Raw genomic sequence first — 57671 nt, 5'->3', positions numbered from 1 at the left:
TCGGCACCTTCATGGCTGTCCTCGACACATCGATTTTGAACGTGGCCTTGCCCAAGCTGATGGTCCTCTTCAGCGTGGACACGAAGGAGATCCAGTGGATCTTGACGGCCTATATGCTCGTCTCGGGCGCCGTCATCCCGATCATGTCCTATCTGGGCGACACTTACGGCTACCGCAACCTCTACGCCTACTGCCTGGCCGCCTTTACAGCCGGATCGCTCCTCTGCGGCCTTGCCTGGAACAACGAAAGCCTGATCGTCTTCCGGGTCATTCAGGCCCTGGGCGGCGGTCTCATTCAGCCGGCCAGCATGGCCCTCATGTTCCGCTTCGTGCCGAAAGAAAAGATGGGCATGGCCATGGGGCTCTTCGGCTTGTCCATCGCCGTGGCCCCTTCCATCGGTCCCTCCCTGGGCGGGTTTATCGTCGAAGATTACAGTTGGCGCTGGCTCTTCATGATCAACGTCCCCCTCGGGGTGCTTGGCTTCGTCCTCTGCCAGACGCTCCTGCCGGAGACGGAGAAGCGACCCTCCAACCATTTCGACTTTTGGGGCCTCTTTCTCTCCTCAGGCAGCGCCTTCCTCTACCTGCTGGCGCTGGACAAGGGGCAGGACTGGGGCTGGTCGAGCTACACCGTCGTCATGCTCCTGCTCACCGCAACGGCGATGGGGGCGTTGTTGGTCGTCGTCGAACTGAATCACCCCAATCCCATGCTCGACCTGCGCCTGTTCAAGGTGCCCCAATTTACCTACAGCGTCGTCATCTCCAGTTGCCTTTACATCATTCTCATCGGCGGTGTGCTGCTCTGGCCAATCTACCTGCAAAACATCCGCGGGTATTCGGCCATGCAGACGGGCCTCATCCTCATGCCCCAGGCAGTGGCCATGGGCCTGATGATGCCAGTCGCCGGGAAGCTCTATGACAAGATCGGCGCCCGCCCCATGGCATTGGTGGGCATCCCCTTGATCGGAGTCTCCACGTACCTGATGCATACGCTGACGGTGGACACGCCTCAATCGGTCTTCAACGTCTGGTTGATCATGCGAGGACTCGGCCTCGGGTTGACCTTCATGCCGGTGAACACGGCCGGCGTTAGCGCCGTTCCGCTCATGAAGGCCGGCGCCGCCTCGACGCTGAACAACCTCGTCCGGGCAGTGGCAGGCTCCTTCGGTATCGCCATCACCACGTCCATGCTGGAGAACCGGCAGGTCTTCCATACGCACCGCATGGTCGAGGGGTTAGACCTCTTTTCGCCGAGTTGGCCCATGATGCAACAGTCGGCGGGCGGCCTCCTGGCGGCCACGGGAGACACGTCAGCGACCCAAGCGACCATGTTGACCCAGATGTACGGGCAGATTCAACTGCACACCAACACCTGGGCCATGGCCGATGTGTTCCTTGCTTTCGCCATTTCTGTCATCGTCGTCGTTCCGATGGTGTTTCTGTTGAAACGAACCGGCGGCGGCAAGGGCGGTCCACCGCCGGTGATGGCGGAGTAGGCTGAGTTTATGGCCAATTGCCAGAGTGTGCCCGAAAAAAACTCGAATCGCGCGAACGGGTATAGCGACCTCTCTTTTGTTGCATCCTTTCTTTTGTTATTATTAGTAACATACGAAGACTGACATAAAGAAACAAAGAGTGGGAATGGCAGTAGAAGGGGGATATTTTCTTGAAAACGAAACTGACAACACTGCTGGGGATTCAATATCCCGTGATTCAGGGCGGCATGGCTTGGGTCTCTGAGGCCAACCTGACGGCTGCCGTCTCCAATGCCGGCGGAGCGGGCATCATCGCCACCGGCGGTCGGCCGACGGAATGGGTCCGCGAGGAGATCCGCAAGGCCCGCAGCCTCACGAACAAGCCTTTCGGCGTCAACATCATGCTGATGGCGCCCAACAAGGACGAGATCGTCGACGTGGTCTGCGAGGAAAAGGTGGCCTTCGTCACCCTCGGCGCCGGCAACCCGGTTCCCTTTTTTGAAAAGCTCAAGAGCGCCGGGATCAAGGTGATCCCTGTCGTCCCCAGCGTCAAGTTGGCGAAGCGGGTCGAAGCGGCAGGTGCGGACGCCGTCGTCATTGAAGGCATGGAGGCGGGCGGCCACATCGGCACCCTGACGACGATGGCCCTCCTGACGAACGTCGTCCCTGAAATGACCATCCCTGTCATCGCCGCCGGCGGCATCGCCGACGGTCGCGGGACCGCCGCCGCGCTGTTGATGGGCGCTTCCGGCGTCCAGATGGGCTCCCGCTTCCTCCTGGCCGAAGAGTGCGCCCTGCATCCCAACGCCAAGAAGCGGATCATCGAGGCCGTCGACACCGACTCCATTGTCACTGGCTACTCCCGCGGCCACGGCGTCCGGGGCTTGAGAAACCGCATGACCGAGAAGTACCTGGAACTGGAGCGGACCGGCGCGCCCCAGGGCGAACTGGACAAGCTGGCCATCGGGACGAACAAGCTGGCCGCCATCGAAGGCGATATTGAAAACGGCCTGGTTCAGGTCGGACAGAGCCTGCATCCCTTGAAGGAGATCAAGCCCACCCAGGCGATCATGGACGAACTGATGGCCCAGACGCGGGAGGCCTTGGCGGGCGCTGCCCGGCTGGCGGCTGCGTTCGAATAGGCTGAGGCCCGGTTTTTTCGTAGCCGATAAATCCGCAAGCTCTACAGGGCACCCTCTGAATGTCAGCCTCTAAATGTCAGCCTTTGAATTGCTGCGTCTGATGGCAGGATTTGAAAGCAGAGCGTGAACACATCCAGGGTCATCGCATTGCATGGGAAAACGGCTGAGAGAACGAAAACCGCCCTTCATCGCAAATAAGCGGAGAGGGGCGGTTTTTGTTTTTGATATTTGGTTTGATAGATGAAAGCGATGGCCTTATTTTGAATCGAAAGAAAAATTGACTATCATATACGAAAGAGGATAAAATACAGACAAAATCATCCGAAAGGAAAGTCGCTGTTTATGGATTCCATCGATCGCAAAGCGATTCGTAAGCTGATGGAGCGGGGACGGACCACCTGGGCGGATCTGGGCGCCAGCCTGGGACTGTCTGCTCCTGGTGCGGCTGACCGGGTGCGCAAACTGGAGGAGCGAGGGGTGATCCGGGGCTACGCCGCCGTGGTCGATCCTGAGGCGTTTGGCCTAGGAGTGACGGCCTATGTCACCGTCTGGCTGGACCGGCCGGAGCATCGCGCCTGCTTTTTAGCGCAGGTGGAGGCGACTGAGGCCGTCCAGGAATGCCACCATGTGGCCGGAGACGAGGATTATCTGTTAAAGGTCCGCTGTGCTTCCTTGCGTGATCTCGAACGGCTGATCAGCGAAGAACTGAAAGGCATGCCCGGCGTTTTGAAGACTCGGACGACCATCGTCATGTCGACGGTGAAGGAGACGCCTCGCTTGCCGCTCCCGGAAATAACGGACAAAGAAGGGATTTGAATTGCCCTACTGGCTAAAAGGGCTGATCATCGGCCTCGCTGTCGCCGCCCCGGTCGGTCCGATCGGCATCCTCTGCATCCGCCGTTCCCTCGCCGAGGGATGGCGCGCTGGCTTTGTTTCCGGTCTCGGAGCGGCCACCGCCGACGCCTTGTACGGCGCTATCGCCGCCTTCGGTCTGACAGCGGTGGCTGAATTGCTTGTACAGGCGGCGGGATGGCTGAAGTGGGTCGGCGGCGCTTTTCTCTGTTACCTCGGATACCGTACGTTGCGCTCCCGCCCGCCGGAGACGACGACAGAGGAGAAAACGTCTTCCCTCGCCGCTGCCTATACGACCACCTTGTCCCTGACTGCGACGAACCCGGCGACGATCATCAGCTTCGCTGCGATCTTCGCCGGGCTTGGTATCGGCAGTGAGGGAACGGATGCCGGCAGCAGCGTCTTGGGCACCGGCGTTTTGGGCGACGTCTCCCTTGGCGCTTTCGGCAACGGCGCTGACAGCATTTTCGGCAGTATCGGAGGATCAGCCGGAGGAGTTGCCGGAGGGATTGCTGGGGGAATAGCGGGGAGCGCAGGAGAGGGTTACGGCGCCGCGTTCGAGATGGTGCTCGGCGTCTTCGTCGGGTCGGCCCTCTGGTGGCTCATCTTAAGCGGCGCCGTCAGCCTGCTGCGCTCCCGTCTCGATGAAACTGCGCTGGTGTGGGTGAACCGGCTGTCGGGAATCATCCTGCTGGGATTCGGGATGTGGGCGCTTTTTTCTACTCTTTAACGACGGGGAAGGGGATCTCCGTCACCAACTGTTCCGGCGGCGTGGTGGCTGGATCAGTGCAGGAAATCTCCCACATGGACACAGGCGGCTACTCGGACCGCCGGCAAAGGTCGCGTTGACCAGCTGGGGGTGGTGACCAGCCAGGCCACTTCCACGTCGACAAGGTCGGGGTTAAATTCCTTGTCATGGTAGAGCATTGTCGGCGTGCCAGCCACACAAGCGTCGGCGGCGGTGATCTCTTCGTAAACCTCGATGGTAAACATGGGTTTCTCCTTTGGTATCCGTTAGCGCCGGTGCACTTTGAGTTGCCCTAAGGGAAAGGTCAACTGGCTGAACTGCAAAAAACAAATGTTTCTTCGGCTCACATGCCTCGTGGCGGTTGGCTTTGCGAAGGAAGCGAAGGCGCGGCAGCCTGGGCTTTTTCGGCCTGTTCCTTTTCGCGGCGTTCCTTCTGCCAGTCGCTGACGGCAAAGGGCAGGTAGTAGATGACCATCAGGAACAGGGCGACCGCTTCAAGAGAGAGGATATACCAGGGCCAGGGGCCAAGGAAGTCCAGCAGCGACGGGTTTTCCGGCTTGGCCCGCAGGTACATGTAGTTGCCGCCGGTGAGGGAATCGACGGCGCCCACGAAGAGCATGAACAGGTTCGTGATGACGGCGGTCTTGCCGATGGAGGCCCAGAAAGGGCGATAGTTTTCGACGAAGGTCATGTAGAGGCAAGCGATGATGATGGCGCTGTGGGCGAAGAAGAAGCGGTAGAAGATGACATGGGGGAAGGCGAAGGGGCCCAGATCGGGCGTGAGCAGAGCCTGGGCGGCGCCGATGAGGCCCCAGAAATAGGTGATCTCATAGAGGGTCTGGTTGGCCTTGAGCAGCATGATGCCGCAGAGCAGGCAGGTGACGTTGCAGAGGTGAAGGGGAAGCGATGCGTCCGGCGACCAGAAGCCGCCGGCGATGTTCCAACCCTGCATGAACAGTTCCTGCAAAAAGAGGCCCGCCGCCAGGCTGTAGCGGAATCGCCGCTTGAAGGTCTCGTTCATGCGGTCCCGGTAGAGGTAGAGGCCGAGGCAGACGGCGGCAAGAAGGGACAGAACGATGATGTGGGAGAAGGAATAGGGAGCGAAGGGTTCGGCAGTCGGTTCAAAGACAAGGAATGCGTGCATCGGGTCAACCCTCCCCTGTGTCGAGGGCGTGTCGACAAGGATGATGTAAACCCATTATGCCATCGTGTGAAGTGGATTGAAAACATCGAACAATGGTGAAGTCTATTATAAAATCAAAGACGCCATGCTGTTTCCCTAACGGAAGGAACCGCACGGCGTTCAAAAGCATCACCTAACGTGCCGACCAGTTCTTTTTTCGAGCGGGCTTGCCTGTCGCTGAAATCTCCGGCGTGGCAGCGCTGCAATTGGACGTCTAGGCAGGCCTGCACCGAAGCACGGGTGGGACCGAGACGTCCTTTTTCGCTAGGTGCGGAGCGATATGCATGAGCCGGAAAGAGGCAAAGAGCAAGGGTAGAAATGATAAAACGAACGTTAGAAAAGCGTCCATATTGCCACAACCGACGAGTAAGGCGGAGCGAACCATGGAGCATAGATTCCGGCTCTAATAGCAATGTAGCCAAAATGGAAATAAATAGTTACAATCAGTTCAAAGGAAAGTCCATTTAGTTATCCACAGCGTTATTTTCAAAAAAAGCCCTGTATCCGGGTTACCCACGGTTTTACCCACATTATCCACAAGGTGATTCGCTCGCTGTTATCCACAAGTGGTTATCAACAGAAATAATTGACGAATAAAGAAAAACCCCGTTGATCTTTGGTGTAAGATCCCCGGGGAAACAAGATGTTGCACGAACTGTAGTAAGAAGCTGTGAATAACATTGTGGATAACACTGTGGTAAATACCGAGGTAAACAGGCTCGGTCAATCGGCGCGGGCCGGCGCCTCTGTCTGCCCCGCTGTCGACAACCCCCGCTTGTCTTTCCCGATGAAGAGGTAGTAGCTGAGGTAGATGAACAGCAGGACGGGGATGCCGGCGTAGAGGACGATCTGTTGGGAGGGGTCGAAATAGAGGCTCACAATGACGCCGATGTTCAGCAGGGCCGCTGCGATCGGCACGAGCGGGTAGAGGGGCGTTCGGAAGGCCAGTTGGCCGACTGACCCGCCGAGACGGGTGTATTCACGGCGGAAGTTGACCTGGCACCAGGCGATGATGATCCAGATCAGGCAGCCGGTGAGGCCGGTGCTGGACATGAGCCAGAGGTAGACCGTATCGGCGGCGTAGGCCTCCGTGAGCAGGGACAGGCAGGCCAGGGCGAGGGTAAAGAGGACGCCGTAGAAGGGTACGCCCCGGCTGTTGAGGTGACCGAGCCAGGAGGGCGCCTGTTTTTCTTTGGCCATCGACCAGAGCAGGCGCGAGCAGGCGTAGAGGGCCGAGTTGCCGGCCGAGAGGGCGGATGTGAGAACGACGAAGCTCATCACATGCTGGGCGAAGGGGATGCCGATGCGGCCGAAGACGGTGGCAAAGGGGCTCTCCTGCACACCGGCCTCAGTCCAGGGGATCGTGCCGGCCAGGACGGTCACAGCGAGGACATAGAAGATGATGATGCGCAGGCTGATGCCGCGGATGACCCGGGGGACATGCTTGCCGGGCTCTTCACACTCGCCGGCGGCGATACCCACCAGTTCGGCGCCCTGGAAGGAGTAGACGACAGCGATCATCGTCAGGAAGACAGCGTGGAAGCCGTTGGGGAAGAGACCTTCTCCGCCGGTGCTGAAGTTGGAGAGGCCGATGGCGCCTTCATTGCCGGTAAAGCCGAAGATCAAGCCGGAGCCGGCGATGATGAAGCCCACAATGGCGACCACCTTAATGCTGGCGAACCAGAATTCGGCTTCCCCGTAAGCCTTGACGGAGATCAGGTTCAGCAGCGCCAGGGAGACGGCGAAGACGGCGCACCAGATGTAAACGTCCACCTGGGGGAACCAGTTGTGCATGATGATGCCGGCGGCGGTGAAGTCGGCGGCGATGCAGAGGGCCCAGTTGACCCAGTAGAGCCAGCCGGTCGTGTACCCGGCGGCGGGGGAGATGAAGCGCGAGGCGTAGCTCTGGAAGGAGCCGGCCACTGGCATGGCGACGGCCAGTTCAGCCAAGCAGAGCAAGACCAGAAACATGATCAAGCCGCCGGCGGCATAGGCTAAGATGGCGCCGAAGGGACCGGCCTGGTGGATCGTCTGGCCGGATCCAAGGAAGAGGCCGGTGCCGATGGTGCCGCCGACAGAGATCATCATCAGGTGGCGGGACTTCATGTCGCGGCGGAGTCCTTTTTTCTCGGGGATCAACTGTTCTGGATTAACGGCAGGTGTTGTCATGGGCGTTCCTCCATTTTTACGGTTTTGGACAGTGATGCATCGTTGGTTAAGGACGATGTTAGCTGTGTAGGTTAAGGGTGTTCCGGTTTAATCGGCTGGGTTGGTTTGACTGGACAGGAATGTCGTTGGGCCTTTTTAGACAACAAAAAATGGTTGTGAACGCCATCACAACCATGTCCGTAATAACTTCTTAGTACGGCCTGGTGATAGCGCTCCACCCCCGAAGGGTGACAGTCATGCCTTTATTCAAGACATGCCCAGCGGCCGCACTTCCCCACAAGGACGGCCACTTCGGCGGAAACGCCTTTCCAGTCCGGTCATCGCCCGGCAAGCTCCCAGACTGTACTTTTCGTCTTCCGCGCCTCTATCGAGTCTTTTATTGTCATGTGTAAAATTTAATACAAACGAACGATAGTGTCAATGAGAATATACATGCAGTGAATATGCATAAATATGAAGTGTGTTAAGATTGTTAATTTTACACAAAGATTGTGTCAAGGTTACCATCGCCACAGGTGTTTTCGATATACTCGATATGATAAAAACCAGGCGATTAGAATCAGGTGTTAAAGAACCAGGCGTTGATTGTATCATTGAAAATGACGGCGGCGAGCAAGACCAAAGATGGCAGTCGGCAGAGGGGGTTCTGCGTCATGTACATTTTGGTGAAGACGGTGACCCGGCGAGCCACCTATTTTGACCGCCTCGGTCATTTATTATCCTTGCTTCCCCCAGAGGTCACCTATGGACTCGGTGATTTGGCCGGATGGCTGTCTTACCGTTTGCACCCAAACACAGTTGCAGGCATAAGGAGGAATATCAAGGAGACGCTGCCGGGGGTTTCTGAACGATACGGCGGATACCTGTGCAAGCGCTACTACAAGGGCCTGGCGCTGAGCATGGTGGAACTCTGGGTCTATTCGCGCCGCTTGGCGCGAGACATGGACCGGTTTTTCGACGTCCAGGGGGAACGGCATCTGCAACAGGTTCTTGACAAGGGGAAAGGAGCGCTGCTTTTCACAGCCCATCTGGGGAATGTCTTTTACTACATCCAGTACCTGGCTCGGAAGTATCCGCGGATCGTCCTCGCCTCTGCGCCGGACAAGCGGTTATATCGGCTCTATGACGCCGTTGTGCGCATGGACGCCAAGGGAGAAGGCCTTTTGTCCCGAAAAGTCGACCTCATGAGGACTGTCCAGGGCCCCGTTGACGGGAACAGCATCTTCGTCTTTTTCGGTGACAGCTACCGGCCCGAGTATCCCCTTTCGACCATGTTCAACAGCATGACCCACTCCTCCTGGGAGGCGGCCCGCCTGGCCCTTGACAATGAAATCCCCATCATCCCTTTTCGCGGCTATCGCGTCCAGTCTCACAAGCACCGGCTTATCTTTGAGGAACCGCTCAACCTGCTTGAAGTCTACCTGCCCGGGCAGCAGGCTGAGGCGACGGGGTATCTCAACCGGATCGTCGAACGATTCATCCGTGAGTGCCCTGAACAGTGGTTTTACTGGTTTGACGCGGAACGGAGATGGCTCCGCAAACGGCCCGATGATCTTTCTGCTTCTCCTTGATTCCCCGCATGCCACCTAGCATGAAGGAAATCAAGCTACGCGCTCTTTTCTAGCTCAAATAATATAGCTAACCGGCGTTTTTCCAGGTATCATAGAAATGTGACTAGCCGCATGGAGAGACCCGGACGTTGAATCAATGATGTGGAGAGAGAAAAAGGATGTGCCAAAAAAGCATGGACGCCGAACCGAATGCAAACGGGCCAAGCCTTGACAAAACGCTGGAGCGGAAGTCCTTCAACCGCTCCGAATACTACATCAACCGGGAACTAAGCTGGCTTGAGTTCAACCAGCGGGTGTTGGAGGAGGCCCTCGACACGACAAACCCGCTGCTAGAGCGTTTGAAATTCCTGGCGATCGTCAGTTCCAATTTGGATGAGTTCTTCATGGTCCGCGTCGCCGGCGTGCAGGATCAAAAAGAGGCGGGACTGCAAAAGCGCGATCCTTCCGGTTTGACGCCGGCGGACCAGTTGAAGCTGATCGCCGAGCGCACTCACCGCATGGTCCAGGACCAGTACGCCCACCTGATGAACAACCTCCTGCCGGAACTGCAGGCCAAAGGGATCCGTTTTTTGCGATGTCAGGAACTGAGTCCCAACCAGAAGGTCTTTGTGGAGAACTACTTTGAGCAGGTCATCTACCCTGTTGTGACGCCGCTGGCTGTCGATCAGAGCCGGCCCTTCCCGTTGCTGGCCAATAAAAGCCTCAACATCGCCGTCTTTTTGGAGCCGGAAAATCATCTGGCCGCCAAACGGCAGCTCTTTGCCGTCGTCCAGGTGCCGTCGGTGCTGCCTCGCTTTATCGAGGTTCCTTGCACAGGTGGCGAAGCTTTTGTCTACCTGGAAGACGTGATCAAGAGCCAGTTGGAGGTGCTCTTCCGGGGCAACCGCATCCTCGATTCGTCTACCTTCCGGATCACCCGCAACGCCGACCTGACCGTCGACGAGGAGGGCGCCGAGGATCTCCTGGAGGCCATCGAGAAGGAACTGCAAAAGCGCAAGTGGGGTGCCGAGGTGCGCCTCGAGGTGGAGGCAGGCGTCAGCGGGGCTATCCGGGCGTACCTGAAGGAAGATCTGGAACTGGACGATGAGGACATCTATACCATTCCCGGCCCCCTCGACTTGACGGCCTTTATGCGCATCGTCGACTTGCCCGGTTATGACAGCTTGCGTCATGAAAAGATGACGCCTCAGGAACCGCAGGACTTGGTGGGTGAGAAAAACATCTTCGCGGCCATCGCCAAAAAGGACATCCTGCTGCACCATCCCTATGAGTCCTTCGCTCCGGTTGTCGAGTTTGTCTCCCAGGCCGCCCGCGATCCGCGGGTGCTGGCGATCAAGCAGACCCTCTACCGGGTGAGCGGCGACTCGTCTATCGTCAAGGCGCTGGCCGAAGCGGCCCGCAAGGGCAAACAAGTGACGGTGCTGGTAGAGTTGAAGGCGCGCTTTGACGAGGAGAAGAACATCGCCTGGGCAAAGACGCTGGAAAAGGCGGGCTGCCATGTCATCTACGGTCTGGTGGGATTGAAGACGCACGCCAAGATCATCCTGGTCGTCCGGCAGGAGGAAGGGATGATCCGGCGCTATGTCCACCTGGGCACAGGCAACTATAACGATGCGACGGCGCGCTTTTACACCGATTTCGGCCTGCTGACCTGCGCCGAGAGCTTTGGCGCCGACGCCACCGACTTTTTCAACGAGGTGACTGGTTATGCCGTGCCGGCCAAGTGGCGGGAGATCGAAGCGGCGCCGCTGGGGCTGCGCAAGAAGTTTTTCGAGCTGATTGAGCGAGAGATTGAAGCGAGCACGCCGGAAAAACCGGGCCGCATCATCGCCAAGATGAACTCGCTGACCGATGAGCGCATCATCCAGATGCTCTACAAGGCCTCCTGTGCCGGCGTACAGATTGACCTGATCGTCCGGGGCATCTGCTGTCTCCGCCCAGGGATCCTAGGCGTGAGCGAGAACATCCGTGTCACCAGCATCGTCGGCCGCTTTTTGGAGCATCACCGCGCTTACTACTTCCAAAACGGCGGCCACGAGGAGATCTACCTGTCGAGCGCCGATTGGATGGATCGCAACTTGGACCGGCGGGTGGAACTGCTCTTCCCCGTGAAGGCGCCGGCGCTGGCCCAGCGGGTGAAAGCCATCTTGGAACTGATGCTGAAGGACAACATCAAGGCGCGCCGATTGCTCCCCGATGGGACCTATATGCGAGTCGTTCACGAAGAAGGGGAGGTCCTGCAGAGCCAAGTCTACTTCCTCAAGCTGTCGCGGCGCAAAGGCGGTCGGGGAGCGCGCCGAAGCCGGGCGACGACGGCGGTTTCCGGGGGAGAGCAGGAGAATGGGAAGAATTTATTGCATTAATTAGGGTATCTCGAGGGTATCCTTGGAGCAAAAACAGAACAGCGGGCAACCCCCATCGTGGGGCTGCCCGCTGTTTTGCTTTGCATCAACTTGGCTAACTCACCGAAATCAGTTTCTCATGTGTCCTATTCCCGTTGTTGGTTGATGAATGATGCGCCCTCCTGGGCGGAGACGAGTAGGTTTCTTCCAAAGACCTTTTTAAAGTCTGGCGCTACCTTATAGGCGTCGCAGATCTCCAAGTCGGCCGAGTGGCGGGTGCGGGCGATGAGATGAACGTTCTCCACAAGATGGTGGATGCGCACCTCGCTGACGACGCCAGCCTCGCTGCGCTCCAGGGCTTCGGCGATGCGCAGGAGCACGCCAAGCTTGCGGATTGTCCGACCGTCGTCTTCGCTGAGGATATCCTTGTAGGGGAGCAGGTTCTGTTGCAGCGACTTGGTGTGGGACATGGCGACAAATGCGGCCATCAGGATTTCCCGGTGGGTCAAGCCGTTCAGGCGGGTGCTCGTGATCAGGTAGAAGCTGTGCTTGTGATGGTCGTAGTAGTTGACATGGACGCCCACATCATGCAGCAGGGAGGCCACCTCCAGGATCCGTCGCTCGAAGGGCCCCATTTCATGGAGGGCTTTCAACTGATCGAACATGGAGAGGGTCAGGGCGGCCACATGGCGCGAGTGATCACGCTCCAGGCGGTAGTAGCGCATCAGGTTGTTGACGCTGTGGCGGACCACATCGTCGACGATAGGGGACGGCTGCTCCCGGAGCAGATACTGGTAAAAGAGGCCGTCGCGGAGACCGGAGCCACTGACGACCAGTTCGCCTCCCTGGGCGGCGTTGAAAAGGGAACTGATGATGGCCAGGCCGGCGACGATGATGTCGGCGCGGTCTTTGGAGAGGCCGGCGATCTTTTTGCGCTGTTCCAGGCTGAACGTTTTGACGGTGCGGTAGATCTCATGGACGTCTTTGGGGGCCATGCGGTAGTTATGGGTGATGTCGAGGCTGTATTTTTTTCGCTTGCGGTCGATCTTGGAGAGGTTGCGGACGGTGCCGCCCAAACCGACGATGGTGGGCGATTCCATATCTTTGAGCCAATCGACGGAGGCAAACTGATCGGCCAGGTAGCTTTCAAGGGCTTTTAGCTGTTCATCGCTGGGCTTGTTCGTTCCCCTTGCCGAGTCGATCCGGTTCTCCGTCAAGGTGACAGCGCCGAAGGGCAGGCTGATCGCCTGGACCATACGGCGGTTCTCGACGCGGATGACTTCCGTCGAGCCGCCGCCGATGTCGACGATGATGCCCTTGTCGATGTCGATGGTGTTGATGACGCCGTTGTAAGCCGCTTCAGCTTCCTCCCAGCCGGAGAGGACGCGAAATTCCAAGCCGGTGTCGGCTTTGACCTGTTCGAGGAATTCCTGCTGGTTGGCCGCCTGGCGCACTGCGGCGGTGGCTACACAGACTGTGCGAGCGATGCCGTGGGCCCGGCAGAGGTGCTGGAACAAACGAAGCGCCTCGATGGTTCGTGCAACGGCGATCGGTTTCAGGGTGGCTTCCGGTCCCATGTGTTCGCTGAGGCGGACGCCTTCTTTGGCCTCGTCGATCAGCTTGTAGGAGCCGTCCGATGCGATGCCGACGATCATGAGGCGGACCGAGTTGGAGCCGAGGTCAATGATTCCGACTTTTTCCACGTCTTCTCTTCCTTGTCACGATTGTTAGTGTTTTATTATCGCTTTAAAACTTTTCTTGAAGTTCGTACATTGAGTATTACACGTAAATCCTCTATCTCCTCCTATAGGTCGGAGCAAAGTTATTTATAGTTTGAACGCAAATTGAGGTTACCAACATGGTACCACCCGCCCAAATTGGCGGAAAAAGAGTTTACCGCCAAAATCGGTAATTCACAGGACCGAAGCACAGGGCACCGAGTTTGTCGGCTCACCGTCCCCATACTGCAAATTGTGGTGACAAGAAGTCACAGTAAAGATAAAAATAGCATTTTCTTGCCCAAAGATCAAAGATGATGAACCCATGAATGGTTGCCGTCAGTGGCGGTTGTTCTACCCCAAGAATGAACCGCCACTGACGGTAATTCAAATGCGAAGGCTCACCGCCATTGACAGTAAACGCTTTTCCGTCAATGAGGGTGAGCCGCTACATTGCGTTCAGCATTGATAAATCGACACGAACATTGAATTATTGCCAGTTCCCGCTTTGAGTAAAGGGGAATTTTTCTGCCCCTTCGGGTGAATCTAGTAGTAACGGAAAGGGGGACTGACCGATGAAGACTCTTCTGTGGATTCTCTTCTATTCCTTGCCGGTCATTGTGATCATCGCCTTGGGCTTGCGCGTCGTGGGGCAGTACGAGCGGGCCGTCCATCTGCGCCTGGGCAAGTTTATCGGGATCTTGCAGCCGGGACTAAACTTTATTATTCCTTTCGGTATCGACCGGGCCATCTACGTGGACATGCGGACGGCCACCATCGATGTGCCGCGCCAGGACATCATCACTCGTGACAACGTGCCGGTGGCCATCGACGCGGTCGTCTACTTTCAGGTCTTTGACCCCAAACTGGCGATTTTGAACGTGCAGGACTTTCGCCAGGCGACGACCCTGTACGCCCAAACGCTGCTCCGCTCGGTCCTCGGCTCCCATGACCTGGATGAAATGCTAACCGCCCGGGACAAGCTGAATGGGGTGCTCCGGGAGCAACTCGACAAGGCGACGGATCCCTGGGGGATCAAGGTGACCGGCGTGGAGATCAAGGCTGTCGATTTGCCGGAAGGAATGAAGCGGGCCATGGCTAAACAGGCTGAGGCCGAGCGGGAACGACGGGCCAAGGTGATCTCGGCCGAAGGGGAGTACCAGGCGTCGGAAAAGCTGATGGAGGCGGCGGCAATTATCAGCAAGAACCCGACAGGCGCCTTGCTGAGGATTCTGCAGACACTGACGGAGATTGCCGTCGAAAAGAACAGCACTATATTATTCCCGCTGCCGATCGAAATGCTGTCGTTCTTGCAGCAGCGGAACGAGAAAACGAAGGATGGGAACGCATGATTTGCCCTTACTGATGGATGGCAAAATCTTAGAATACCCCCCTGGCAACTTCGACGTTATATCCGCCAGGGGGCGGTTTTTTTATGATGATGTCGCATGGATGTAAATAATTAGATGCAATGTTTTTCATTGGCTGTTTGTAGGGATAAGCACCTCCGGAAGGGCGACTCCATACTATGTAAGACAGCATTGCGACCGGAGGTGGACCGAATGATCCCAACCCTCGTAGGGGCGCTGATCGTTCCCTTTATTAAAGGGCTTACAGCGCTGTTGAGCTACATCTCCAACAACGCCTTTCCTCAGCCCCTGCCTGAAAAAGAGGAAGCCTACTGCCTCGCCCGCCTTAAAGAAGGCGATGAACAGGCCAGAAACAAGCTGATCGAACATAACCTGCGGCTCGTGGCCCACCTGGTGAAGAAGTTCGACGGCACCGGCGAGAACAACGATGACCTCATCTCTATCGGCACCATCGGACTGATCAAGGCCATCAACACCTTTGACGCAAGCAAGGGCACGAAACTGGCTACGTATGCAGCAAGGTGTATCGAGAATGAAATCCTAATGTCAGTAACATGCTTTGCTTGTCGCTATCAATAACATTGACTAGTGCCTTTAAATGGAAACAATTGACAAGCCATCTGAAGGGTTATAAAATTAGATAAAATAAGTAATAGCTTTTGGGAAAAGGAAGAATGAAATGAAAACCCGTGACATCGACATTCGTACTTCATTACATTACCATCTCAATCTGGATTTTCGAAACGAACCGGATACATTGATCATTGATGAATTAGCGCTTTGTCAGGGTGACGCACGAATAGATATTGCTGTAATTAATGGAGCCATTCATGGATATGAAATTAAAAGTGAAAGCGATACACTAGACAGATTACCTAAGCAAGCGGAGTATTACGGTAAAATTTTTGATTCAATTACTTTAGTGACTAGTCCTCGACACATAGAAAAAGTTAAAGAGATAATACCAGAATGGTGGGGGATACAGATAGCAGAAGTCACGACAGATGGGGAGGTTTGCTTCGACGTAATAAGGTCTCCAATGAAAAATTCTGACGTAGACGCATTTTCCCTGTTACAATTACTATGGAAACAAGAATCCCTTGATATATTGACAGAATACGGTATTCAAAAAGGGTATAAAAGTAAAACTCGATATGAAATATGGGAAAAAATAGCTGAATGCCTTCCTATGGAAGACATTCAGCGTCATGTTAGAATGAAAATTAAATCCAGGAAAAATTGGAGAGTTGATAAGTAACAAACGTAAGATGATGATTAGTTCCAACTCGACGCCAGGTCTCTAACCCACCCGGCCCATCTAGATTATTAGAGCATTTAAAAATATAGTCATCTCCCCAAGAGAAGTATTGACCGCTATATTTTGGATGATTGACAACATTTCTTGCCAACTGAAAAAACTGGCCATACTTATACTTCTTTACTGACCTGCCCTTGAATACTATCCATTCATTATCACTAGTATAACGAATACTAGCGGATGCACTCATAAGGCGAGGATCCATTTCCACAAGTGCAGGGTTTGCGATACCGTAATCTCCGAAGGTGGGTATCCTGCTGAGTTTGTTCTTCTGATTATACAACGCTCTCCATAACAACCATTCCGTTCGCTGAATAGTTGAGGTGGTTTGGGTCTGGACAGAAGATAAGTCAACTGGAAAACCTGTGCTACACAAAGAGAAAGAGCGCCAGCTATTAATAAAAGGTATTGAATTGATTAAATTAATTAACATTATTGTGTACATACTGATGTTTGTAGAAGGGGGTAAAAATTTAAAGTCCAGAACCAAGTCTATATTCGTAGGCTCTATATTATTAAGTTCTTTTAACAACGTCATAATAACATTTGTTACGTCTGAAAAATCGTCATCCTCAATGCGTAAACAGACACCAAGACGATCAAGGTTATTTGCATCGACAACTTCCTTGTTATAGGCAGCATCCCTACTAGAACTTGTAACAGGTATTATTTTAACTCCCTTCGTCCTTGCGTCATCTAAAATAAACTTAAGTGGATGTAAGCCATTATTCATCCTTGTTGTATCTTCAAACTCATAGAAGTCTAGGAAAAGCGGCCTGTCAGTACCCCAAGATTGTTGAATTTTGTCACAGGTGTCATTCAAATGTTTATCAATTGTTTTCTTTGGGCAGTCATCCTCCCAGTTCCAGTCCACGGGTGGTATTTCAATCAGGGGTGTTAATGCGCTTTTACTAGTTACACTGAGTAATTCAATTGCTTTTTGTTCACCTCTTTTCCATTTAAGAATCGGGACATAGTGTTTTTCGTCGAACATTGTACGGCCCCTTTCTTTATTATTATTTTTGAGATCCCATCAATAATACGAAAAATCACTGCGGGATTTGTAGATTTCTGTCGAAATGCCATAAAACGCATAAAACACCCTAACGGGTGCTTTATGTTTTCCTAATTCCTATTTTTTTATAAATTGAAATAAAATATTGCCATCTATTTTCTGGTGACCTGAATCCGTGAGTTGATTTAGAAGCTAGACTTCTAATCCCCATAAAAAGTCATTTTGACTATTGGTGATTAACCAGGCCGCAAGGGCAGCCGCATTTTCAGCTTTCTCTTGCTGCTCAACTTTCATATTATGTTCATTACCCATTTGGATCAGATCCGGTTTAAGCGCGTTTATAGTTTGAGATTCCCTAACGTCCCATGAAAAACCGCAAATAACGCAATTGCGCTCAAAGGGCTTTGACTCTCTTTCAATTTTTTTTCTTGCGTAAAAATAAGGTCCTAATCCAAGTACAAAATAGAAGAGTGAGCCAATGAGTGCGAATACAACTGATAGTAAAATATTTTGTCCTGACTTAATGCTAGAGCTTATCGCAATAAAGGCAAAAATTGGGGAAAAAGCAGTTAACAAGAATCCTATTGTAAAAGTGTACCATTTGGTTAAAGTCGGCATAGTTTTAATTCCGGTATAAGCCTTAAAACCCCCACAATTTGGACATTGATCCTTTGTGTAGTCCAATGATATCCCTCCCAACTTATGCCGATGCCTCGATCATTTTACGGATCCACCTGACGGGTAATCCCATCCGGGATGCATATTGTTCATCTGTTTCCCAAAAGAGGGGTTTGTCCCAGGCCAGCAGGCACGTTGCAAAGAAATCGGCTTGACACTCAAAATAGTTCCCCCAAAAACCGTAGCGGAGCACGTGACTTCCTGGGTGCTCGTCTAGGTGGTGCCATAGCTCATGAGCACATACAAAACGGGCAGATGTCTGGCTTAAATCATTTCGGATCGCAATAACCGTCTGCCCATCTATTTCTGATTTACACCCAAAAACTGTCGAAGGGAGATCCAGGTACAGGACCATTACGCCAAAAATGTCTGCCAGTTCAAAGGGGTCTCTCGTTTCGTAGAGTTCAACTAATTCTGCGACAGTTTCCTTGATTCGTGTGTAGCGCATTACTTCAGCACCTTGCGACATATTTCGACAGGTCCTTAAAAAGGCAAATGACCGGTCTGGATTGAAAATCCTGTCGGTCATTTTTTCTTTTTATGTTTTGTCGCTTCCATGTAACCGGCAAGTAATGCCTTGGCGGTGGCTTCTAAGGTTTCGTGGAGATCGTCTGGGATGGGATTACCATTTAACACAAGGTTGGCGAGAGCTTCTTTATATTCACGAGTATGTTGGAGATCATCCTTAGAGGTTTGTATATCGGTTCTTCCAAGCAACCAATCAATTGATACGTTAAAGTGGTTCGCTACCCGAAGAAGTGTCTCGGTGTTCGGGTCCGCATCATTTTTTTCATAAGCCGATATGGTTTTATTGCTAACTCCCAATATTTTTCCTAACTCTTCTTGCGTCAAAGATTGTTGGTTTCTTAGTAATCGTAGACGTTCTCCAAACACGATATCACCCCTAAATAACATTATATTCTAACAGGGCTAGAAAAACAGTCGGCTTCATATCTAATTTTGTTGGATAATGGTGTTGACATTCTAATGGTAATAGATTTAGAATTATTCCAACGGGGTTGGAATATCGGAGGTGTTAACGTGCTTGTCGAATTGAGGCGTCTGCGAAAAAGTGCCAATATGACACAAGCTGATATAGCTTCAAAGCTTGGTATATCGGCGCAAATGTATTCGTTTATTGAGAGAGGCGAGGTGCCCGTTACCTATATCCGAGCCATTGAGATAGCTAAGGTATTCAATACAACGCCAGACAAAATTTTTTTAAATGACTTATCCAATGATATTGGAATCCAACGTTCCCACGATCCTGTGGCGTAAGAGCCTATATTGAACCGTAAAAGAATATGTTTCCAATCAATTTAGGGTAGCGCGAACTGTCGTACTGGTAATAGTCCAATAAAAGGCAAGGCGATTCCAATAAGCGGGAAGGATGAAAAAACCTTATGAAGGAGTATTTGTTATGAGTGAGGTTCCGAAAATTAAAGTAACCATAATCAAGGGGCCTCTTTTTAAGCAATCTGTAGCGAATGCTCAAAAATATTTCGGCAAGTTAGTCATGCTCGAATTGGAAAAGAAAGACGCACATTCGCTTAACAAACGGGCTCCTAAGTCGGCGGTTTAGTTTACAAACGGAAAAGAATTTTCCCTGCTCGTCAATGTCTGATGGGATTCTTTACGGGGTGATGTTGTTCTAGATGAAACGAGGTTTATTAACCGGATCGAAAAACTGAATACAGCGGTTAGACTGAAGACCTCAGATAACCGCCTGTCAAAAAGCAAATTATCAGAAGGGAGGTTTTCGAATGAAAGGTTGCAATGCTGTCAAGCATGAGTGGAGAACACGAGCGTATGGAGATTTTGACTTCGGAACGGTTTTTGTTTTCGATGCTGAAGGGCTACTAAGCATCTGTCCTTTTACCTATGACAGAGCCAGGAAGACCGCAGCCAAGGGTTTGGCCCGATGGATTGGGTGGAATGCGATTCAGTATCCGAACTCGTTTCGACCGGATCGTGTGACTGATGAACCTGCCATGGTAGCGCGTAATCAACTGGTTCTTTTAGGGGATGAAATGTTAACTGGTAAACATGCTTGGCGAATGAGCTTAAAGATAGAACGGCATAACATTTACGAACTAAGGTCTCATCCACGTAAGCATGTTATATACATATTCGATCAGCAAGGCCGGCTGGCCTTAAGGACGATGAACTTTCCGCAGGCATTGAAGGCAGCAAGTCAAGGGAAGTGCCGTTGGTGTGGGGTAAACGCGGTTCAATTGTTGCAGCCGTTAGCCCCCGAACAGACCACATGGGACATTAAGAGCATGGCAGGAGAATGGCCGATTCATCTCGACGAACAAGCATTTAAGGGAGATGTTCGCCTCGTTGTAATGGAACTTATTAATCGACATAATCAGGACATCCAACAAAGACAGTTTGCGTCTAAAAATAATTCGAAACAAAAAAAGGAACACCTGCCAGCTAACCGAGGTACATGAGAAAGCCTTGTCTTTTCCGAGACGGGGCTTTTGTAATGTAAACGTATGGAGATTAAACTTTGGAAGGAGGAAGAGCCATGATTAACCGCGTGATACTTATCGGCCGTCTTGGACGAGATCCGGAGCTACGCCACACCAACAGCGGCACCCCGGTCTGTTCCTTCAGCATCGCGGTGGACCGCCCGCAATCGGCAAGTCAACGGCAGGCGGGTGCGGAAAAAGTCACGGACTGGTTCACCATTATTGTCTGGAACCAGCAAGCGGTTACTTGTTCTCAGTTCTTGGCCAAAGGGCGCCTGGTTGCGATCGACGGCCGGTTGCAGACCCGTTCCTGGACCGACCAGCAGTCTGGCCAGAAAAGAAGCGTGGTGGAAGTCGTCGCGGATACGGTGCGATTCCTTGAACGGGGAGATAATGCGGGGACGTCGCCGGCGAGCGGACAAGCCAGCGGAGGCTATGGAACCGCAGCGTCAAGTTTTGGGACAGATATTGCGTTCCCAGATCCACCGGAAAATGATGATTTTCCGTTCTGACACAGTGTCTGTCAAGGTTTCTCGAAAACAGGCGAGGTGGCTACTAATGGTTTATAAATCGCCTGAAGAACGAATGGAGATTTCGCTTCGCAGAAGCGACGTAGAAGCAAGCGGAAAGCCATTTTTCACAGACTGGGCGGATGTTCCGAAGTCTTTTGTGACGAAGACAGCCGCGAAGAAAGCCGGGTATCCGGTTCAAGATGAGGAAGAGCCAGCAGCCTATGTTCTTTGCCGAGCCTGGAACGGTTACCTGCCTCTTTACAAAAGAGAGGTGAATGGAGTTGGTTGAAGGAGTGCACTACTCCCCGTATAAATCTTCCATGGGGAAGGAAGCCCGAAATGATTATTCCATGCGGAATAACGGGTCGTCGGAGGACGGCTTTTTTTTATTGCCTTCGCCGACAGAAGGCGTGATGAGTTTACAAATTTATTACCAATCGGGGGACCACCGGATCTACCAAAAATACATCATCGAGCCGCCGCGGGGGACAGATGGAAGTCATGAACTGACCTTTTACGAAGTCTATCCCGGCGGCGGGCTGATGCTGTCTGTGGCGCGAGACCAGGACCGTCGCCGGCTGGAGAAAATGATTGAGGAGATCCGGCTAGGGCTCCTCCGGCGGGGATACCGGATCGTGCCGGCGCCAGGGAAGGAGGGGGGATAGTGCTTTCCGTAATCGTTTCGCCGCGCACCATGGAACGGATCCGCGAGGAGCTGCAAGCGCATGTAGCGGACAGGGACAGCGGCATCTCCTTTGAGCAAGTGGGCGAGTTTGATGGCCCAGGCATTCAGGCGGTCATCGAGGCGGCGGCCCGGGTGAGGGCCAAGGTGATGGTGCTTGATATCGACTGTGCGCCGGGTCTGGACCTGGTGGCCACCGTCAAGGCCTTCCGGATCGCCCGGAACGATACGCGGGTTCTTTTGCTCGCGCCGGGAAAACAGCCGGGCGATCCCGTGGTGGCTGCGCTGGTGGGGCTCGGGGTGTATGACATTGTCGCGCCCGAGACGGATGAACTGCTGCCGGCGACGATGCGCAGGATGCTGGAAGCTGCACCGGCCGGGTATGCGGAAGCGGCCCGGTGGCATGTGGATGCGGAACCGGCGCGGGAGACAAAGGGTTCGAACTGGAGCCCCTGGCGAAAGCCGGTTGAACGGAGCGGCGCCGGAACTCCGGCCGTTACGCCAGCAGCAAAGGTTCGAGAGGTGGAGGTAGTTCGGGACCGTATTGTCGGGACCGTGACCGTTGCGGTTGGCGGGGCGGGTCGGGGGGCAGGCTGCACACACACAGCGTTGACTATCGCCGCCTTTCTGGAACGGCGGAGATACCGCACAGCTCTGGTGGAGTTGGCCGATACAGGGGCGCTCTCCATGCTGGCAGAGGTGCTGGAATTGTCCAAGGGAAAGGCGCAGGGTTCCTTCAAGCTGGGCGGGGTGGAATTGTATCCGAAGGAACCGGGCGATCGCCGGGCCTGTGTCAATGTGGAAAGCGTTCTCCGTATGGGGTATCACTATGTAGTCCTAGATGTGGGGGTTGTCAAGGAGACCGGTCCGGATGGGCTGCCGACTCGTAGGGATTGTATGGAGATGGCCCGGGCCTCGCTGCCGTTGTTTGTGACGCCAGCATCACCGTGGCGCTGGGGCGAGTTGAAGACGTACCTAGCGGATGGGGAGGCTCGAACCTGGCAGATGGTCACCTGGGGCGCGGAAAGCCAGCGGAAGCGCTTGCAGGAGTTCCTCAAGCCGGAGTTGGGGTGGATTCCCATTTGTCCGGATCCGCTGGCACAAGGAGAAGATATAGAGGCCGCCATGGCGCAAATCTTGCGACCGGTGCTGCCGGTCACCGAAGCCAAACGTGGCTGGCTGCCCAGGTGGCTCCAGGGATAGTTATACGAAAGGAGGTGAGGGGTGTTGTTCGATAATTTTTGCCGTGATCGTCGTGGGATGAGTGAAGCCGTAATTGTGTTGGCAATCCTGGCTCTGATCGCGATCCCGATGTTGAACCCGATTAAGGACTTGGGGAGTCAGGGGAAGTCAGTGCTCAACGGCGTTAAGGACAGCCTTGTGCTGCCGACTTCCTCCACGTCCTCCAGCTAACGCTCAAAGGAGATGGAAGGTGTAATTAAAAACGCGGGTGAAGACGTTGTTAAAAAACAAAACATACCGGATTGGAGTGGCGGCTGTTGTGGCCGCCGCTTCCTTTTATGCATCTGTGGCCTGGCAGGCGGAATCAGTGCGGGCGAATAGCCGGACAGTGCTGGTAACGGCTGTAGAGGTAAAGCCGGGAGAAAGCCTGACTCCGAAAAAGGTTCGCGAGGCGGCTTTTTCCGTTGATACGGTGCCGGAAAAGACGGTGACGATGGAACACCTGGCCGGGAAGGTGGCGCGGATCGCCTTGCCGCCGAATACGCCGGTTCAGGAAACGCACCTGGCTGCGGCCCTTACGCCGAACAATGAGCCCAGCGAATCAGAACGGACCGTGCGGGTCAAGGTGACGCCGGAGACGACGGGAGGGCGGTTACGCCCTGGGGACCGCGTGGATGTGCTGGCCATACCCGGGCCAGTCACTGGGGGCGGGAAAGAAAATGAACCCGGGCTTAGGGCTGGGGTGCTGGTATCCGGCGCTTGGATCCTACGAGTGCTCGACCCGATGGGAAATCCGGTGGCCGAAGACCGGGCGCTGTTGCAGCCGAGCGAGGCGCCGGCCTATGTGGAGTTTCTTGTGCCAGATGTAGGCGACGCGGTAGCCATCCGGCGCGTGTTGCGAATGCAGGGGGAGGTGAGTTTCGCTGGTTATACGCCCCATTCAAAACCCCTGGGACCTGCCCCGGCGGATCCGAGAGGATGATCTGACCGTCGGCTTGGCGGTTCCCTTTCCGGAGAGCTTTTTGGACCTGTTTCCTCTGGAGCCGGCCTGGGTGGCAGCCGACCAGGACCAGCTTTTTTCTCCAGGAGGCAAGACACCGGTGGACATCCTCGTCCTTTCCTCAGCGCTTCCTGGCGCTTTGACGGGGGAGGAACTGTTCCGCCGAGGGAGCTTGCTGGGCCGGCACCTGATCGGCCTGCTGGAAGAAAACACGCCGGATGCGGATCGGTTATCCGGTTGGCTGCGTTCAGCCGGGTACACGGTCTGGCATGATGGGTTGACGGCGATGGCGGAACCCCATAGACGCAGCGATATGACGGATCCGCAGATCGTAACCTGGTGGAGCCCGGACAATAGCCACCGGTCGACGCTGGCCGTGGAGACGGCCTGGGCGTTTCACCTGAACGACTACAAGACCGTGCTGGTGGACTTGACCCATTCAGCGGAGGCGAGCCGGAGAGTAACCGAAAGTTGGCCCGATTCAAAAGGGCTGGGGGCGGTCATCGCTGCGATGGATCGGCACGGGGCCGCCGATGCCGAGGATTTGAGGGAAGCTTTGGGGACATGGAAAGGCGGTTATATCCTCTACGGCTTGGATCGACTTTGGGATTTTCCCCAGGCAACCCATGAACGGGTCGATGAGCTCCTGGAACTGCTGGCGCTGGAGTTTGATCGGATCGTCGTGGATCTGCCCGAATTGGCCATCCTGGATCGCGCCTATGCATCGCTGAAAAAAGCCGATGTCGTCATGGTCCCCTATCGCACCGAATGGATGCGCGTCATTGCGGCAAACCAGTTGGAGGAACTGAACACACTGTTCCCTGCGATGGACAAGGCGGTTTTTTGGGCCGTAAACCTGGAGCCGGTCGGGGTAGACAGGACTGTCCGCCTGGATATGCGCAAGCGGGAAGGAAGCCCCGAGAACTGGCCGCGCATCCCAGAGATGGAGGTCTGGGCGGGAGGAGGGAAGCAAGCGAGTGATCGTCGATTTAAGCACACAGTCTCTTCATGGCTGCCGGGTATTGGACTTTGGCGGCTGGGAGCGAAGGCACCGGAGAAGGGTTGAGGAGATTGTCCGGGCCATCGGCCGGGAGCATTTGGACCTGGTAAACGGGATTTTCTCCGGTGAAATTCGAGGAGAAGCGGTTTTGCCCGTCATCGACCGGGTGGCGGCATCGCTGCAAATGGACAGGCTCCCCTACTCTTACGAGAAGATCCGCCGGGATGTCCTGGACCGGCTGTTCGGGTATGGGGTATTACAGCCCATCTTGGACATGGCCGACACGACGGACGTGTTTTGCAACCGCCCGGACGATATCGTCCGAAGAGTCCGGGGACGGCGGGACACGCCGGTCAATATCCGGTTCAGCGAAACGGAGTATTTGACCTTTGTCCGGGCGGTGGTGGTCAACCTGGGCGGGGAGATCCACCGGGGGAATCCCTATGTGGAACTGACCGACGAGGTGAACCAGCTCCGCATCGCCGCCGGCTGGCCGGATCTGGCACGGTTTCCCTGGCTGTCCATGCGCAAGCACCGCCGCAAGGCCTGGACGATGGATGAGTTGCAGGCCGACGGCATGTTTCCGCCGGAGGCGCGTCCGCTGGTGGAGAGTTTGTTCCGCCAGCGGCTCCGCATCGCCGTCTTCGGCCCGACGGGTAGCGGCAAGAGCACCCTGCTGGCGGCCGGGATCAATGAGTGTGTTCCTCAGGATCAACGGGTCATGGCCATCGAGTCAGAACGGGAGACGGTGGTGCATCGATCCAATCTCCTGCATGTGCAGGAGTACCGGGTGAAGGGGGAAGAGGGCGGCCGGTCCGTGACGATGCAAGATCTAGCCCGGGCTGCGCTGCGGCAGGCGCCCCGGTTTATCTATCCCCTAGAGGTGCGGGGCGCCGAGACGATGGCCGCCGTTCAACTGTTCGCATCCGGCCACTGGGGCGGGATGGGCGCTCATGCGGTTGACATCCAGGCAGGGTTTCGGCAATTGGCTTTCTACATGCTCCAGGACCGGTCGGGGCTTTCCTATGAACAGTGCATGGGGCTGGCCGCAGGAGTAGTCGATGTGGCCGTGCATATGGCCCGGTTCCGGGTGCTGGAGATTGCCGAGGTAACCGGGTGCGACGGGCGGATGGTTCGCCTAAATCATCTCTACCGGATGTCGGTGGGCGCGGACAATAAGCCGACTCATTCCTTCGACGAGATGTCCGCAGCCTTACAGGAGAAAATCCGCCTTCGGATGTTTGTGGAGGAGGCGAACTGAGATGATGATGCGGTACGGGCCGCCGGCGCTTCTGGCGCTGCTTGCGGGCATGGCGCTCTACTGGGCGTTGAGCCCGCCGGTAAGGCGCATCGGCCCAGACTGGGAGCCGGCTCGCCGCAGGGCGACCGGTGCATTGGAGCATCTGCGAGGGTTGCACCAGCGCTCTTTTTTGTTTCAGCCAATGCCGCTCTGGTTGTATGCGGCCGTTATCATATCCTTGGCCGGGATGGCAGCCGGGCTGTTTTTCCGGCAACTCAACAACGTCCCGGCGTCGCTGGTCGTGTTTGTGATGGTGTCTTTTGCCGGATACGGGGTCCTGCGTGAGGATGCAAGCCGGACGGAACGGCGGTTGCGCGAATACCTGCCCTATTTCTTTCTGACGCTTCTGGCCATCCGGGAATCAGGGTTGACCGCTTTTCAGGTGCTGGAGCAGGCGACGCCCCGGCTAAAACAACCGATCCGGCGGCTTCTCGAATCTCTCATTACCGGCGTGAAAAACGGCGCCGAAGTGCAAGAACTCATCGAGGAACTGAAAGGCCGCACAAACGATCGGCTTTTGCAGGAGTTTTTCAAAGACCTGGGCGTTGTGCTGGCTCATGGCGGGGACTTTGGCCGGGTCATCCGGGCCTATGTGGATGTGTCGATTGATACAGTGAACGCGGCGAGCGAGTATCGCGCCGAGATGGGGATTTATGTGAAGGTGGCCTATGGTTTTGTGGCCGTGACGGGATACCTGCTCTACTCGATGATGGAGGGATACCCCGAACTGATCCGGTATCTGACGGAGGAAGGAACGGGACGGGCGGCAGTCACCTTTCTTGTGGTCAACACCTTTCTGATGTTGGGCGGCGTTCACTGGCTGGCCCGGTACAGGGAGGCGGAATGATGGAATGGTGGACAGACCTTTGGAACGCCGAGGACGTTGATTACACGGATGCGGTGATGTCTTTATTGGCAGCACTAGCGGCTTCGGGGATTGGTTACGTTGTCTACGGTCTTCTGGAACATAATCCATTACGGCCGAAACGATGGCAATCCTGGTTCCGGTCGCAGGCATGGGGAGATGCCTTGCAACGTCTTCTGAACCAGGCGGGGATGCGTTCGACACCGGCAGAGTTTTTGATATTACAGGCCGGTACGCTGGCCCTGGCAGTGCTGATCGCCTACAACCAAACGGGGCTGGCGGCGGTGATGTACCCGCTGGTTTATGCGGCCGCACCCATTCTTTATGTCATGATGAAACGGAAAGCGCGACAGCGGCGAATCCTGGAGCAGTTTCCAGCGATGCTTCGCCGGGCGCGGCTGGAGCGAAACCGTGGGACGCCGTGGAAGAAGACGCTGCCGGCCCTGGCGGATTCAGTTTCCGGGCCGCTTCAGGACGAACTGCGACGTATGGCGGCGGAGTACTACGTTGATGCAAATCTGGCCCGGGTGGCGGAAGAAATGGCGAGCAGGCTGGGAATGGCTGAAGCGGGCCATTTCGCTCTGGCTCTCGCCCAGGGTGAGGCAACGGGCCGGTTGGATTACATGCTCGAAAAGCAGGAGGGCCTCGTCCTGCAATCGCTCAAAGAAGCGAGAAAGAAAGCACTGAAGCAGCGCGGGGCGATCATTCCGCTCACGCTGGTGGGTTTGTTGTTGAATGTAGTGATCATTGGAATGCTGCCCCTCTATTTATCGTTTCGGCAAAACTTCGGATTCTGAAAGGAGGTATGGAGAGTGGATGTAGCAAAATTAAACGGAATATTAACAGTCGGTTCACTGCTACTATTGACTGGCGCAGCGGCTTACTGGGATTTGAGAAAGAGGGAAATCCCGGATTTAATTAGTTGGACAGCTATCGGAACGGGCCTGGTTCATGCGATTCTAGACAACAATCTGATTGCAGAACGATTTGTATGTGTAGCTATCTTGATCGGAATCGGGATGCTATTAGCGAAGTATGCCCCTCACGTAATGGGGGGCGGAGATATTCGGCTTTACGCCGGTGTTTTCGCCTACCTGGGCTTCCGAATGGGGATGTACGTGCTGATTCTTTCCGTTCTGATCACGGCGCTGCCGCAGTTGTACTACGGGGTTGCCAAGGGGAACTGGAAAAAGGCCCTTCCGTTGGCCCCCGGCATTTTTTTGGCCTCGTTGTTTCTGGTAGCGTTTTGGTACGGATGGTTTTTTCTATAACCGGTGCACAATCAAGTGGGCAAGTGGCAGTTGCATCACTTGCCCACTCCAATCAGCTATTCCGCGTGGAATAGTCTCTTTAGCCTGCTGGAATAAAAAATGTGGCTTCAAGTCATGTGGTGTTTATAAAGAAACAGCTTTATCCGAAATTGCTTTGAAAAGGACATTCCAAAAGAAGGAATTTGTATACAAATGTAGAAGTATATGATATAAAACAAAGTTTATTCAGTAAACCGATAGGAGGTTTCATCATATGAATAAAAAATCAGTCGTTGCCTCGACGCTCGTTGCCATTCTCGGCTTGTCAATGATGCTGCCTCATGGCGCGTTTGCATGGAGAGATGATGCGGATCGTCAGGAGACGATCGCAAGAGCGGAAAAAGCGCCAGGTGGAAGGTGGACGCCGGATTATGTGCCGGTTGGCAGGTCAGTGATTACGAGATACGGAAATACGTTTTTCTACACGGACGGACGAGCCCCGTTGAACCAGGAAAGACCTCAGGCTATCCTCTCTCATGCTGGCTGGCGCGCTATGTACTACCCGGACATGGAGATCATCTCTGTTGACGGCAAACCATGGCTGGCCGTTCCAGATGTGAGGGAGAGGGTAGCTCAGGATGTAAGCAGGCATTGGGCATTGACTGACGTCACTGTAGAACCGGAACGGTATTTTACCGATGTGGCCCCCAAGCTCCCACCGGCGGGCAAGACGACCATCAACATGAACGTGGGACTCACGGCAGCCAGCGTTTGGACGGCGGAGACCGCCCGGCCGGAACGTCTCGTTGGCGAACCCATCAAGCTTAACGATACGGTCTACTTCCCCGTATCGGCGCTGAAGAACCTTGGGGCAGACCTAAAATGGGAGAACGGCGCATTAACCGCCCAAGCGAACAGCACGGTCATCCAGATACGTCCCGAGGAGGGAAAGGCGGTCGTCAACGGGGAAGGGCGAGACACCCTTCCGCTGGCGTTGGTAAATGGTAGATTAATGGCGCCTGCCGCATTCGTTGAACTGCTTGGTTACAGTTGGGAGTATTTCGATACGATGAACCCATGGTTCACAGAGGCAGACCTTCGAGAAGGAGCATCTAAGTTCGTAGAACGACTTTCAATAACCAACTAAATAGGAAAGCGGCCCCCTTCCAGCTGTCGCGGGAAGGGGGTTTTTCATTGCCATTTGAGAGGGGGTGGTGCCCTTGATTGCAAAACGATAGCCCGATGAAAGAGGAGGTGGAAGCAGCCGAAGGAGATGAAAAACTGAAAATAATGCGTCGAATTGGAGCCATCGTAGCCAGCTTGGCATTCTGCTTGTGTGCTGTATTTTCCCTGTTGCCGACGCAAGCCTGGGCTGATTTCCCGGCATCATGGCAAGGCGCTGAACCGGATGACAAATTCGCTTACTACAAGCCTAAGGGCGGCCATCTCGTTCAGGTGGAAGGCCACAGTTTCAACGATCCCAATATTCACCCCGAGATGATTGCAATCCCCTCAGGGACGTACCGGCTATCGAAGGTCGATGCAGTGTATCTGAATGGCGAAGGCGATGGATGCAAGATTGCCGAAAGCCCACAAATTTTCAACATTGACCTTCCCTTCGATAACGTTGAGCCATCCGGGCGATTATTTGTGCCACTCAACGATGTGTCTTGGTGGGCAAAGATGCTCAATGGTGATCCTGCTTGGGTGGAAGAGAAGATTCGCAACGAACACTTGTACTTTACAGTAAAAAACCTAGTCACAGGCGATTTGGTCGAGTGTGTAAATTTCTCACTGCTCTATGTCCTGTGCGGGGCCTGGATTCCAGAGGGTGTGCCGTGGGATGCGATGAATCCTGCTGTGCACGGGTTGGCCACGACTGCTTTCCCCGAAGCAGGTCTCAATATCGTTTCTGGCAGCCGTGACCTGAAGGTTGGCGGATCTGTCACGATTGAGGCGAAGGGGACGGCATACAACGGTTGGGTCCGTAAAGGCTGGTTGAAGGTTCGAGTGAACGGGCAGGACATTTTCCTTACGCCCCAACCGTTTACTGATTCCTTCAAAAAGCAGATTCCACTGACTCCGCTGACCTTCAGTAAACCGGGAACCTATAAGGTAGAGACTCTGGTTCGTGATACGGTGAATCGGCTGGACCAGGTTGTTTCTCTTACCTTCTATGTTGGAGATGTTCCACCCCCGCCAACGGAGAACGACGGCGGCAGCGTCAACAATGCGATGCCCATTGCAGAGTTTGATCCGGACAGGAACCCTACGGATGTTGGGAAAGAACTGGGCTTTTCTAATCTTTCAACCCACAATAACCCGGCGAAAAAGATAGTCAAGAATACGTGGACCTTCCAGGGCGCCAGACAGCAGAGCGTGGTTCATACCAGCATGGAAGACATCCGGAGGAAGCCCGCTCTTGCAACCTGGGACGAGCCTGGGCTGTATGAGGTGTCGTTGGTGGTGGAGGACGAGGACGGGAAGAGGTCAGCACCCTACAGGGAAACCGTCGCTGTGGCTCCGCCGCCGAACTTTAAACCCGTGGCCAAGATTGAAGTTGCCGTCATGGAGTTTAAGGAAGGGGAGTCCGTTCCGCTGCAAGACGCGAGCTTCCATCCCGGTGAAAAGTACGGAGAAGTGATCGTCGCCTGGAAATGGATCATCGATAAGGGGAACGGTGTCAAACAAAGCATCGATAAGGGCGGCGATCAGCTGGTCAGTTGGGATGCGCCCGGAACGTACCCGATTTCGCTGACCGTCACAGACCAGGATGGAGAGACTGACACAACCACGGTTCAGGTTGCCGTCAAATCTGCCGAGCCGTTTGCAGTGATCTGGACGGACAAGAACCGGATCATTGTGAGGCGGCCGCTGACGATCACCGACGAAGGTTCGCGGGCTTTCGGAGGACGGACTATTGTCCATCACTTGGATAAGTGGGAGATCTACCGTCCTGATGGAAACCTAGCCTGGTCCGGCACACAGCAATATCCGCCGAGCAACGGAAAGCCTGTCAATGACACCCTGTTCAATACGGTCGGTAAGTGGAAAATCCGCCTGCTGGTGACCGATTCGGGATTGATGGTCAGTCGGTGGACAGAGAAGCTGATCGATGTGGTCCCCGATGCGCCGCCGGTTGCCGACTTTGCTGTCGACAAGGAGGCGCTTCGTTTTGCCGTGGACGAGTATTCCGTTACGGTTTTGGATAACAGCTATGTAAACCCAAACGATGGCGGCATGGGGGATGAAATCATCGGGCGCGCCTGGTCGCTCTTTTATGACAGCGACGGAGACAGCAGCTTCGAGCGTTCCGTGCCAGCGAACGAAGCCGCTAACCCTTACGCGCTGTTCCGCGTAACGGGGACGAATGACGCCAAGCCGGCCATCGAGTTCCGGCAGGTCGGGAAGTTCCGCCTCGAGTTGACGGTGCAGGAGGGATACCGGTATCCCGAAAAAACCAGTGTCATCTATCCCGGACTCACGGCCAACACCAACGCCAAGGCGCTGGACCTGAAGGTTGTCGAGGTGGGCAACCTGCCGCCTACTGTCTATTTTGAGATGACCAAGAAGCCTGAAAAGGTCGAGATTGTCTATTTCAACGGCGCGATGAGCAACAAAGCGCAGAAAACGAACACCCTGGCGCAGGCCGATGCTGATCTGAAGAACAAGCTGACGGCTGCCGGGCTTCAGCAGTACAAGTCGGTGACGAAAGTCATCGATGTCACCGGAGAGATGATCGGAACCGGTTTGTCCGGCGAGGTCACTTTCAACAATGAGACGAGCGATGCCCTGTACTTTGTGGCGCAGGAGGGAAGCGAAAGCCTCAGCGGTGATTTTGACAACAAACCGTACAGGTCCTATGGTCTGCCCACCTATAAAGACGACGAAGTTTTTAATGCCACGGTAAACTCGGTGGTCACGATTAAAAAACAGGATGGCAGCACGAAGCGCTTGGTTTTTGCCAACGAAAATCAGACGCAAACGATTAGCACCACCGTTGAGGAGATTGATCACGTCCGGTACTACTCCAAAAAGGCGTATTATGACAATCCAGCCGTGTTGTCGAACGGGAACGTCCTGCTCACGAAGAATGAGATAACCTATTCCTGTTCGTTCTACTCAGGAAAGTGGAGACTCTCTGAAAATGACCATGCGCCTTCCTTTGAGTTGTACGACGAAAACAAAAACCTGATATGGAGGCTGACGCGCAGCGAGATCGTCAACTACGCCAATACGGTGGTCTCGCAAAAGTTTAAAGACAGTGTGGAGACGGAGTTAAACCTGATCGGCGTGACGGATGGGGACCGCATCCATTTCTACCTCTCATACGAGTACGATGACAATGACGACGACTACGTCAACGCGAGGGTCACCTATGACGCGATGGGTCGTCGAGTCAGTGTCACTCCGTACCCGAACGTGCATTATGTCAAAACCGTGTTGACAGGGGACGGTGTAGCGACCTACACCCCCTCCAACTACAACAGCGATTATGCGTATTCTAACGGGACCTATGGGGGCTATTCCTATTACAACAGCGTCCCCTTTGCGCTGATGGAGATGCCGCCAAATCCGACTTACGCGGAATATCTCGCCCTGGATACCTATTACAATTACGGATTAGAATTTCACGTCAATTACATGAGCGCCAAACCGTATGGCTGGCAGAGGTATGCGACTGTACTTCAGTCCGAGAGACATCAGATCTCGCGAATGTATAGGATAGGCGGTTCCCCATGGCAGTACGAGTATTTCCTGCCCCAACCCCATTACTTCGAGAACTTCAAACAGTTGGACACAAGGATTGACAGCAACTCCTTATACCTTGCGTGGAACAGCACTCCAGGCGAATATCTCAGGATCACCGTCGACCAAGGCGCCCAAAAGCTTGAAGAGACGACTGGATACTGGCCGTTTCCCGGCAACCGGATTCAAAGTGTGGTACAAGGGAAAGACCGGGTGGTCATGCAGGGGGAGACGGGCGGGGCCTACTGGTCCTTCAAGTCTGGACAGTCCACGAAGGCGATCCTGGAGGCGCTGCAATCGCATACGTTCATGCAGAAGTCGCTCCGGTTGGCTGTATTGGCCAGTGACGAGCCTGTGGTGGAGAAGGGCGGCGTATCCTTTGACCAGTTGAAGAAGTATCTGATGGACAACCGGATCATGCTGGTCCTGATCGCGCCGGAAGGGAAGACGGTTATTCCGGAGTGGCTATACCGGGACACCGGCGGATTCCAGGCAAACATGGCCGATGATATGCGGACTCCGATGCAGAAGGCGCAAGAGTATCTCCTTTCGCTCTTTGACCAGAAGCAAACCCGCATGAACACGGTGCTGGTCTTCCAACCGGTCGACATCAAGGCGATCAAGGGCGACCCGGAGAATGACCCGATTCCTGTTGACCTGAACCAGTGGGTGTTCGGACATGACCCGTCAAAGGTTGAAAGAGATTGGGGGATGTGGGACCAATCGGGGAAGACGCTGACCAGCCCGCCCAGTTGGTTTACCAAACCCGGCCTGTATACAATCACCTATAAGGTGAAAGACCAGCCCAGCGCCGTGCCTGCTCTCAACAGCCGGTATGCAAAGTGGTCTCAAGATGCATCAGGCTCCATCCTGGTGTTGCGCAAGCCGGTGGCCGATTTCGAGGCGGAGGCAGTCTATCATGGGCAGCCTTTCAGAGTAACGGACAAGTCCTACTCCGATGACCTCTATAGCCGCCCAAAGCATGGGATTGTGGAACGAGAGTGGCGGTTGAAGCCGGAAGGGGCGGCCACCTGGACCTATGACCAACTGCCAGCGTATATTCCGATACCCGGCAATTGGGTCTTTAGCCTACGGGTCAAAAATGAGTACGGGTACTGGTCCGACTGGACAGAGCAGGTCATCCCGGTGCTGAACGCGCCGCCGGTGGCCTTGTTTCATGTCTATCCGTATCCAGCGGTAAAGGGCCGAACCGTTGATTTTACGAACCTCAGTTGGGATCCCGATAGCGACGCGATCGTTTCCTCCAGGTGGACGGTCAAAGAGGCAAGCGGGAAAGTCCTGTACAGCGCCGAGCATAGCGCTGGCAGACCGGATCTGATGTTCGTCTTTCCTGCTCTGGGGAACTACACGGTGACGCTGGAGTCGCAGGACCAGTATGGGGAGTGGTCTTTGCCATACACCCGGATCGTTCCGGTGCTTCCGGAAAGCCGGCCGCCGGTGGCTGATTTCTCCATTCAGCCGAATCCCTGTTTTGTCTCCCAACCCTATTCGACCAAGGACCTGTCCTATGACCCCGATGGGGATGTCATCGTGAACTGGCTGTGGGAACTCCGCAAGCCTGACGGCAGCGTGTTCTACACAAATGCCGGAGCGCAGAACCCAAGTTGGCCGCTCTTGGACAGTGTGGGAAACTATCCGATCCGGCTGCGGGTGATGGACAGTTGGGGGTTGTGGTCCGACTGGAAGGAAAAAACGCTTCAAGTCATCGCGCCGTTAAACATCGTCGGAGGCAGCGTTCAGCCAAACCCGGCCATGGCTGGGGAACGGGTGAGCGCATGGGTCGAATCTGTGGGGTATGCCGACCAGGCGTGGCTATTGGTTCCCGCCCAGGCGGTGGTCCGGGAGGCGGACATGCTGCCGCCGCACCTTGGGAAGGAGCCCAGCCCGGCGCCGACGGAATGGATTGGCGGCATCGGCTATGTGGCCATTCCGCTATCCGGGACGCCTCAATCCTCACCGTATCCCGATATCAGCGGTTTGCCTTATGCCCGCCGCTGGAGCGGCCAGTTCGTGGTCAACGTCTGGACCAAGGACGGCGACTATCCCGTTCGCTTCCGGATCCGGCGGAATGCTTTTGGGCCCGATGTAAAGACCGGCGAGGCCCAGGGCTTTCAGGTAAAGTACAGCGTCTACGACATGGTGAGGCCACAGGTGACATTTTCGGGGTATTGAGTCAGGAAGCAGTTTTTAGGATGGGAGGGTTGGCATGAGCGAAGCGATTGCCTTTGCCGCGTCCTTCATCGTACTGATGGGCACGCTTCTTGGGATTGCCGGGCCGGTCAAGGGGATGACGGTTAATAGCACGGTGCAAGAGTTGGGCCGGATGGCGATTGTCCGGGCGGAGGAAGCGCAAGGGCTGACGCCGGAGGTGGAGCAGTACGTGAAGGAAAGGGCGCAGGGGGCCGGGCTGGACCGGGCGCAGGTGCAGGTGACCGGCTCCCCGGCGCCGGTTCCCTACGGCGGCGACATCTGGGTCCAGGTGAAATACAGCTACCGGATGCGTTCCGCTCAATTGGACGGATTTGCCCTTACATGGTCGGAGGAGACGCTGCCGCTTTCAACGCCACGGATCAGCGGCGCCTCCCTGCGGCATACGCGCTGATGGGAGGCTGCCCGTGACATTTTGGGAGGTATTTCGCAGCGAACAGAGGGGAACCGGCAATCCCTTTGTGATGGCCACCTTACTGGTGCTGATGCTGGCCATGTTCGTGGGAATCGGTTCGGCCAGTGAGTATCTGGTTCGCCGGTATATGGTCCATGAGGCGCTGCGGGCAGCTAATGACGCATCATATCGAGCTATAGACCGGACGCAGTTGGCTGCCGACAGGGTAGTCATGACGGGCAGCGACCCAGCGGAGGCGGTCTTTCGGCAGCGGCTGTTTGATTCACTAAGCCGGTACCCCTGGTGCCAGGGGATTACAGTCCGGGAGTACCGGGTTGAGAATGTCGCCAACCGGCCGGCGGTGTACTCCAGGGTCGATGTGGTGATTCGGATGACATTCTTCGGAACGGAGACGGTCACTGTGGCCCGCCGGACGGATGTGCCAAGACGGTTGCCGGGAGGGATTATCCGGCCGTAAAAAACGAAAAAAGGCCTGCTGGAAAGAAATCCGAAGGACGGAACTTGCCGGCAGGCCTTTTCATTCATTGGTAGGTGGTTTAGATGCAAAATGACGGATCACAGATGAAAATATTTCGCGGGAAGGAAGCGGCTGCGACAGGCTCGGTGCCAAAAGAAGAGACGCCGTTGCACCGATGCCTTCAGGATCCGCGACGGTTGAGCGACGCCGAGTTGATCGCGATCCTGCTGGACGGAAAGGTGAAGGAGGGGCATTTTGACCAGTTGTCCCGGGCATCCGGTTTACTGGCGCAGTCGAGGCCAGAAGCCGGGAAGACGAGGGCCACGGATTTGCTCTTTGAAGGGTTGCGTGACCGATGGCCGGAACTGGCTGCGCAGCTACGTCCCCGGGAGTTGGCCCGGCTGGCGGCGGTGCAGGAGTTGACCCGGCGGGTGGCGGCCACGCCGGCGCGGCAGCGGCCGGTAATCCGAACTCCGCAGGAGGCGGCAGACCTGCTGATGGGGGACATGCGCTTTCTGGACAAGGAAGAGTTCCGAGCCATCGCGCTGAACACGAAGAACCAGGTGCTCGGGATCGATACGATCTCGGTCGGCAGTTTAAGCTCTTCCATCGTGCATCCGAGGGAACTGTTCAAGGCGCTCATATCCCGGAGCGCTGCCGCGACGGTACTCGTTCATAATCATCCGAGCGGCGATCCGATGCCGTCCCGAGAAGACAGGACGATTACATCCCGAATTGTGGATGCCGGTCGGATCATGGGCATCGAGGTCCTGGATCACATTATCATTGGCGACAACCGGTTTTCGAGTTTACGGGAGCTGGGGTACATGCCAGAGACTAACCTGGCGAATGACCGGGTGAGAGAAGGAGCGGCCACGAATATTTCACGTGGAATGAAACAAAAAGGAGAGGAGTTGGAGCGATGAATATCGTGGCGGACAGCGTACATGTGACGCCGGCCTTGGTGGATTCGATTATTAGCCAGGAAGGCCTGTCTCATCGGATATTGCTGAACGATGAAGAGAGGAAGTCAGTAGTCCTTCGACAAAACGGTAAGTATGCTTTTCTTATGATAAACGACCAGCGGAACATCCTCGTCCTTGACGCAACTGTACTAGAGATCTTCTCGGCTATTGCGGGGTCATTCAAGGAATGGGCCGATGAAAGGGAAGCTGCCTGCCTATTAGAGGAGGCTCGGGAGTTTTTATCCCTCAAGAATGAAGTAGCAAAAGAAGTTCTTTCATAAACGAATAAGAACCAATTTAGGTGCATCGAAAGGGCTCGGCATTCTTACCGAGCTCTTTCGACGTTTAAGAGAAGTTCATTTTTATCCCTTTTGAATCTGCTTTCGAATATCTAAAGGTTATTGATTGGTTTTTTGAGCGGTATAGAAAACGTAAATGGCATAAGATGGCACGTAAAAAAATATTACCAGACCAGTCCACCAATAATATTGATAAAAAATAACGCTCCCTAAAATTACAATAGAACTAAATCCTAATTGAATGTATACGCTTTTATTTTTCGGGCGATTTTCAGATTCAAAGATAATTGAAGCCATTGAAGCCCAAATAAGTAAAAGAGATAGTCCGAAGAAAATCCCGACTATTACTCCGAGAAATGAAAATCTACCCATATCATTGTCAATTATTACAAATTTATATCCTAGTGCTATGGAGAGTAGTATTAGACACGTAGTCACAAAAGCTTTACCAAACGGTATTAATATAGGCTTCAACCAGGTGCTCGTAATGACCTCATAGTAATCCATCAGACCTGTTAAGGGCTTACTCACTTTGTCTATCTGCTGATATTTCAATTGTCTTATCTCTTTTTGAAGTTCCTCTGCTAAAGAGCGAAGTTCAAAGTTATCAGCCATTATCTTCCATTTGTCAACGCGGGAACACAGTTTTGATGGCATAAATACGTATGCCCTAGCAATCTGTTTTGTTAATTCCTCATAATTGGAACGATCAGAAAGATATGAGTATATGGTTAGTTGGAGATTGGTATAAGCTTCAATCGATTTATCAATTCTGTCTTTTGTAAAATTATCTTCTTCGACATGGTTTTTTCTGTACTCTTTGTTTAGCCAAAATAGCACGATTGTAATAAGTAAAAGAATAACTGATTCGGGATTATTTCGGTCGAAGAAAAAAGAAATAAGATTGTTCATGAACTGGTCTCACTTTCTTAAAGCATGGAGGATAACATGGACGATAATAAAGTGGATAAACATGAAAAATTTTTATTTACGGTTTCAGTTTTTATTCTAGGAATGGCCACTATTGTTTTTTTATACGCAAAACTAATGCAATGGTTGCTCTCTTTGTAATACGATTATCAACCATTTTACCATATATGGTTTGAATTGAAATAGAGCCCCCAAGGCCCAGCCCCGTGAAAGCCGGGGCCGCCGATGAAAAATCGGCGCGGCGCTTACAGGGCTCTTTTTTATGCCCTGTGAAATTAAGGAGGGAAGGGAGGAGTCTTTAAGGGGAAAAGGCTGTCGTTCTAATCACATGGAATGAAGGAGGATTGATATGACCGAAAGAACGTCGTCGGAGAACAAGTTGACTGATACATTGCAACCGGGAGGTTCTGTCCCGAGCCGGGAGGAGCTGCTTTACCGGTTCAACATGACCCTAAAACAGGAGAAGTCATCATGGAAGGGTATCGTAGGGGTCGACCATCCAGAAGGTATCCGCGAGGAGTTCCGGATATTTTGGTTGGGTGGTCATAAGCCGGAAGATGCCTTGAAGTACATGAGGAAGCATGTTGGATGGACAAGGGAAGAGACTGGGATATCCCTTCCGTGGCCGCCGACTGCCCGGAACCATTTGGGAGAGGTTATCCACGAGATTTACTGTACATTGCCGGAAGGACAGGCTCGGCGGGTGCTGGCCAGTTTCGCGAAGGCAAGGTTTACAGAACCGGAAATAACTCTTTTACGAGTGCTTGAAAAGGCTCGTGCCTCTACCCAGGCGATGCAGGTAATGCTGGGGATCCAGGCTTATCATCCCGGACGGTATGATTCAGCGAAAACCCATTTGTCTGCTGCAATGGATGGGCTTAAAGCGCCTCAAATCCCGAACTATGAACGGTCTCAACTGTTCATCGAGGGACTGCGTAAAGCGGGTATTGGACCAGCGAGTTTTATTCAATACACACTCGACTTTCTGCCAACCAGCCCCGTCAAAACAGAACTAAAGAATGCAAAAAAAGAAATCTATCAGCACGATCGAAAAGTGGAGCAACTGCATCCGGACCACCGGTTTGTGATGCCCCGAAATGGGATCGAACAGAATACGACTCTCAACGGCCCGCAGAACGACGGGTCTTTCTTTTTTCCCGGAAACACCGATCAGGTGAGGGTTTTCAACTGTGTCCGAGACTTGCTTGCCCATGATTTATACCAGGCGACGCTTGGGCAGATGGCAGGGGACCACCGGATTGCATTAGGTGATGAAGCCAGTCACAGTCTGAATCGTTATCTGAAGTTAAACCCGGGCGTACAGAACGTTGTTTTCAACATGACCAATGTGCCAAGCGTTACGCCGATGATTCAAAGCATGACGTCATCGCTGAAAGCGTTGGGCTATCAACTGCGCATTGAGTTTCCCCGGGGAACCTGGGCGAGGGAGCTAGCACGCAGACAGCGACAACTGGACCAAGATCGGGAACGGTAGATTTTCTTTCCAGCCGGCTGGAGGTGACTATGAAAACAAAACTTGCTTCCATGGGACTGATCCTTCTCATGGATGTGCTCATTCTTCCCTGGTTCCTTCAATTGCCCGGCTTGTTGATCACGGAGGGGATTAAGGCGGGGTGGGCGACATGGACCGACTCGTTTTCTTTGCTGGCCGGTTTGCGGGCTTTGTCTGATGAGCGCCTTCGAGGGCTCTGGTACTGGGCGCAGTTGATGGTGGCGGCCTTGATTTTTTGGGGCTACTACTACGGACGCCGGCCGTATGTCGCAAAGGGACCCAAGGGAATGCCGCAGGCCGCAGGTTCCGGCCAGCATGGCACTAGCCGCTGGCGGTCCATGGAGGAGATTCGTAACACGACCACCGTCTGGCATCCGCCGGCGGATTACAGAAAGGGGGTGAATCGATGCGAGGAATCCGGGGATACCTCAACGATCTGCGACATCGAGCCGGAAAGCGAGGACATTTCTTTGGACCGTCAGTAGAATCAACCCGGTTGCCCAAGGGCGGGTTTATTCTGGGCGCCGCCAAGGGGTGGAAGGACGGTTATCCGGCCGACGCATGGATGCGTGGGGCAATGCCGTTTACGGTCTGGATGGAGACCGGGAACGGAAAGAAGGCCCATATGCTGCTGATTTCCACCACCGGCGGCGGGAAGACACGGCGAATCGTCCTCCCGAGCATCTGGGTGAACGCCCTGGCTGGGGAGAGCATGGTGCTGACGGATCCCAAGGGCGAGATGTATCTGGCTACCTATGAGTTTCTCCGGGAGTTAGGGTATCAGGTGGTCCGGCTGGACTTCCGAAACCCGACGCTGGGGGGCCGATGGAATCCGCTGCATCCCATCAACCGGGCGCTGGCGCAGGGAGAGTTTTCAAAAGCGGCGGAGGCGGCCAAGGACCTAGGGACGATCATGGCTGCACAAAACAAGGAACGCACCCAAGACCGTTTTTGGCCGCAGACCCAGAAATCATGCACAGCAGCGCTGGCGCTTGCGGTATGCAGCGAAGCGGCACCAACTCAGCGGCACATGGCCAGCGCCTATCGGGTCCTGACGGAACTGGGCGAGGGCGGTGGTGAGAGACTCGATGAGTTGTTTGCTTCAATGCCCTTGAACCACGTCGCCCGGCAGGCTTACGGCGTTGCCCGGCTGACGACAGACCGGACTCGCGCCTCAGTCTTCGTAACGACCGCAGCCGATATGGAACTGTGGGCCGATCCCGATATCCAATGGATGACAGCAGGGATGGATCATGAACTGGAGGATATAGGCCGCCGTAAGATGGCGGTTTTTTTAGTGGTTCCCGACGAGAAAGAGAATCGGCACTTCCTGGCAAGCCTGTATGTGGCCCAGACCTATCAGGCGCTCGTTGACGTGGCCAATAGCACGCCGGGCGGCAGGTTGCCGGTCCGGGTCAATTATCTCTTGGACGAGTTCGGTAACATGCCGCCCATCCCGGAGATGAGCACCAAACTGACGGTAGCTAGAAGCCGGGGGATGCGCTATCTCCTTGCGGTGCAGGACAGGCCTCAGTTGGATATCAAGTATGGCAAGGAAATGGCCAGCACATTGATCGGTAACTGCGGCACCTGGGTGTACCTGGCGACGATGAATCCAGAGACGGCCAAGATGATCAGTGAAAAGACCGGAAAGTATACGGTGGGCACCGATTCCTACTCAGCCAACGTGGGCGAACGGCACAACAGTGCTTCCTACGGATCCAATCGTGGACTTACTGGTCGGCCGCTGGTTATGCCTGACGAGGTGGAGCGGTGGGACAGTAATTATGCCCTTGTGTTGCAGGCTGGCGAGTATCCGGCCAGATTGCCGGTTCTGGACATTACCCAGTGGCCGGCTGCCCGCGATTTCGATGTGGAAGCCTTGAACCCAAAGTCCGAGGCGGCCGTTGAGGCGTTAGCCCGGCTGGAGAAAGAACGCAAAAAGGCAGAAGCCCCGCCGATTTGGCTGCCGGGGATGGGGCAGTATCCTATCGCCGAGCCGGATCTGCCGGATATCAACAGCTTTTTTACGCCCCCCGAGTTTATGGGACCACCTCCGGAGTCGCCGGAAGACTATTTTGACGATATTGCCTAATTGATGAAAGGAGAAAAGATGGAAATGAATATTCAGGTTCAAAACATGAAAGGTGTTCGCGAAGGGTTTCAAGGGAATCGGAAAAAAGGGCTGAAAGGAATCCTGCAAGAGGTGGACCGCAAGTTGGAACGGTTCATCTGGACCTACGGCAAGGCGGCAACGGTGGCCGGATTGACTTTCATGTGGCTGACAGCGCCTTCGCCGGCGCATGCATCCATCAATCTGATCGACGGTGGAATGAACCTGCTTAAGGACATTAAGGGACAACTGCTGCTTGCTATTCCTATTGCTGGCGGGGCCGGTGTTGGCTGGCAGGCGATGCAGAAGTCATGGGCGGAAGGAAACGAGGAGGTAATCATCCAGAAAAACAAAAGGATCCGGCAGATTTTAACGGCGACCGTCGTTGGAACGGCGGTGGACGGTTTGATTATCGGCCTTCAAAGTTATGTTCCCAAGTAAGGGCCGGGGTTTCCGGCTCTTAACTTATTCTTAGGGGGAGTGATGATTGAACGCAATTGCTGAGTTGATTATTTCATCGTTTCAAGCGTTTCTTAACCGGTGCCTCAATGACTTTAGCGCAATCATGTCTGGTTGGACCGTTGATATCATGGCCATGGCGCTGAAAATCCTGGATAGTCAGTTTGTCTCCAATGCAATCACGGAGATGCAGACGCTGGCCATGGGCCTGGTTGCGGTCAAACTCCTGGCAGAGTTGCTGATGAACCATATCCTTCAGGGATATGGGGAAGGGGACGCAATGGAGAGGGTGCTGGTGCGGTATGCATCATCCATCTTTGTTGCCTTGTCCATTCCTTGGGTGACGGCGCAGACATTTCAATTCGGAAATGATGTGGCCCGGAAGATTGCCGGCGTCAATGTTGTCGAGGCTACGCCGGCAGCAGCGCTGTTCACATTTATCGCTCCGGGAAATGTGGTGATTGTGGGCCTGGTGATGCTCATTATCGCCATCGTCATCTATATCTTGATTTTTCTTCAGACGATCATTCGCGCCTATGAACTCGGTGCGCTTGCCGCCGCTGGACCATTGATGGCTATTGGGCTGACTTCTGAGGATAAAGGGATGTTCGCGGAATGGTGGAAAGAACTCCTGACGATCAGCATGTCTCAGGCGCTACAATCGTTTCTCCTGAAGCTTGCCATTTCGGGACCCGCGATGTTCTCCGGGGACTGGGCGCTGGGACTGCTGGCCTCGATTGCCGGCCTGTATGTCGCCTTCAAGAGTCCATCTATGTTGCGGCGATGGATGTACAGCAGCGGTATCAGCCGGACATCGGGCATGGCAATACAGCAAGCCGGAACCCAGTATATGATGCGCAAAGCACTCATGCGTTGAGAGGGATGAATCGATGGAAGAGAACCAATCTTATCTAATTCCCCGGAACGTAAATCACCGCTTTGAAGTATGGCCCGGATTTGGCTGGCCGGAAATCATTGCGCTGACCGTTGCGACGGGCCTCGGATATTTTATTTCCGAGGCCCTGGGCCTTTTTTGGGAATCAGCAAGCCGCATATGGATCGTTTTTTTGCTCCCGGGTACTGTATATCTATTTTGCCAACCTCAGCCGGACGGCGCCCGGATGGCGGACAAGTTAAAGTGGATGTGGCAGTGGCGTGCCAATCAAAAACGGTACATGTATAAAGCGAGGTGAGGGAATTGTTCGGGTTCGGGAAGAAAAGCCAGAATGGAAAAGCAGCGGAGAACAGCGCATCTCAAAAGTCAGTCCAGGACTTGTTACCGGTCAGCGACATCTACGATGACATGCTGGTTCGAAAAGACGGAACACTGGTCATGTACCTGCGCATCAAGCCCTTTGACCTGGAACTGCGGAGCGAACGGGAACGGCGGCAGATCATCCAGGGAATGCACGAGGCCCTCAATGGCCAGAAAGAGCCGCTGCAAATCCACTGCATGGGCCGTCCGCTGGTGCTCGACGACTACCTGGCGCACCTGGACGACATGGCCCGGGAGATGACCGATGAACGGAGGAAATTGCTTCTCCGAAAGTATATCCAGTACACGTCCGCGGAGGCAGCCAAGGGAACAAGCCAGGAGCCGCTGTATCATATCGTGTTGACCCAGGAGCCCAGGAAGTACCAAAAGGACGCCTACCAGGAGCTTCACCAGCGTGCCTATGAATTGAAATCGTCCCTGGAGAAAGTCGGTCTGGAAGTGGAAATGAGCGCGGTCCGGGACATCATTGACCTGAATTTTGTGTTCCTTCACCCTGCTCAGGCAGCCTTCGAACGGGCACCCGGTATTTCAGGTCCTTACCTACCGCCGGTCGTCCAATACGACGAGAGAAGCGCTGGGGTGATGGAATGAAGAAATATTTCCCGTGGAATAAAGATGACCCTTCCGTCAACGGAACGGCGACATCGAAAGCCCCGGCAACGCCTGTCGCTTCGGGTCTGTTGAATGTCCTGGCCCCACAAGCGCTGTCGTTCCAGCCGTCCAACCTGGTGATGGGGGACAAGCTAGCCCGGGCGATGGTAATCCCCTCGAACAACTACCCATCCTCCGTGACGGCAGCCTGGCTGGCTAGGGTGGCCAAACTGCCCGGAGTGGTGACGAGTGTCCATGTGACGCCCACGGAGAGCCTGGATCTGATCAGCAGCATCAACCGGAGCATCGGCGAGTTGGCCAGCAAGACGCGGGTCGGGGGCGCGCTGTCGGTGATGCGGGCGAAACGGGCAATGGAGGATGCAGAACTGCTGCTCCAAAAAATCGATATGGAACAGCAGAACGTCTTTAACATCACCGTCACCTTCCTGGTTCAGGGGGATGATCCAGATGATCTGAACCGGCGGGTCCGCAACCTGGAACGGGCTTTGGCCGGCTCCAAGATGCGCGGCAGGGGGATGCTGTTTCGCCAGCAAGATGGCTTCCTTAGTACCGGTCCATGGGGACAGCTCCCTGCGGAAGTGCTGGCCTCGGGCCGCCAGAACATGCCGTCTGAGACGATCGCCGCAGCCTTCCCCTTCATGGCCAGCGGCCTTCGGGATCCCAACGGGTTTGTTCTCGGTAAAGACTCCGGAGGAACACTGGTTATCATTGACTACTACCGTCGAGGAGGACATCGTACAAACGGCAATACTAACGTATTTGGGACATCGGGTTCTGGAAAATCGACGAAAGTCAAGAAAAAGTGCCTGAATCTCTGGTCACAAAACTGCCGGATCTTCATTCTCGATCCGGAACGGGAATACCGACATATGTGCAAGCATCCGGCCGTGGGCGGGACATGGATCAACGGCGCCGGCGGGAAGACCCGGATCAACCCTTTGCAAATCCGGATTGTGCCGCCAACCGTAGAAGAAGAGACAGAAGAGGATGAAGTGAAAAATGATGGATTGCCGGCAATGGCGCTTCATCTTCAGTTTTTAAAGACCTTCTTCAAGCTATATATTCCGGATCTTAACCGGTTGCATCTTGCCAGGCTAGAAGATGCATTGATTGAATTGTATCGCGAATATGAAATTGTTTGGGAGACTGATCCGGCGACAGTGCCCAATGAAAAGTGGCCTGATACAACGCATCTTTATAGCCTGCTGGAGAAAAAGGCGGGAAAGGAACCCGAGAAGTGGGGCGAATTGGCGGAATACCTGAAAAGCGCTGCCAAGGGTTCGGAGTCCTTTTTGTGGGCCGGCCCGACCACGGCCAACGCGGACGGCGAGTTTGTCGTTATCGATATTCACGACCTGGTAGAGGCCGAAGAAGCAGTCCTCCAAGCCCAGTACTACAATATCTTTACATTCTTATGGAATGAGGTCTGCCGAAACCGGGCTGAGGGAAGAAAAATCGAGTTGGTCGTGGACGAGTTTCACCTGTTAGCCAATCCCCGGGCGCCCCAGGCGCTGATCTCGCTGAAAAACGCCGGGAAGCGGATCCGCAAGTATGGGGGAAACTTAATGACAGCGACGCAGAACCTTCGGGATCTTACCGATGAGCGCCTGGCGAACTACACCGAGGCCATTATCTCTAATTCGACCTATAAGTTTTACATGCTACAGGATGAGAATGACCTACAGAAACTAACTTCACTGGTAAAACTGTCGGAAGGTGAAAAAGAGTTTCTTCTGAGGGCTAAGCAAGGCGAAGGTCTGCTGGTGGCTGGCAACCGGCGATTGAAGGTGTCGGTGGAAGTAACAGCTTTCGAGAAGGAGATCTTCGGCAAGGCCGGTGGGCGGTGACGGCTTGGAAGACGATATGGTGGTTCCGACAAACCCCTATGTATGGGGGTTTTTATTTTTTGTCATCTTCTTTATCTTCGTCTTCTCCGGGCCGATCTCCGTTCACGAACGTGTGCCGCTGGTTGCTGATGAGCGACAGGTGGACATCTATGTGGAGGCGGCCAACAATGTCTCTTATTCCACCGTAGTGGAAAAGCCCTCAAAAGATTCGAAATGCAGCAAAACCATCGAACCGCCAGGAGTTGCTCGAAATGCCGATCGCTCCAAGAGAATCATGCACCAGGTGCAGATTACGTGGCAGGAACTGCTAGTACTGGACGCCATCCTGTTAAAACAGGACTTTAGCCTGGAAAACATCTTGGCTACGGAAAGGCGTGACCGCAAGCAAAAGACCTTCGGTTTTCGCATGACAGAAGAGCAGGTCTTGAAAGCCCGAGCCGAGCGGCTGGCGAACAAGTTTTTGATTGAGGTAGGGAAAGTCATTATCACCTGTTCAAGTCAGGACGGCGATTCCACAACCAAAGAAGCGCCTGTGTACGACAGAAAGAGCTTCGACCAAATGATGGCGGAGATGGGCTTCTCCAAAGCCGACAGGGAGAAGGCGCGGCAGATGCTCGCTATGCCGCTGGAACAAATCTTTTACGACGGTCCCAACGGGGAAGGGGGGGCGCCGGTCCATCTTCCTTCGAACTTCCGGCCGACAGGAGAATGGCTCTGGCCCACGCCCGGCAACTTCAACGTCACATCCGGGTTCGGGCCGCGCATGAGTCCGAAACCGGGGACACATACAGGCATCGATATTGGGATTGGTGCCGGCACGCCGGTTTATGCCATCCAGCGGGGCTTTGTGACCCGGGTAGAGGATCTTGGCGGCCGCAGCTACGGTAAGTTTGTCGTAGTCAACCATGGTAATGGTGTGGAGTCGTATTACGCCCACCTTTCCGCTTTTATGTCTATCCCGGTCAGGAGATTGAAGACTGGCAGCAGATCGGCCGTTCCGGTTCTTCCGGTTGGAGTACCGGACCTCATCTTCACTTTGAGGTTCGGAGGAACGGGCAGCCGTTCAATCCGCTGGAACTCTATCGATGACGCTGCTGCGGGTCAATTGGGGACTAAGCAACGTTTAGGTTATAGAAAGGATGCGATAGGGTTGGAAGCTGCCTTGAATTCGGATTATCGGACGAATGAAAAACGACGGATCGAACAAGCGGAAGCGAGATACGAGACGGCGATCCGGAACTACGCTGCCTGCATGCAGGCTGAGGCCCTAACCAAGGGCCTGGCGGAGGATGCCCGGCGGCAGCTAAAGGAATTGGACCCCAATCATAAGCTGTTGATCGGAGGGGTATGGGAGAATGCAATCCTCTTCCATCATCCATTCGCAGCGCTTTTGGAGGTCTTCTTCGGCGGCTCGGAGGTAGAGCAGCAACGGCCGACGCCGCATCAAGAGAGGAAACGGGCAGTGCGAATGCCCGGCTACAGGAGGCGCTGATGTCTGCCTCCATTGCGCTCGCCACTGGGCGCGCGAACCGGACACAGGTGATGCGAGTTCTGAAGCCGATGCTTGAGTTGGAACAGGTCCTGGAACGGTAGATGTACGGGATTATCCATTGTGCGGCACTGTGCGCCATTGTGCGTCACTGTGCCGCACAATCGAAAAGCCGTCAAAGGGGAGAGGCCTCATGAAACATAGTCCAAAGACGGAGCACCCAGTGGTGGATGCCATCGGCATGATGGAGTTCACCGGCAATGTCATCCCCCAAAAATGGTTCGAGAACATCACTCTGGACAGCGGCAAACCGGACACGGTGGCCATTATCATCCTGTCGGATATTATCTACTGGTACAAGCCCCGGGAAATCCGGGAAGAGGCTTTGGGCCGTGTGCGCTTTGAGAAGAAATTCCGGGGTGACAAACTGCAACGAAGCTACGACCAACTGGCCGATCACTATGGATTCACCAAACGCCAGGTCAAGGAAGCCTGCAAGCGTCTCCGGGACAAGGGCCTCGTGAGTCTGGAGTTTCGGACGATCCAGATCGGCGCCATGCGTATGGGCAATGTGCTGTTCATAGAACCGGATCCGGAAGCCATCCGGCAGATCACTTACGCCCCGGCGACGGACGCTAAGGTGATCGATGAAGCCTATAGTTCCCTTGCGGAACCCGCCAGTGAAGTGGGATTGGCGCGGGATGAGACGATTGCAGACACCCCTATGACATTAGAACGTCAGAGGGGGGAGGCGGAACTAGGGGGAGCGAGCCAGAAACAGCGTCAGACGGGGCTAAATCAGATGCCTTTGCCTACCCCTATGACATTAAAACGTCATAGGGGTGACATTGAAACGTCACAGGTCTTACGTTTTAACGACACACCTGTGACGCCAGAACGTCAGACAAATACAGAGATTACTACAAAGACTACTTCAATCTTTAATCGACGGAAGGAAAGACAGACGGACGGACAGACGGATCTGTTTTTTTTGAATAATGATAAAGCGCCGGAACGCGCTGCCGGTTTGACGGCGCCGGAGAGCCGGGACGAGGAGGTTCGGCAGATTATGCGGCGCTGCTGTCCAGAAGAGGACAGGCGGTTCAATTTTACCGACCGAGACATGTTGAAGAAGGCAGTCCAGGAACTGATCGCCGAGAACCATCCGCTAACATGGCTGAATGCGGAGGTGGCCCTTTGGGCGCTGGAGGGCTTTTACAAGGCAAAGGCAACCCGTCAGCCGATCAAGTACTTGAAGCAGTGCATCCTCAACGCGAAAAAAGAACAGACGGACGAATCAATGCGGAAACTCTGGCTAAGAAGAAATTGGAGTCAGGAAGCGACGGGCGGATAGCCGGTCGTTTTTATGTTTTCGGGAGGTGAGGTCTCATTGGGGCGAATACCGGACGAGCAACTGGCCCGGGCGCGGGAAGCCAACCTAGTGGACTACCTGCGCGGTCGGGGGTATGAGTTGAACCATGAGGGCGGCGGCAACTTCCGCATCCCTAAACATGGGGGGTTAATTGTCGATACTCAGGGGCGGTGGTTCCAGCACTCGACGCAGAAGGGCGGCAAAGCGATCGATTTTCTGGTCGAGATCGAGGGGAAGAACCTGCGGCAAGCGGTGGCCGAACTGACCGGCTTCTTGCCGGAAGCTGGTTCGGAGCGTTCCTTTCCAGCCGGCGGTAAGGCGGCCAGGCATCCGGAAGAGACTAAGCCCTTTGCATTGCCGCCCAGAGCGGCTAACGACCACCGGGTCTTTGCCTACCTGATGCAGAGCCGGGGGATCGACAAACGAGTGCTAGAGCCGTTGGTGAAGGCAGGACTGATCTATGAAACTGCCTATCCGATTCAGGGGAAAGAGATCCACAATGTGGCCTTTGTCGGCTTGGATCGGGAAGCGACGCCGAGGTACTGCACGATGCGATCCACTTTCACGAACAGCGACTGGAAGGGCGAGGTGCCGGGGTCAAGCAAGGACTTTGCCTTTTCCATACGGGGACGGGAAGGGTCAGACGCCGTTTACGTCTACGAGGCGCCGATTGACTGTCTATCCCACATGAGCCTGCAACTGCGTCGAAACATTGACATCTGGCAGCATCACCGGCTCTCCCTGGGCTGTCTGGCCGATCGGGCTTTGAAACAGTACCTGGCCGACCATCCGGAAATCAAAAGGGTGGCCTTGGGCCTGGATAATGACAAGTGGGGCCGTGAGGCGGCGCAGCGGATCGCTAACGATCTGGTGAGCCAGGGGTATCAGGTGGTTGCGCAGTTTCCCACGGCCAAGGACTGGAACGTCGACTTGGTGAACCAGGTGGGCCAGCGCCTGGAGTGGCCGGGGGGGCGGCAACACGGAAGGGAGGCAGGGAATATGACACAGGGGGAACGGAGGGAGTTGGCAGAAACCCCGAAAGGAAGTGAAAGGAAAAAGATACTTCACATAAGGGAAGGCGCCTTCGCAAGGGGCGCTTTTATCATGCCGGGGAAGAACGATGTGCTACAAGTGTATATGCATGAAAAGCAGTTGAAGGCAAACATGGAGATTCAACGGCTTAACCATACGATTGACCTGCACGGGCATCCCCATCGAATTGCTGTGGGGAACATTAAATCCCTGATTGAGGATTACTTACACGACAATCCGCAGATTACGAACGTGGCGATATACAGGGACAGTACAATTTCACATGAACAGTGTGAGTTACTGGCTCAGGCGCTTACTGCGAAAGGGCTTGTCGTTAATACGCTAACTCCCTATTACGGCAGGTCTTGGGCTGACGATTTTGCCCGGATGCGGCAACAAGAACCCTACCGGTCAACAATCTCTCAGGCTAAGGGTAGAAAAGAGGTGATGGAGCGATAGAAGAACCGCCGTCTGGAAGAGAAATAAACCGTAAATGCGAAAGCCCCAATCCTGCTCAGGACTGGGGCTTCACCTTGTCCGGGAGGTGCTCCACCACTTGTTCAATGGCGCATTCAAGCTGGCTACAGAGCCGATCTAACACCTCCATGGACACATAATCGTTTTTTCGAAGCTTGCTTTGCGTTGCGGTGGAAAGGCCTAAATCAGATAGCTTGAGATCCTTGTCAATGAGCAGCTTTAACAGTGGTTTGTACGAAAAAGCCAAAGTCCCCCCTCCTTTCAGTGCCATTATATCACATTGTTTTATATAGTCGAGAAAATGCTTTGCAAACGCAAAGGAAATTATTGATTATGCGATTGCTCCATTATATAATGCAAATGCAAGAAATTTTGTTGCGAACGCAAAGGAGGCGGCGTTATGGTCGAGATTCAAAACAGCGCCCAAAGACAGGCTTTCAGCAGTCTCGTGCTGGGACGAGAGAACGAAAGATCATGGGTGGCAGCGATGTTTATTTTGACCGCAGATAGCAAGCTGTGCAAAGTCACGAAAAGCCACGTTTTTCCCGAACGCCGGGAAATCCGGTGGGCCAATATCATCAACAATCCTGAGTTCGGTTCCGGTCATCGCGCCGCAGCGTTATGGGCCTACCACCTGGTAGTCGGGAGACCCTGGCAAGAAGAAGAGTCGGGACCTGTTGATACGATTGATAGCGGTTGGAGAATGGATTCCACACTTCGCGGTATAGCGACCGATGCTTTGAAAATTGCCTGGGGCTTAGACCAGATCCATTAGAGGATTGATGGAGGGGAGGGATGCGCATGGAGACTGAAAAGAAAGAGGGGAAGCGGATCCAGTGGGGCAAAACGGAAGAAGAAATCAAGAAGACGATCTTTGCCCAACTGGCGCAAATGGAGCAGGGGGGCGCTCCGATCACCGTTGCCGCCATCAAGGAACAGTGCCCTGCCATGATGCGTTTCCTCTACGGCCAGCAGGCTATTTTTATTGGGATAAACCATCTATTTGAAGCCTATGAGCAGCATAGGCAATCCCAGATCGCGGCGGTTTCCCCTGGAGTCGATATGTCCACGAGCCTAGTTGAATTGAATGGCAAGCTGGAGATATCGATCGGCCTGATCGAGCCGAACCCGGATAACCAGAGAAAGACCTTTGATGAAGAGGCGCTGCAGGAACTCGCCGAGAGCATCCGCCAGTATGGCATCATCCAACCCCTGGTTGTCCGCAGCAAGCCGAAAGCCCCGGAACGATATGTGATCATCGCCGGGGAACGCCGCTACCGGGCGGCCGGCATTGTCGGACTTACAGAAGTGCCCGTGATTATCAGTGACATCGATGAGAACAAGGAACAGGAAGTCATGCTCATCGAGAACATCCAGCGGAAGGATCTCTCGCCCATAGAGGAGGCTGAGGCCTTTCGGGGGCTGCTGGAACGAAACGGCTACACGCAGGAATCCCTCGCTAAACGCCTGGGAGTAAGCCAGGCTCACGTCGCCAACCGCCTGCGCCTGTTGAAGCTTCCTGAGCCGGTACAGACGAGTATTTCACGTGGAATGATCTCGGGCAGCCATGGGAAGGCGCTGGCTGCTTTTGACAACTTGCCGGGTGATTTCTTGACCCGAGTCACCGATACCATTGTGGAACGGAAGATTCCCGTTTCTGGGGTTGGTGACTTGGTTCGAGACGAAGTTTACCGAAACGGAAAGAAATTGTTTGAGAGTAATACCCACACAAGAACACTGCATTTTGATCCTGATGTGGAATGCAAGAACTGTCCGCACCGGGCCATGGCGCCGGAATACGGGCGTTATGGGGAAGAAAAGCCATGGTGCCTGAACCCTGCCTGCTGGGAAGAAAATCAGGAGGCAGGGATCGAGGCCAAAACAGAAGCGATTAAAACGCTAGCTGCTGAACAGGGCATCGATTATCTTGACTTAACCGACGAGAAGTTTGAGTGCGGCGACCACAACGACGGCGGCAACTACATGCATCTTCGAAAAGTCTACAATTCTGAAAACCTGGACTTGTCGGAGTGCCAGACCTGTAAACATAGGAAATATGGAAAAGGGCGGTTTGACACAACCCCACAGGAGATTTGTTTGAACCCGGTCTGTTACCGGAGAAAATGCGCTTCCACGGTTCGGGCGAAAAACAAGCAACGCCGTAATGACCTGGCCGATGAGATGGCCGAGATTGACCAGTTGGCAGCTTCGCAGGCAGGTTTACTGGCCGGCAATGGTTCGGAAACTGTGACGATGACAAAGAATCATCTGGTCTACCTAGCCGCCCGTCTCCTGGCCGACACATCGCCGGGCTACAGCGGAAACAGCATCCGGATCCGGCCCCATCAGTTTTTGCAGAAAAAATTCAAATGGGACCGTGAGTGGATGAGGGGGCAGAGCACATACGAGTGGACCCATGGCCGGTGGGAGGAACTCCGCGACCTGCTCATGTCTTTGCAACCGTCGCAGCTCATCGAGATTATTTTCGGCTGGCCAGCGACCGCCACGGGATTGAACGGTCCGGAGGAATGGCTGTTAAAGCAGTGTTCGGCTGCCAAATCATCAGCAGCCAATGCTGGAGAGGCTGCTGCATATCGCGACTTGGGAAATGAACTGAATGGGAAAGGGGGACGCAAGCTCAGGAAGGTTGACGACCAGTTATACAAGCCGGTCCATGACTTTATCACAATGCCTACAGAACTGAATGAGATCGCCAAAAACGAGATTGAAAACGGCAACGATGTGGAACGGGGACCGCTTGGGATTGTAAAAGTGCTGTTTGAGGACGGGGAAATTCACTATGTCCCTGACAATTCCGCTATTCGCCTGGTGGTGTTCAAGTATCAAGACAACGATGCGTTGCCGCACTAAGAGAGGGAAGGACAGTGTTGGATCGTCTAAAAATCCCGCTGCTTGATTTGTGCAGCCATGTGCTGAAAGGACCGGCGCTGGACCTGTTCGTACTCATCGCCCAGCACCATCCGGAGGGGATTGCCAAAACCGATCTGCGCCGGCAATACGCTGAGCCTGCTGGAAAGAAAGTAGAGACTCCCCAGGACCATGTGCTGCGAAATGACACGAACCGATCCCTGATCGCGTTGGATGCCGTGCGCTTCATCGAGAGCCGGCATCAATCGCGGGAAATCCGCTACACCCTGACGGAGACCGGTGAGACGGTCTGGAATGCAATCATCGATTATGTGGCCGGCCGTCCGGACGCCCTCCGCGGCAGCGTCATTGCCAGCCGGCTCTATGATGAAACAAGGAAAGGGGTAATACGCTGATGACAACAGTTTTTCGCGCCGAAGGAGACAACCAGAACATAACGCCGGTACAACTCCAGTCGTTCGCCCAGCAAGCGCCGGTGGCCATTCCGATGGCCTTCATCGGGCTAGGCCAGGGCGGCGGCAAGATGGCCGACGCCTTCGCATCCATCAAAGACCGCAACGGCAATCCGTACTATTCCACGCTGGCCATCAACAGTTTCAAGGGAGACTTGAAGGCGCTGAAGCATGTGCCGGAGAACCGGCGCTTGGAACTGCTCGGCTGGGAGAACGGCTGCGGCGGCGATCCGTACCAGGGATACGCAGCCCTCACCGATGACGCGAATGCGGAGCGTGTGGGCGAACGGATGATGGAAGCCACCAAGGACGCCCGGGTGATCTGGATTATGGCCAGCTACGGCGGCGGCACCGGAACCGGCAGCCATCTCCCCATGATCAAGTGGGCCGCCTCGACAGGCAAGCCGGTGGGCGCCATCATCAGCCTTCCCCGCAAGGGCAACCTGGAGGAGCTGGGCAATGCGTTGAACACGTTCAAAACCCTGGTCAACAAGTACCTGGGGCCAGAGGAAGAACGGCCACTAAAGGCGCTTGTCGTCGTCGACAACGAAAAGATTTACCAGGACTATATGGTCGACCGGCAAGCGGATCAGGTCCAGAACCTAGACTGGATGCAGTACGCGAACCTGAAGCTGGCCTATGTGCTCCACGAACTGAATGTGATGACGACCGGCTCGTCCGATGTGAATTTTGACCCGGAGGACCTGATCAAGGTGCTGTTCGCCGGCGGCTGCCTCACCTTCGCCAAGCGCCTGGCAAAAATCAGCGATGAGATGAAGGAGCAGGACCTGATCCAGGAAGTGGTCCAGACTGTCGAAGGGAAAAACGTGCTTGCCAATGGCTTTGATTACCGGGCGGCGATCGCCGGTGCCTTCACGATGATGACGCCGCAGAACTCCCGGATCGCCAACGTGAACAGCCTTGAACTGATCAGCGATGCGCTGAAGGATCGCTATCCCGGCCTGAAAGGGTGCCACCACAAGGGATACGTGAACTGGACATCGGCGCGGCATGCGTTGATCTACACGGTGATGACGCTCAACGCCCTTCCAGAACGAGCCGCCAGCCTGGTGGACGAGTACACACAAGCCCGCGAGGCGCAGGAGGACTTGTTCGCAAAACGGTCGGCGTTGCGCATCGACCATGTAGATGTGGCTCCGGTTAATCGCCGAGCCGCTTCCTTCTCAGGAAGGGTCCAGGACGATGATGACGGCCCCTGGGCAGCCCGGCCGAAACCGACAGGCAGCCCGATCGGCAACCGGAACCCGGTCTTGGGGGCAGGAACGGAGAGTCACCCGTGGAAAAAGCCGAGAAGATAGCCCAATGCGGCACAGTTACGCACAATTACGCACAGTGCGCGACTGTGCCGCACATTTTTCATGGCTTTGCCTTCTGGAAAGAAAAAAGGCAGAGGGAGAACGTCGCGGCCAGCGGCTGAGCTGCGGCCAGGGGCACATTGGCGGGACGTTTTATCGCGCAGGGGCGGAGCTCATGGAGAGCTGCTGCGCCAGTGTGACTGGCAGCCGCCTGGCTGACCCGGAACTGGCCTAAGTGAGTAGCATCGAGGCCTCCACCGGCGGCTGCTAGGTGGACACCTAACATGTGGGGGATCTGCCTTCTGGAAAGAAAAAAGCAGAGGGAGAGCGTCACGGCCAGCGGCCGAGCTACCGACCCGGGGCTCATCGGCGTGGCCGGTCTTGGTGCCGGGTGCGGATTTCCTGGAGAACTGCCGCGGCAGTGTGACGGGCAGCCGCCTGGTTGATCCGGAACTGGTCTAGGTGAAATGCATCGAGGCCGTGACCAGCGCCCGCCAGGTCGACAGCTAGCCCATGTGGGGGATCAGCCTTCTGGAAAGAAAAAGCAGAGGGAAAACGTCACGGCTACGGCCAGCGGCTGATCTGCCGGCAAGGGGCTCATCGGCGGGTCGGTCATCGCTCCGGGTGCAGATCTCCTGGAGAATGTGCGGCAGTGTGACCGGTGGCGCCAGGCTAATCCGGAGTTAACTAGCGTTGAAATGAGGTGGAGCGAATGAACCAGCGGAGTCGAAAAAGCCTCATGATTTTTTCTCCAGTAGGCGCGCCATGCGAACTATTGTTCGATAAAATCGCCCACAGTCCGTTCGGAAAACTGCGGTCACAGGTGAGCACAACGTGGCCCGGGGGAGCACCTTTTAGAACGGCCACCAGGCCGTTCTAAAAGGCAGGATAAGGCGGGGCACACACACACGCGGCAAAGCCGCGTGGGGATTGAAGTTTAAGATGTTGCCCAGATGAACCTGGACATACAGAAATGGTGCCGTAACCGTCTTATCTTCAGAAATGTCAAGGGATTAATGGTGGTGCCGAATTAGGTGCCGCGTTCAGAGAGGTGCTTAGATGGCTAGAACAACACGATTTCCAGAAGCGATTAATATACCCGTTACCGCAGATATGAAACGAAGATTAAAGGCAGCGGCATCGAAGCAAAAGAAAGACGTTGCTGGGCTGGTCAGGGAGATGTTACAAAGGGCACTGGATGAGGATTCAGCAGCCGATGGGTTAGATGTGGTCACGGCAACGGTACGAAGGACGATGCGTTCGGAACTCAAAATCACTGAAAATCGCTTGGCCAAGATCGCAGCCAAGGCGGCTCATGCAGCGGCTACGGCCATGTTTATGAATGTGGCCGTCGTGAAGGAATCGGGGCGCCATGATCACAGGGCTCTTTATCAGCAGGCCCGGAAGCAAGCTGCTGCTTATATCGGTTCTAGGGATGAGGAGTCGGAAGGAGTAGCTGAATCAGTAAAATAAGGCGTAGGCGTAAAGAGATAAAAGCATGTCCTCTACTGCTCGCTTTTGGGATATAATGTTAGTTGTAAGTGGTGAATGAGCACAAGGAAGGTGATTGGGATGATGATCTTGGATAACCAAAAGACGTTGGATAGCCTTTTACTATCAGATAATCAGCGCAAAGCTCTTCAAGAATTTAAAGAGAGGCTACGGGAGGCAATCCAATTACAGTACCTTGTGCTTTTTGGTTCCGTCGCTCGCCAAACAGCTGGCGAAGATTCTGATGTAGACATTTTGGTCGTAGTAAATTCAGAAGTGTCTAATGAGCAGTTTGAACTTATTTGTGACATCATCTTCGAAACGAATCTCAAATACGGTACGACGTTAAGTTTCGTTCCCGTAGAGTTGAAACAGTGGGAACAAAGGAGTCCGTTTATCGCAGCTCTTTATGACGAAGTTAGAAGGGACGGGGTAGTGATAGAATGAGTTTGACAGAACAGCAAAAACAGGAATTGGCCTTATGGTGGAGAGAAAAAGCAAAGGAAAATCTTCTTTCCGCGAAAAGTAACCTTGATGCGGAAAGACTAGGCAACACCATGAGGGATTTGTATTACAGCGCATTTAACGCCGTTCGTAGCGCCTTGGCTCTAAGCGGCAGAAATGACCTTGGGCAAAAACATACCGCTGTCCGTGCGGCTCTAAACCGTGATTATATTAAAACTGGAATCATTGATACGAAGTACGGCAAACTGTATGAGTTGCTTTTCAATGCCCGACAAAATGCTGATTATCAAGCGTTTACAAAATTTGATTCCGTTAAAGTGAAAAACTATTTCGTGGAGACAACTCGTTTCGTCCAAACCTTTGACAAGGTTGTAGATGCGTATTTAGCTGGGCAAGAACCAATCAAATTAGTTCAGAGAGATCGAGATGACGGTCCAGAAAGGTAATAATATGTTAATTGTTGATTGAAAGGCCGCCATGGGACATGAATCCATGGCGGTTCGTTTTTTGAGGTGAAGACATGCCAAGATCGGTGTTCATCCATAAGTGGAGCTTTTATCTTCCTTCGAACCAGAACCGCCAACGTAACTATTACAACGTGACCTACATTGCCACAAAACCCGAAGCGGAACGATACGGCGGACACTTTGAGCACGGTGATCTGGAAGTGGGCGATGATCCCCAGCCGGGATCAGCCGCCCACCATGCCGTTTATGCCCATGAGCGCCCCCAGAGCTCCGGGCTGTTTGGCCCAGATGACGACGAGGTCCCGCAACTCGAAGAGATTCAGAAGGAACTGCTCAATCACCAGGGGATTGTGTGGCGCTCCATCGTTTCCTTGCGGGAAGATGATGCGCAAGAGTTGGGATATACAGACCGGAAGTCTTGGGAGTTGGCCATTCGTCAAAGTATGGCGGATGTGGCGGAAGCGATGCGCATTCCACCAAGCAATTTGCGATGGACGGCCGCCTTTCA

59 protein-coding genes, 1 pseudogene and 1 riboswitch (2 of these 61 cut by a window edge) are annotated in these 57671 nt (G+C 54.4%); of the genes and pseudogenes, 49 read left to right on the top strand and 11 right to left on the bottom strand.

Features of this window, described 5'->3' with window-relative positions; translation table 11 throughout:
* From AC0CW1_RS09005 to AC0CW1_RS08990, 4 genes are all read left to right on the top strand, one after another.
* Window positions 1-1496, top strand: the 3' portion of a protein-coding gene (locus tag AC0CW1_RS09005) for a DHA2 family efflux MFS transporter permease subunit (protein WP_488182735.1). Its footprint begins 58 nt before the window's first position; 1496 of the gene's 1554 nt are visible here — the last part of the coding sequence; its start codon lies off the left edge, out of view; it ends in the stop codon at window positions 1494-1496.
* A gap of 170 nt (window positions 1497-1666) precedes the next feature.
* Complete coding sequence (locus AC0CW1_RS09000; RefSeq protein WP_488182734.1) at window positions 1667-2617, top strand: nitronate monooxygenase; 951 nt, start codon at window positions 1667-1669, stop codon at window positions 2615-2617.
* Between the two features lie 342 nt (window positions 2618-2959).
* The gene (locus AC0CW1_RS08995) at window positions 2960-3433 is read left to right on the top strand and encodes an Lrp/AsnC family transcriptional regulator (RefSeq protein WP_488182733.1); all 474 of its coding nucleotides are present in this window, start codon (window positions 2960-2962) and stop codon (window positions 3431-3433) included.
* Window position 3434: 1 nt separating this feature from the next.
* Window positions 3435-4199 (top strand): LysE family translocator, encoded by a 765-nt coding sequence (locus AC0CW1_RS08990; RefSeq protein ID WP_488182732.1) that lies wholly within the window; start codon window positions 3435-3437, stop codon window positions 4197-4199.
* A gap of 53 nt (window positions 4200-4252) precedes the next feature.
* On the opposite strand, the gene AC0CW1_RS08985 is transcribed toward AC0CW1_RS08990, so the two are convergent.
* From AC0CW1_RS08985 to AC0CW1_RS08975, 3 genes are all read right to left on the bottom strand, one after another.
* Window positions 4253-4462: a GyrI-like domain-containing protein gene (locus AC0CW1_RS08985; protein WP_488182731.1), complete on the bottom strand. Its 210-nt coding sequence runs from the start codon at window positions 4460-4462 to the stop codon at window positions 4253-4255.
* Between the two features lie 98 nt (window positions 4463-4560).
* On the bottom strand, window positions 4561-5361 hold the full coding sequence (locus AC0CW1_RS08980) for a YwaF family protein (protein ID WP_488182730.1): 801 nt from the start codon (window positions 5359-5361) through the stop codon (window positions 4561-4563).
* A gap of 762 nt (window positions 5362-6123) precedes the next feature.
* The gene (locus tag AC0CW1_RS08975; RefSeq protein ID WP_488182729.1) at window positions 6124-7569 is read right to left on the bottom strand and encodes an amino acid permease; all 1446 of its coding nucleotides are present in this window, start codon (window positions 7567-7569) and stop codon (window positions 6124-6126) included.
* Window positions 7570-7768: 199 nt separating this feature from the next.
* Window positions 7769-7944, bottom strand: a riboswitch (Lysine riboswitch).
* 278 nt (window positions 7945-8222) lie between these two features.
* Here AC0CW1_RS08975 and AC0CW1_RS08970 point away from each other — a divergent pair.
* Window positions 8223-9140, top strand: coding sequence for a lysophospholipid acyltransferase family protein (locus AC0CW1_RS08970; protein WP_488182728.1), 918 nt, complete (start codon window positions 8223-8225; stop codon window positions 9138-9140).
* A 158-nt stretch (window positions 9141-9298) separates the two neighbouring features.
* Window positions 9299-11503: an RNA degradosome polyphosphate kinase gene (locus AC0CW1_RS08965; RefSeq protein WP_488182727.1), complete on the top strand. Its 2205-nt coding sequence runs from the start codon at window positions 9299-9301 to the stop codon at window positions 11501-11503.
* 125 nt (window positions 11504-11628) lie between these two features.
* Here the strand turns inward: AC0CW1_RS08965 and ppx are convergent, their stop codons facing one another.
* Window positions 11629-13185 (bottom strand): exopolyphosphatase, encoded by a 1557-nt coding sequence (gene ppx / locus AC0CW1_RS08960; RefSeq protein ID WP_488182726.1) that lies wholly within the window; start codon window positions 13183-13185, stop codon window positions 11629-11631.
* Window positions 13186-13775: 590 nt separating this feature from the next.
* On the opposite strand from ppx, the gene AC0CW1_RS08955 reads away from it, so the two are divergent.
* The 3 genes and pseudogenes from AC0CW1_RS08955 (at window position 13776) to AC0CW1_RS08945 (ending at window position 15828) form a co-directional block, all read left to right on the top strand.
* A complete protein-coding gene (locus tag AC0CW1_RS08955) occupies window positions 13776-14552 on the top strand; it encodes a slipin family protein (protein WP_488182725.1) in 777 nt (258 codons plus the stop codon).
* 210 nt (window positions 14553-14762) lie between these two features.
* Window positions 14763-15116, top strand: a pseudogene (locus AC0CW1_RS08950) (sigma-70 family RNA polymerase sigma factor); the annotation flags it as partial.
* Window positions 15117-15249: 133 nt separating this feature from the next.
* Window positions 15250-15828: a sce7726 family protein gene (locus AC0CW1_RS08945; protein WP_488182724.1), complete on the top strand. Its 579-nt coding sequence runs from the start codon at window positions 15250-15252 to the stop codon at window positions 15826-15828.
* On the opposite strand, the gene AC0CW1_RS08940 is transcribed toward AC0CW1_RS08945, so the two are convergent.
* The 4 genes from AC0CW1_RS08940 to AC0CW1_RS08925 all read right to left on the bottom strand — a co-directional run bounded on the left by AC0CW1_RS08940 (window position 15794) and on the right by AC0CW1_RS08925 (window position 18475).
* Window positions 15794-16882 (bottom strand): beta family protein, encoded by a 1089-nt coding sequence (locus tag AC0CW1_RS08940; RefSeq protein ID WP_488182723.1) that lies wholly within the window; start codon window positions 16880-16882, stop codon window positions 15794-15796. The genes AC0CW1_RS08945 and AC0CW1_RS08940 overlap by 35 nt on opposite strands.
* A gap of 213 nt (window positions 16883-17095) precedes the next feature.
* Window positions 17096-17587, bottom strand: a complete 492-nt coding sequence (locus tag AC0CW1_RS08935; protein WP_488182722.1) for a hypothetical protein — start codon at window positions 17585-17587, stop codon at window positions 17096-17098.
* 16 nt (window positions 17588-17603) lie between these two features.
* Complete coding sequence (locus tag AC0CW1_RS08930) at window positions 17604-18029, bottom strand: ImmA/IrrE family metallo-endopeptidase (protein ID WP_488182721.1); 426 nt, start codon at window positions 18027-18029, stop codon at window positions 17604-17606.
* Window positions 18030-18106: 77 nt separating this feature from the next.
* A complete protein-coding gene (locus AC0CW1_RS08925) occupies window positions 18107-18475 on the bottom strand; it encodes a helix-turn-helix domain-containing protein (RefSeq protein ID WP_488182720.1) in 369 nt (122 codons plus the stop codon).
* Window positions 18476-18622: 147 nt separating this feature from the next.
* Between AC0CW1_RS08925 and AC0CW1_RS08920 the strand changes: the two genes are divergently transcribed.
* The 20 genes from AC0CW1_RS08920 (at window position 18623) to AC0CW1_RS08825 (ending at window position 36945) form a co-directional block, all read left to right on the top strand.
* Window positions 18623-18859, top strand: coding sequence for a helix-turn-helix transcriptional regulator (locus tag AC0CW1_RS08920; RefSeq protein WP_488182719.1), 237 nt, complete (start codon window positions 18623-18625; stop codon window positions 18857-18859).
* Window positions 18860-19001: 142 nt separating this feature from the next.
* Window positions 19002-19163, top strand: coding sequence for a hypothetical protein (locus AC0CW1_RS08915; RefSeq protein WP_488182718.1), 162 nt, complete (start codon window positions 19002-19004; stop codon window positions 19161-19163).
* Window positions 19164-19344: 181 nt separating this feature from the next.
* Window positions 19345-20037, top strand: coding sequence for a hypothetical protein (locus AC0CW1_RS08910; RefSeq protein WP_488182717.1), 693 nt, complete (start codon window positions 19345-19347; stop codon window positions 20035-20037).
* A gap of 77 nt (window positions 20038-20114) precedes the next feature.
* A complete protein-coding gene (locus tag AC0CW1_RS08905; protein ID WP_488182716.1) occupies window positions 20115-20570 on the top strand; it encodes a single-stranded DNA-binding protein in 456 nt (151 codons plus the stop codon).
* A 46-nt stretch (window positions 20571-20616) separates the two neighbouring features.
* The gene (locus AC0CW1_RS08900; protein ID WP_488182715.1) at window positions 20617-20859 is read left to right on the top strand and encodes a hypothetical protein; all 243 of its coding nucleotides are present in this window, start codon (window positions 20617-20619) and stop codon (window positions 20857-20859) included.
* Window positions 20860-20983: 124 nt separating this feature from the next.
* Complete coding sequence (locus AC0CW1_RS08895) at window positions 20984-21235, top strand: hypothetical protein (RefSeq protein WP_488182714.1); 252 nt, start codon at window positions 20984-20986, stop codon at window positions 21233-21235.
* On the top strand, window positions 21235-22455 hold the full coding sequence (locus AC0CW1_RS08890) for a hypothetical protein (RefSeq protein ID WP_488182713.1): 1221 nt from the start codon (window positions 21235-21237) through the stop codon (window positions 22453-22455). Before AC0CW1_RS08895 ends, AC0CW1_RS08890 begins: the two co-directional genes overlap by 1 nt.
* 24 nt (window positions 22456-22479) lie before the next feature.
* Window positions 22480-22665, top strand: coding sequence for a hypothetical protein (locus AC0CW1_RS08885; RefSeq protein ID WP_488182712.1), 186 nt, complete (start codon window positions 22480-22482; stop codon window positions 22663-22665).
* Window positions 22666-22711: 46 nt separating this feature from the next.
* The gene (locus AC0CW1_RS08880; RefSeq protein ID WP_488182711.1) at window positions 22712-23416 is read left to right on the top strand and encodes an SAF domain-containing protein; all 705 of its coding nucleotides are present in this window, start codon (window positions 22712-22714) and stop codon (window positions 23414-23416) included.
* A gap of 13 nt (window positions 23417-23429) precedes the next feature.
* Window positions 23430-24500, top strand: coding sequence for a hypothetical protein (locus tag AC0CW1_RS08875; RefSeq protein WP_488182710.1), 1071 nt, complete (start codon window positions 23430-23432; stop codon window positions 24498-24500).
* The gene (locus AC0CW1_RS08870) at window positions 24412-25695 is read left to right on the top strand and encodes an ATPase, T2SS/T4P/T4SS family (RefSeq protein ID WP_488182709.1); all 1284 of its coding nucleotides are present in this window, start codon (window positions 24412-24414) and stop codon (window positions 25693-25695) included. The genes AC0CW1_RS08875 and AC0CW1_RS08870 overlap by 89 nt, the downstream gene beginning before the upstream one ends.
* A 1-nt stretch (window position 25696) precedes the next feature.
* The gene (locus AC0CW1_RS08865; protein WP_488182708.1) at window positions 25697-26581 is read left to right on the top strand and encodes a type II secretion system F family protein; all 885 of its coding nucleotides are present in this window, start codon (window positions 25697-25699) and stop codon (window positions 26579-26581) included.
* Window positions 26581-27396, top strand: coding sequence for a type II secretion system F family protein (locus tag AC0CW1_RS08860; protein WP_488182707.1), 816 nt, complete (start codon window positions 26581-26583; stop codon window positions 27394-27396). Before AC0CW1_RS08865 ends, AC0CW1_RS08860 begins: the two co-directional genes overlap by 1 nt.
* A gap of 15 nt (window positions 27397-27411) precedes the next feature.
* On the top strand, window positions 27412-27870 hold the full coding sequence (locus AC0CW1_RS08855; RefSeq protein WP_488182706.1) for a prepilin peptidase: 459 nt from the start codon (window positions 27412-27414) through the stop codon (window positions 27868-27870).
* Between the two features lie 253 nt (window positions 27871-28123).
* Window positions 28124-28996 (top strand): stalk domain-containing protein, encoded by an 873-nt coding sequence (locus AC0CW1_RS08850; protein WP_488182705.1) that lies wholly within the window; start codon window positions 28124-28126, stop codon window positions 28994-28996.
* 77 nt (window positions 28997-29073) lie between these two features.
* Window positions 29074-34791: a hypothetical protein gene (locus AC0CW1_RS08845; RefSeq protein ID WP_488182704.1), complete on the top strand. Its 5718-nt coding sequence runs from the start codon at window positions 29074-29076 to the stop codon at window positions 34789-34791.
* 34 nt (window positions 34792-34825) lie between these two features.
* Window positions 34826-35221 carry a hypothetical protein gene (locus AC0CW1_RS08840; protein ID WP_488182703.1) on the top strand — a complete coding sequence of 132 codons (396 nt, stop codon included), beginning with the start codon at window positions 34826-34828 and terminating at the stop codon, window positions 35219-35221.
* A 13-nt stretch (window positions 35222-35234) separates the two neighbouring features.
* Window positions 35235-35699, top strand: coding sequence for a hypothetical protein (locus AC0CW1_RS08835; RefSeq protein ID WP_488182702.1), 465 nt, complete (start codon window positions 35235-35237; stop codon window positions 35697-35699).
* Window positions 35700-35803: 104 nt separating this feature from the next.
* Window positions 35804-36625 carry a JAB domain-containing protein gene (locus tag AC0CW1_RS08830; protein WP_488182701.1) on the top strand — a complete coding sequence of 274 codons (822 nt, stop codon included), beginning with the start codon at window positions 35804-35806 and terminating at the stop codon, window positions 36623-36625.
* Window positions 36622-36945 carry a hypothetical protein gene (locus tag AC0CW1_RS08825; protein ID WP_488182700.1) on the top strand — a complete coding sequence of 108 codons (324 nt, stop codon included), beginning with the start codon at window positions 36622-36624 and terminating at the stop codon, window positions 36943-36945. Before AC0CW1_RS08830 ends, AC0CW1_RS08825 begins: the two co-directional genes overlap by 4 nt.
* 117 nt (window positions 36946-37062) lie before the next feature.
* Here the strand turns inward: AC0CW1_RS08825 and AC0CW1_RS08820 are convergent, their stop codons facing one another.
* Window positions 37063-37875 carry a hypothetical protein gene (locus AC0CW1_RS08820; protein WP_488182699.1) on the bottom strand — a complete coding sequence of 271 codons (813 nt, stop codon included), beginning with the start codon at window positions 37873-37875 and terminating at the stop codon, window positions 37063-37065.
* A 367-nt stretch (window positions 37876-38242) separates the two neighbouring features.
* Between AC0CW1_RS08820 and AC0CW1_RS08815 the strand changes: the two genes are divergently transcribed.
* The 11 genes from AC0CW1_RS08815 (at window position 38243) to AC0CW1_RS08765 (ending at window position 50065) form a co-directional block, all read left to right on the top strand.
* Window positions 38243-39388 (top strand): hypothetical protein, encoded by a 1146-nt coding sequence (locus tag AC0CW1_RS08815; protein WP_488182698.1) that lies wholly within the window; start codon window positions 38243-38245, stop codon window positions 39386-39388.
* 29 nt (window positions 39389-39417) lie between these two features.
* Entirely contained in the window at window positions 39418-39891 is a 474-nt protein-coding gene (locus AC0CW1_RS08810) for a hypothetical protein (protein WP_488182697.1), read from the top strand.
* Window positions 39813-41501: a VirD4-like conjugal transfer protein, CD1115 family gene (locus AC0CW1_RS08805; RefSeq protein ID WP_488182696.1), complete on the top strand. Its 1689-nt coding sequence runs from the start codon at window positions 39813-39815 to the stop codon at window positions 41499-41501. The genes AC0CW1_RS08810 and AC0CW1_RS08805 overlap by 79 nt, the downstream gene beginning before the upstream one ends.
* Window positions 41502-41525: 24 nt before the next feature.
* Window positions 41526-41960, top strand: a complete 435-nt coding sequence (locus tag AC0CW1_RS08800) for a hypothetical protein (RefSeq protein ID WP_488182695.1) — start codon at window positions 41526-41528, stop codon at window positions 41958-41960.
* A 46-nt stretch (window positions 41961-42006) separates the two neighbouring features.
* The gene (locus AC0CW1_RS08795) at window positions 42007-42855 is read left to right on the top strand and encodes a conjugal transfer protein TrbL family protein (RefSeq protein WP_488182694.1); all 849 of its coding nucleotides are present in this window, start codon (window positions 42007-42009) and stop codon (window positions 42853-42855) included.
* A 13-nt stretch (window positions 42856-42868) separates the two neighbouring features.
* Window positions 42869-43171 carry a hypothetical protein gene (locus tag AC0CW1_RS08790; RefSeq protein WP_488182693.1) on the top strand — a complete coding sequence of 101 codons (303 nt, stop codon included), beginning with the start codon at window positions 42869-42871 and terminating at the stop codon, window positions 43169-43171.
* A gap of 5 nt (window positions 43172-43176) precedes the next feature.
* Window positions 43177-43845, top strand: a complete 669-nt coding sequence (locus tag AC0CW1_RS08785) for a TraC-like domain-containing protein (RefSeq protein WP_488182692.1) — start codon at window positions 43177-43179, stop codon at window positions 43843-43845.
* On the top strand, window positions 43842-45713 hold the full coding sequence (locus AC0CW1_RS08780) for a VirB4 family type IV secretion system protein (RefSeq protein ID WP_488182691.1): 1872 nt from the start codon (window positions 43842-43844) through the stop codon (window positions 45711-45713). Before AC0CW1_RS08785 ends, AC0CW1_RS08780 begins: the two co-directional genes overlap by 4 nt.
* Window positions 45714-45717: 4 nt before the next feature.
* On the top strand, window positions 45718-47205 hold the full coding sequence (locus AC0CW1_RS08775; protein ID WP_488182690.1) for a M23 family metallopeptidase: 1488 nt from the start codon (window positions 45718-45720) through the stop codon (window positions 47203-47205).
* A gap of 190 nt (window positions 47206-47395) precedes the next feature.
* A complete protein-coding gene (locus tag AC0CW1_RS08770) occupies window positions 47396-48556 on the top strand; it encodes a hypothetical protein (protein ID WP_488182689.1) in 1161 nt (386 codons plus the stop codon).
* A gap of 36 nt (window positions 48557-48592) precedes the next feature.
* The gene (locus AC0CW1_RS08765) at window positions 48593-50065 is read left to right on the top strand and encodes a DUF3991 domain-containing protein (protein ID WP_488182688.1); all 1473 of its coding nucleotides are present in this window, start codon (window positions 48593-48595) and stop codon (window positions 50063-50065) included.
* A 55-nt stretch (window positions 50066-50120) separates the two neighbouring features.
* On the opposite strand, the gene AC0CW1_RS08760 is transcribed toward AC0CW1_RS08765, so the two are convergent.
* Complete coding sequence (locus AC0CW1_RS08760; protein WP_488182687.1) at window positions 50121-50330, bottom strand: helix-turn-helix domain-containing protein; 210 nt, start codon at window positions 50328-50330, stop codon at window positions 50121-50123.
* A gap of 153 nt (window positions 50331-50483) precedes the next feature.
* On the opposite strand from AC0CW1_RS08760, the gene AC0CW1_RS08755 reads away from it, so the two are divergent.
* From AC0CW1_RS08755 to AC0CW1_RS08740, 4 genes are read left to right on the top strand one after another with little or no spacing between them, the layout of a single operon-like run.
* Window positions 50484-50858, top strand: coding sequence for a DUF6075 family protein (locus AC0CW1_RS08755; RefSeq protein ID WP_488182686.1), 375 nt, complete (start codon window positions 50484-50486; stop codon window positions 50856-50858).
* Window positions 50859-50884: 26 nt separating this feature from the next.
* Complete coding sequence (locus tag AC0CW1_RS08750; RefSeq protein WP_488182685.1) at window positions 50885-52954, top strand: ParB/RepB/Spo0J family partition protein; 2070 nt, start codon at window positions 50885-50887, stop codon at window positions 52952-52954.
* 17 nt (window positions 52955-52971) lie between these two features.
* Entirely contained in the window at window positions 52972-53367 is a 396-nt protein-coding gene (locus AC0CW1_RS08745) for a hypothetical protein (RefSeq protein WP_488182684.1), read from the top strand.
* Window positions 53367-54743, top strand: a complete 1377-nt coding sequence (locus AC0CW1_RS08740; RefSeq protein ID WP_488182683.1) for an FtsZ/tubulin family protein — start codon at window positions 53367-53369, stop codon at window positions 54741-54743. The genes AC0CW1_RS08745 and AC0CW1_RS08740 overlap by 1 nt, the downstream gene beginning before the upstream one ends.
* A 58-nt stretch (window positions 54744-54801) precedes the next feature.
* Here AC0CW1_RS08740 and AC0CW1_RS08735 read toward each other — a convergent pair whose 3' ends face one another.
* The gene (locus AC0CW1_RS08735; RefSeq protein ID WP_488182682.1) at window positions 54802-55026 is read right to left on the bottom strand and encodes a hypothetical protein; all 225 of its coding nucleotides are present in this window, start codon (window positions 55024-55026) and stop codon (window positions 54802-54804) included.
* On the opposite strand from AC0CW1_RS08735, the gene AC0CW1_RS08730 reads away from it, so the two are divergent.
* The 5 genes from AC0CW1_RS08730 to mobP3 form a co-directional block, all read left to right on the top strand.
* Window positions 55025-55186, top strand: coding sequence for a hypothetical protein (locus AC0CW1_RS08730; RefSeq protein WP_488182681.1), 162 nt, complete (start codon window positions 55025-55027; stop codon window positions 55184-55186). The genes AC0CW1_RS08735 and AC0CW1_RS08730 overlap by 2 nt on opposite strands.
* Before the next feature lie 613 nt (window positions 55187-55799).
* Window positions 55800-56213 carry a hypothetical protein gene (locus tag AC0CW1_RS08725; RefSeq protein ID WP_488182680.1) on the top strand — a complete coding sequence of 138 codons (414 nt, stop codon included), beginning with the start codon at window positions 55800-55802 and terminating at the stop codon, window positions 56211-56213.
* Window positions 56214-56312: 99 nt separating this feature from the next.
* A complete protein-coding gene (locus AC0CW1_RS08720; RefSeq protein WP_488182679.1) occupies window positions 56313-56678 on the top strand; it encodes a nucleotidyltransferase domain-containing protein in 366 nt (121 codons plus the stop codon).
* Complete coding sequence (locus tag AC0CW1_RS08715; RefSeq protein ID WP_488182678.1) at window positions 56675-57142, top strand: HEPN domain-containing protein; 468 nt, start codon at window positions 56675-56677, stop codon at window positions 57140-57142. Before AC0CW1_RS08720 ends, AC0CW1_RS08715 begins: the two co-directional genes overlap by 4 nt.
* A 74-nt stretch (window positions 57143-57216) precedes the next feature.
* Window positions 57217-57671 carry the beginning of a MobP3 family relaxase gene (gene mobP3, locus AC0CW1_RS08710; protein WP_488182677.1) on the top strand. 4153 nt of this gene lie beyond the right edge of the window, so 455 of the gene's 4608 nt are visible here — the first part of the coding sequence; it begins with the start codon at window positions 57217-57219; its stop codon lies beyond the right edge, outside the window.

The organism is Heliomicrobium sulfidophilum, assembly GCF_057715735.1.
Note: the sequence above shows the minus strand (reverse complement) of the source record. Positions and strands in the feature narration are given on the sequence as shown.

Excerpts from the sequence above, each read along its gene's own strand:
- AC0CW1_RS08995 (WP_488182733.1), top strand. The coding sequence starts at position 2,960 with ATGGATTCCATCGATCGCAAAGCGATTCGTAAGCTGATGGAGCGGGGA.
- AC0CW1_RS08985 (WP_488182731.1), bottom strand. The coding sequence starts at position 4,462 with ATGTTTACCATCGAGGTTTACGAAGAGATCACCGCCGCCGACGCTTGT.
- AC0CW1_RS08980 (WP_488182730.1), bottom strand. The coding sequence starts at position 5,361 with ATGCACGCATTCCTTGTCTTTGAACCGACTGCCGAACCCTTCGCTCCC.
- AC0CW1_RS08975 (WP_488182729.1), bottom strand. The coding sequence starts at position 7,569 with ATGACAACACCTGCCGTTAATCCAGAACAGTTGATCCCCGAGAAAAAA.
- AC0CW1_RS08970 (WP_488182728.1), top strand. The coding sequence starts at position 8,223 with ATGTACATTTTGGTGAAGACGGTGACCCGGCGAGCCACCTATTTTGAC.
- AC0CW1_RS08965 (WP_488182727.1), top strand. The coding sequence starts at position 9,299 with ATGTGCCAAAAAAGCATGGACGCCGAACCGAATGCAAACGGGCCAAGC.
- AC0CW1_RS08955 (WP_488182725.1), top strand. The coding sequence starts at position 13,776 with ATGAAGACTCTTCTGTGGATTCTCTTCTATTCCTTGCCGGTCATTGTG.
- AC0CW1_RS08945 (WP_488182724.1), top strand. The coding sequence starts at position 15,250 with ATGAAAACCCGTGACATCGACATTCGTACTTCATTACATTACCATCTC.
- AC0CW1_RS08940 (WP_488182723.1), bottom strand. The coding sequence starts at position 16,882 with ATGTTCGACGAAAAACACTATGTCCCGATTCTTAAATGGAAAAGAGGT.
- AC0CW1_RS08930 (WP_488182721.1), bottom strand. The coding sequence starts at position 18,029 with ATGCGCTACACACGAATCAAGGAAACTGTCGCAGAATTAGTTGAACTC.
- AC0CW1_RS08915 (WP_488182718.1), top strand. The coding sequence starts at position 19,002 with ATGAGTGAGGTTCCGAAAATTAAAGTAACCATAATCAAGGGGCCTCTT.
- AC0CW1_RS08910 (WP_488182717.1), top strand. The coding sequence starts at position 19,345 with ATGAAAGGTTGCAATGCTGTCAAGCATGAGTGGAGAACACGAGCGTAT.
- AC0CW1_RS08905 (WP_488182716.1), top strand. The coding sequence starts at position 20,115 with ATGATTAACCGCGTGATACTTATCGGCCGTCTTGGACGAGATCCGGAG.
- AC0CW1_RS08900 (WP_488182715.1), top strand. The coding sequence starts at position 20,617 with ATGGTTTATAAATCGCCTGAAGAACGAATGGAGATTTCGCTTCGCAGA.
- AC0CW1_RS08895 (WP_488182714.1), top strand. The coding sequence starts at position 20,984 with ATGAGTTTACAAATTTATTACCAATCGGGGGACCACCGGATCTACCAA.
- AC0CW1_RS08865 (WP_488182708.1), top strand. The coding sequence starts at position 25,697 with ATGATGATGCGGTACGGGCCGCCGGCGCTTCTGGCGCTGCTTGCGGGC.
- AC0CW1_RS08860 (WP_488182707.1), top strand. The coding sequence starts at position 26,581 with ATGGAATGGTGGACAGACCTTTGGAACGCCGAGGACGTTGATTACACG.
- AC0CW1_RS08850 (WP_488182705.1), top strand. The coding sequence starts at position 28,124 with ATGAATAAAAAATCAGTCGTTGCCTCGACGCTCGTTGCCATTCTCGGC.
- AC0CW1_RS08840 (WP_488182703.1), top strand. The coding sequence starts at position 34,826 with ATGAGCGAAGCGATTGCCTTTGCCGCGTCCTTCATCGTACTGATGGGC.
- AC0CW1_RS08830 (WP_488182701.1), top strand. The coding sequence starts at position 35,804 with ATGAAAATATTTCGCGGGAAGGAAGCGGCTGCGACAGGCTCGGTGCCA.
- AC0CW1_RS08825 (WP_488182700.1), top strand. The coding sequence starts at position 36,622 with ATGAATATCGTGGCGGACAGCGTACATGTGACGCCGGCCTTGGTGGAT.
- AC0CW1_RS08820 (WP_488182699.1), bottom strand. The coding sequence starts at position 37,875 with ATGAACAATCTTATTTCTTTTTTCTTCGACCGAAATAATCCCGAATCA.
- AC0CW1_RS08815 (WP_488182698.1), top strand. The coding sequence starts at position 38,243 with ATGACCGAAAGAACGTCGTCGGAGAACAAGTTGACTGATACATTGCAA.
- AC0CW1_RS08810 (WP_488182697.1), top strand. The coding sequence starts at position 39,418 with ATGAAAACAAAACTTGCTTCCATGGGACTGATCCTTCTCATGGATGTG.
- AC0CW1_RS08805 (WP_488182696.1), top strand. The coding sequence starts at position 39,813 with ATGCGAGGAATCCGGGGATACCTCAACGATCTGCGACATCGAGCCGGA.
- AC0CW1_RS08800 (WP_488182695.1), top strand. The coding sequence starts at position 41,526 with ATGAATATTCAGGTTCAAAACATGAAAGGTGTTCGCGAAGGGTTTCAA.
- AC0CW1_RS08790 (WP_488182693.1), top strand. The coding sequence starts at position 42,869 with ATGGAAGAGAACCAATCTTATCTAATTCCCCGGAACGTAAATCACCGC.
- AC0CW1_RS08780 (WP_488182691.1), top strand. The coding sequence starts at position 43,842 with ATGAAGAAATATTTCCCGTGGAATAAAGATGACCCTTCCGTCAACGGA.
- AC0CW1_RS08770 (WP_488182689.1), top strand. The coding sequence starts at position 47,396 with ATGAAACATAGTCCAAAGACGGAGCACCCAGTGGTGGATGCCATCGGC.
- AC0CW1_RS08755 (WP_488182686.1), top strand. The coding sequence starts at position 50,484 with ATGGTCGAGATTCAAAACAGCGCCCAAAGACAGGCTTTCAGCAGTCTC.
- AC0CW1_RS08750 (WP_488182685.1), top strand. The coding sequence starts at position 50,885 with ATGGAGACTGAAAAGAAAGAGGGGAAGCGGATCCAGTGGGGCAAAACG.
- AC0CW1_RS08740 (WP_488182683.1), top strand. The coding sequence starts at position 53,367 with ATGACAACAGTTTTTCGCGCCGAAGGAGACAACCAGAACATAACGCCG.
- AC0CW1_RS08730 (WP_488182681.1), top strand. The coding sequence starts at position 55,025 with ATGTGGGGGATCTGCCTTCTGGAAAGAAAAAAGCAGAGGGAGAGCGTC.
- AC0CW1_RS08735 (WP_488182682.1), bottom strand. The coding sequence starts at position 55,026 with ATGTTAGGTGTCCACCTAGCAGCCGCCGGTGGAGGCCTCGATGCTACT.
- AC0CW1_RS08725 (WP_488182680.1), top strand. The coding sequence starts at position 55,800 with ATGGCTAGAACAACACGATTTCCAGAAGCGATTAATATACCCGTTACC.
- AC0CW1_RS08720 (WP_488182679.1), top strand. The coding sequence starts at position 56,313 with ATGATGATCTTGGATAACCAAAAGACGTTGGATAGCCTTTTACTATCA.
- AC0CW1_RS08715 (WP_488182678.1), top strand. The coding sequence starts at position 56,675 with ATGAGTTTGACAGAACAGCAAAAACAGGAATTGGCCTTATGGTGGAGA.